Source organism: Streptomyces sp. NBC_01474, assembly GCF_035918215.1.
In the GTDB taxonomy this organism is placed as follows: Bacteria; Actinomycetota; Actinomycetes; order Streptomycetales; family Streptomycetaceae; genus Streptomyces; species Streptomyces aureus.
Genome location: NZ_CP109449.1, coordinates 9,861,205 through 9,918,875, shown reverse-complemented (window position 1 = coordinate 9,918,875; position 57,671 = coordinate 9,861,205). Strand labels below are relative to the sequence as shown.

46 protein-coding genes and 3 pseudogenes (2 of these 49 only partly in view) are annotated in these 57,671 nt (G+C 70.5%); 16 read left to right on the top strand and 33 right to left on the bottom strand.

The window, feature by feature from the left end:
• A protein-coding gene (locus OG758_RS45390; RefSeq protein WP_326715275.1) for a hydantoinase/oxoprolinase family protein crosses the window boundary here: on the top strand, positions 1–182 show its end. Its footprint begins 1,864 nt before the window's first position; 182 of the gene's 2,046 nt are visible here — the last part of the coding sequence; its start codon lies off the left edge, out of view; its stop codon occupies positions 180–182.
• The gene (locus OG758_RS45385; RefSeq protein WP_326715274.1) at positions 179–1,855 is read left to right on the top strand and encodes a hydantoinase B/oxoprolinase family protein; all 1,677 of its coding nucleotides are present in this window, start codon (positions 179–181) and stop codon (positions 1,853–1,855) included. Before OG758_RS45390 ends, OG758_RS45385 begins: the two co-directional genes overlap by 4 nt.
• A 75-nt stretch (positions 1,856–1,930) precedes the next feature.
• On the opposite strand, the gene OG758_RS45380 is transcribed toward OG758_RS45385, so the two are convergent.
• The 4 genes from OG758_RS45380 to OG758_RS45365 all read right to left on the bottom strand — a co-directional run bounded on the left by OG758_RS45380 (position 1,931) and on the right by OG758_RS45365 (position 7,245).
• The gene (locus tag OG758_RS45380) at positions 1,931–3,469 is read right to left on the bottom strand and encodes a PucR family transcriptional regulator (RefSeq protein ID WP_326715273.1); all 1,539 of its coding nucleotides are present in this window, start codon (positions 3,467–3,469) and stop codon (positions 1,931–1,933) included.
• The gene (locus OG758_RS45375) at positions 3,466–4,527 is read right to left on the bottom strand and encodes a DUF917 domain-containing protein (protein ID WP_326715272.1); all 1,062 of its coding nucleotides are present in this window, start codon (positions 4,525–4,527) and stop codon (positions 3,466–3,468) included. The genes OG758_RS45380 and OG758_RS45375 overlap by 4 nt, the downstream gene beginning before the upstream one ends.
• Positions 4,524–5,816, bottom strand: coding sequence for a hydantoinase/oxoprolinase family protein (locus tag OG758_RS45370; RefSeq protein ID WP_326715271.1), 1,293 nt, complete (start codon positions 5,814–5,816; stop codon positions 4,524–4,526). The genes OG758_RS45375 and OG758_RS45370 overlap by 4 nt, the downstream gene beginning before the upstream one ends.
• Positions 5,817–5,883: 67 nt before the next feature.
• The gene (locus OG758_RS45365; RefSeq protein WP_326715270.1) at positions 5,884–7,245 is read right to left on the bottom strand and encodes an MFS transporter; all 1,362 of its coding nucleotides are present in this window, start codon (positions 7,243–7,245) and stop codon (positions 5,884–5,886) included.
• A gap of 538 nt (positions 7,246–7,783) precedes the next feature.
• Between OG758_RS45365 and OG758_RS45360 the strand changes: the two are divergent.
• The 4 genes and pseudogenes from OG758_RS45360 to OG758_RS45345 all read left to right on the top strand — a co-directional run bounded on the left by OG758_RS45360 (position 7,784) and on the right by OG758_RS45345 (position 10,926).
• Positions 7,784–8,048 (top strand): annotated as a pseudogene (locus tag OG758_RS45360) (MerR family DNA-binding transcriptional regulator).
• A gap of 242 nt (positions 8,049–8,290) precedes the next feature.
• Entirely contained in the window at positions 8,291–8,494 is a 204-nt protein-coding gene (locus OG758_RS45355) for a cold-shock protein (RefSeq protein ID WP_266571304.1), read from the top strand.
• A 999-nt stretch (positions 8,495–9,493) separates the two neighbouring features.
• Positions 9,494–10,711, top strand: coding sequence for an MFS transporter (locus OG758_RS45350; RefSeq protein ID WP_326715269.1), 1,218 nt, complete (start codon positions 9,494–9,496; stop codon positions 10,709–10,711).
• A complete protein-coding gene (locus tag OG758_RS45345; RefSeq protein WP_326715268.1) occupies positions 10,708–10,926 on the top strand; it encodes a hypothetical protein in 219 nt (72 codons plus the stop codon). Before OG758_RS45350 ends, OG758_RS45345 begins: the two co-directional genes overlap by 4 nt.
• A 120-nt stretch (positions 10,927–11,046) precedes the next feature.
• Here the strand turns inward: OG758_RS45345 and OG758_RS45340 are convergent, their stop codons facing one another.
• The 4 genes from OG758_RS45340 to OG758_RS45325 all read right to left on the bottom strand — a co-directional run bounded on the left by OG758_RS45340 (position 11,047) and on the right by OG758_RS45325 (position 16,701).
• Entirely contained in the window at positions 11,047–11,271 is a 225-nt protein-coding gene (locus OG758_RS45340; protein WP_326715267.1) for a hypothetical protein, read from the bottom strand.
• A gap of 446 nt (positions 11,272–11,717) precedes the next feature.
• Positions 11,718–14,330, bottom strand: coding sequence for a PEP/pyruvate-binding domain-containing protein (locus OG758_RS45335; protein ID WP_326715266.1), 2,613 nt, complete (start codon positions 14,328–14,330; stop codon positions 11,718–11,720).
• A gap of 664 nt (positions 14,331–14,994) precedes the next feature.
• Positions 14,995–15,336, bottom strand: coding sequence for a hypothetical protein (locus OG758_RS45330; RefSeq protein ID WP_326715265.1), 342 nt, complete (start codon positions 15,334–15,336; stop codon positions 14,995–14,997).
• A gap of 345 nt (positions 15,337–15,681) precedes the next feature.
• Positions 15,682–16,701 carry a LacI family DNA-binding transcriptional regulator gene (locus tag OG758_RS45325; RefSeq protein ID WP_326715264.1) on the bottom strand — a complete coding sequence of 340 codons (1,020 nt, stop codon included), beginning with the start codon at positions 16,699–16,701 and terminating at the stop codon, positions 15,682–15,684.
• Positions 16,702–16,981: 280 nt separating this feature from the next.
• Here OG758_RS45325 and OG758_RS45320 point away from each other — a divergent pair, with 280 nt between their 5' ends.
• From OG758_RS45320 to OG758_RS45305, 4 genes are read left to right on the top strand one after another with little or no spacing between them, the layout of a single operon-like run.
• Positions 16,982–18,907, top strand: coding sequence for a glycoside hydrolase family 127 protein (locus OG758_RS45320; protein WP_326715263.1), 1,926 nt, complete (start codon positions 16,982–16,984; stop codon positions 18,905–18,907).
• Between the two features lie 58 nt (positions 18,908–18,965).
• Positions 18,966–20,210, top strand: a complete 1,245-nt coding sequence (locus OG758_RS45315; RefSeq protein WP_326715262.1) for a sugar ABC transporter substrate-binding protein — start codon at positions 18,966–18,968, stop codon at positions 20,208–20,210.
• Positions 20,211–20,217: 7 nt separating this feature from the next.
• The gene (locus OG758_RS45310) at positions 20,218–21,186 is read left to right on the top strand and encodes a carbohydrate ABC transporter permease (protein ID WP_326715261.1); all 969 of its coding nucleotides are present in this window, start codon (positions 20,218–20,220) and stop codon (positions 21,184–21,186) included.
• Entirely contained in the window at positions 21,183–22,004 is an 822-nt protein-coding gene (locus OG758_RS45305; protein ID WP_326715260.1) for a carbohydrate ABC transporter permease, read from the top strand. The genes OG758_RS45310 and OG758_RS45305 overlap by 4 nt, the downstream gene beginning before the upstream one ends.
• 56 nt (positions 22,005–22,060) lie before the next feature.
• Here OG758_RS45305 and OG758_RS45300 read toward each other — a convergent pair.
• The 3 genes and pseudogenes from OG758_RS45300 to OG758_RS45290 all read right to left on the bottom strand — a co-directional run.
• Positions 22,061–22,305 (bottom strand): annotated as a pseudogene (locus tag OG758_RS45300) (TetR family transcriptional regulator); the annotation flags it as partial.
• A gap of 162 nt (positions 22,306–22,467) precedes the next feature.
• Entirely contained in the window at positions 22,468–23,007 is a 540-nt protein-coding gene (locus OG758_RS45295; protein WP_326715259.1) for a hypothetical protein, read from the bottom strand.
• 17 nt (positions 23,008–23,024) lie between these two features.
• A complete protein-coding gene (locus OG758_RS45290) occupies positions 23,025–23,150 on the bottom strand; it encodes a hypothetical protein (protein ID WP_326715258.1) in 126 nt (41 codons plus the stop codon).
• Between the two features lie 135 nt (positions 23,151–23,285).
• Here OG758_RS45290 and OG758_RS45285 point away from each other — a divergent pair, with 135 nt between their 5' ends.
• The 4 genes and pseudogenes from OG758_RS45285 to OG758_RS45270 all read left to right on the top strand — a co-directional run bounded on the left by OG758_RS45285 (position 23,286) and on the right by OG758_RS45270 (position 27,145).
• Positions 23,286–23,888, top strand: a complete 603-nt coding sequence (locus OG758_RS45285) for a hypothetical protein (protein WP_326715257.1) — start codon at positions 23,286–23,288, stop codon at positions 23,886–23,888.
• Positions 23,885–24,604, top strand: coding sequence for a DUF5987 family protein (locus tag OG758_RS45280; protein WP_326715256.1), 720 nt, complete (start codon positions 23,885–23,887; stop codon positions 24,602–24,604). The genes OG758_RS45285 and OG758_RS45280 overlap by 4 nt, the downstream gene beginning before the upstream one ends.
• Positions 24,601–26,194 (top strand): annotated as a pseudogene (locus OG758_RS45275) (GMC family oxidoreductase N-terminal domain-containing protein). The gene OG758_RS45280 and the pseudogene OG758_RS45275 overlap by 4 nt, the downstream one beginning before the upstream one ends.
• A gap of 12 nt (positions 26,195–26,206) precedes the next feature.
• The gene (locus OG758_RS45270) at positions 26,207–27,145 is read left to right on the top strand and encodes a hypothetical protein (protein WP_326715255.1); all 939 of its coding nucleotides are present in this window, start codon (positions 26,207–26,209) and stop codon (positions 27,143–27,145) included.
• 313 nt (positions 27,146–27,458) lie between these two features.
• On the opposite strand, the gene OG758_RS45265 is transcribed toward OG758_RS45270, so the two are convergent.
• Positions 27,459–28,685: an MFS transporter gene (locus tag OG758_RS45265; protein WP_326715254.1), complete on the bottom strand. Its 1,227-nt coding sequence runs from the start codon at positions 28,683–28,685 to the stop codon at positions 27,459–27,461.
• Positions 28,686–28,740: 55 nt separating this feature from the next.
• Between OG758_RS45265 and OG758_RS45260 the strand changes: the two genes are divergently transcribed.
• Together OG758_RS45260 and OG758_RS45255 are read left to right on the top strand one after the other, a co-directional pair.
• Positions 28,741–29,103: a winged helix-turn-helix transcriptional regulator gene (locus tag OG758_RS45260; RefSeq protein WP_326715253.1), complete on the top strand. Its 363-nt coding sequence runs from the start codon at positions 28,741–28,743 to the stop codon at positions 29,101–29,103.
• 576 nt (positions 29,104–29,679) lie between these two features.
• Complete coding sequence (locus tag OG758_RS45255) at positions 29,680–30,318, top strand: phosphatase PAP2 family protein (RefSeq protein ID WP_326715252.1); 639 nt, start codon at positions 29,680–29,682, stop codon at positions 30,316–30,318.
• A gap of 12 nt (positions 30,319–30,330) precedes the next feature.
• On the opposite strand, the gene OG758_RS45250 is transcribed toward OG758_RS45255, so the two are convergent.
• The 21 genes from OG758_RS45250 to OG758_RS45150 form a co-directional block, all read right to left on the bottom strand.
• On the bottom strand, positions 30,331–31,656 hold the full coding sequence (locus OG758_RS45250) for a glutamate-1-semialdehyde 2,1-aminomutase (RefSeq protein WP_326715251.1): 1,326 nt from the start codon (positions 31,654–31,656) through the stop codon (positions 30,331–30,333).
• A gap of 7 nt (positions 31,657–31,663) precedes the next feature.
• Positions 31,664–32,215, bottom strand: coding sequence for a dTDP-4-dehydrorhamnose 3,5-epimerase (gene rfbC / locus OG758_RS45245; RefSeq protein ID WP_326715250.1), 552 nt, complete (start codon positions 32,213–32,215; stop codon positions 31,664–31,666).
• Positions 32,212–33,450, bottom strand: coding sequence for a polysaccharide pyruvyl transferase family protein (locus tag OG758_RS45240; protein WP_326715249.1), 1,239 nt, complete (start codon positions 33,448–33,450; stop codon positions 32,212–32,214). The genes rfbC and OG758_RS45240 overlap by 4 nt, the downstream gene beginning before the upstream one ends.
• Positions 33,447–34,394: a glycosyltransferase family 2 protein gene (locus tag OG758_RS45235; RefSeq protein ID WP_326715248.1), complete on the bottom strand. Its 948-nt coding sequence runs from the start codon at positions 34,392–34,394 to the stop codon at positions 33,447–33,449. Before OG758_RS45235 ends, OG758_RS45240 begins: the two co-directional genes overlap by 4 nt.
• The gene (locus OG758_RS45230; protein ID WP_382060564.1) at positions 34,391–35,686 is read right to left on the bottom strand and encodes a hypothetical protein; all 1,296 of its coding nucleotides are present in this window, start codon (positions 35,684–35,686) and stop codon (positions 34,391–34,393) included. The genes OG758_RS45235 and OG758_RS45230 overlap by 4 nt, the downstream gene beginning before the upstream one ends.
• Positions 35,683–36,984 (bottom strand): DUF4910 domain-containing protein, encoded by a 1,302-nt coding sequence (locus OG758_RS45225; RefSeq protein ID WP_326715247.1) that lies wholly within the window; start codon positions 36,982–36,984, stop codon positions 35,683–35,685. Before OG758_RS45225 ends, OG758_RS45230 begins: the two co-directional genes overlap by 4 nt.
• Positions 36,981–38,006, bottom strand: a complete 1,026-nt coding sequence (locus tag OG758_RS45220) for an NAD-dependent epimerase/dehydratase family protein (RefSeq protein ID WP_326715246.1) — start codon at positions 38,004–38,006, stop codon at positions 36,981–36,983. The genes OG758_RS45225 and OG758_RS45220 overlap by 4 nt, the downstream gene beginning before the upstream one ends.
• Before the next feature lie 3 nt (positions 38,007–38,009).
• Positions 38,010–38,657: a PIG-L deacetylase family protein gene (locus tag OG758_RS45215; RefSeq protein ID WP_326715245.1), complete on the bottom strand. Its 648-nt coding sequence runs from the start codon at positions 38,655–38,657 to the stop codon at positions 38,010–38,012.
• Complete coding sequence (locus OG758_RS45210; protein WP_326715244.1) at positions 38,654–39,448, bottom strand: glucose-1-phosphate cytidylyltransferase; 795 nt, start codon at positions 39,446–39,448, stop codon at positions 38,654–38,656. Before OG758_RS45210 ends, OG758_RS45215 begins: the two co-directional genes overlap by 4 nt.
• The gene (locus OG758_RS45205) at positions 39,445–40,680 is read right to left on the bottom strand and encodes a class I SAM-dependent methyltransferase (protein WP_326715243.1); all 1,236 of its coding nucleotides are present in this window, start codon (positions 40,678–40,680) and stop codon (positions 39,445–39,447) included. Before OG758_RS45205 ends, OG758_RS45210 begins: the two co-directional genes overlap by 4 nt.
• Positions 40,677–41,954, bottom strand: a complete 1,278-nt coding sequence (locus OG758_RS45200) for a glycosyltransferase (RefSeq protein WP_326715242.1) — start codon at positions 41,952–41,954, stop codon at positions 40,677–40,679. Before OG758_RS45200 ends, OG758_RS45205 begins: the two co-directional genes overlap by 4 nt.
• 2 nt (positions 41,955–41,956) lie before the next feature.
• Positions 41,957–43,261, bottom strand: coding sequence for an O-antigen ligase domain-containing protein (locus OG758_RS45195; protein ID WP_326715241.1), 1,305 nt, complete (start codon positions 43,259–43,261; stop codon positions 41,957–41,959).
• 1 nt (position 43,262) lies between these two features.
• The gene (locus OG758_RS45190; RefSeq protein ID WP_326715240.1) at positions 43,263–44,804 is read right to left on the bottom strand and encodes a right-handed parallel beta-helix repeat-containing protein; all 1,542 of its coding nucleotides are present in this window, start codon (positions 44,802–44,804) and stop codon (positions 43,263–43,265) included.
• Positions 44,801–46,762, bottom strand: a complete 1,962-nt coding sequence (locus OG758_RS45185; protein ID WP_326715239.1) for an alginate lyase family protein — start codon at positions 46,760–46,762, stop codon at positions 44,801–44,803. The genes OG758_RS45190 and OG758_RS45185 overlap by 4 nt, the downstream gene beginning before the upstream one ends.
• Positions 46,759–48,942: a bi-domain-containing oxidoreductase gene (locus OG758_RS45180; RefSeq protein ID WP_326715238.1), complete on the bottom strand. Its 2,184-nt coding sequence runs from the start codon at positions 48,940–48,942 to the stop codon at positions 46,759–46,761. The genes OG758_RS45185 and OG758_RS45180 overlap by 4 nt, the downstream gene beginning before the upstream one ends.
• A gap of 29 nt (positions 48,943–48,971) precedes the next feature.
• Positions 48,972–50,906 carry an asparagine synthase (glutamine-hydrolyzing) gene (gene asnB / locus OG758_RS45175; RefSeq protein ID WP_326715237.1) on the bottom strand — a complete coding sequence of 645 codons (1,935 nt, stop codon included), beginning with the start codon at positions 50,904–50,906 and terminating at the stop codon, positions 48,972–48,974.
• Positions 50,907–50,909: 3 nt separating this feature from the next.
• Positions 50,910–52,430: a Wzz/FepE/Etk N-terminal domain-containing protein gene (locus tag OG758_RS45170; protein WP_326715236.1), complete on the bottom strand. Its 1,521-nt coding sequence runs from the start codon at positions 52,428–52,430 to the stop codon at positions 50,910–50,912.
• Positions 52,427–53,794 carry a Wzz/FepE/Etk N-terminal domain-containing protein gene (locus OG758_RS45165; protein WP_326715235.1) on the bottom strand — a complete coding sequence of 456 codons (1,368 nt, stop codon included), beginning with the start codon at positions 53,792–53,794 and terminating at the stop codon, positions 52,427–52,429. The genes OG758_RS45170 and OG758_RS45165 overlap by 4 nt, the downstream gene beginning before the upstream one ends.
• On the bottom strand, positions 53,791–55,071 hold the full coding sequence (locus tag OG758_RS45160) for a glycosyltransferase family 4 protein (RefSeq protein WP_326715234.1): 1,281 nt from the start codon (positions 55,069–55,071) through the stop codon (positions 53,791–53,793). The genes OG758_RS45165 and OG758_RS45160 overlap by 4 nt, the downstream gene beginning before the upstream one ends.
• A complete protein-coding gene (locus OG758_RS45155) occupies positions 55,061–56,377 on the bottom strand; it encodes a nucleotide sugar dehydrogenase (RefSeq protein WP_326715233.1) in 1,317 nt (438 codons plus the stop codon). Before OG758_RS45155 ends, OG758_RS45160 begins: the two co-directional genes overlap by 11 nt.
• A gap of 73 nt (positions 56,378–56,450) precedes the next feature.
• Positions 56,451–57,671 carry the 3' portion of a sugar transferase gene (locus OG758_RS45150; protein ID WP_326715232.1) on the bottom strand. It continues 258 nt past the right edge of the window, so the window shows 1,221 of its 1,479 coding nt (coding positions 259–1,479); its start codon lies off the right edge, out of view — the gene reads right to left on this strand; it ends in the stop codon at positions 56,451–56,453.

The window sequence follows — 57,671 nt, the reverse complement described above, 5'->3', positions numbered from 1 at the left end:
TCTTCGGCGGGGAGACGTACGAGACCCCCGTGCTCCGGCGTGAGCATCTGCCCGTGGGCGAGCAGTTCCCCGGCCCGGCGATCGTCGTCGAGGCCACTTCCACCACCGTCGTCCCGCCGGACGCGCTCGTCACCGTCGACATGAACGGTTTCCTCGTCATCAAGCTCGGAGGCGCCGCGTGAACTCCCCTGCCGGTACCGTCATCGACCCCATCACCACGGAGATCATCCGCTGCGCCCTGCTCCAGGCGGCGGAGGACATGAACACCACGCTGATCCGCTCGGCGTACACCCCGACGATCTACGAGGCCAAGGACTGCGCCGTCGCCCTGCTCGACCGGGACCACCACGTTCTGGGCCAGTCGTCGGGTCTGCCGATCTTCCTGGGCAACCTGGAGGAATGCACCCGTGCCACCGAGCGCATGTACGGCCGGGGCGTCTGGCGCGAGGGTGACGTGTGGGTGCTCAACGACTCGTACATCGGCGGTACACACCTGAACGACGTCACCGTCTACGCGCCCATCCACGTCAGCGGCGAGCTGGTCGGCTTCGCGGCCTCCCGCGCCCACTGGATCGACATGGGATCCAAGGATCCCGGCGGTTCCATGGACTCCACCACGATCTATCAGGAGGGCCTGCGCATGGGCCCGTTGAAGATCTACGAGGGCGGCGAGCCGTGTGTGCTGACGCAGGATCTGATCGCACGACAGGTGCGGTTCCCGCAGCCCACGCTCGGTGACATGCGTGCCCAGGTAGCCTGCGCGCTCACCGGGGCCCGGCGGCTCGCGGAGATCGTCGAGCGCTGGGGCATCGAAACGCTCGCCGCCGCGCGGGACGCCATCTTCGAGCAGACCAGGCAACTGGAGCGCGCGCAGATCGCCGTCATCCCCGACGGGGTGTACGAGGCCACGGGCCGGCTCGACAACGACGGCATCGACCTCGGCACTCCCCTGCACGTCACCGTGCGCGTCACCATCGACGGCGAGCACATGGTCATGGACGTCACCGACTGCGCCGATCAGGCGACCGGCCCGGTGAACTGCGGTGCGGCACAGACCGTCGCAGCCTGCCGCGTCGGCTACAAGCTCCTGGTCAGCGGTGAAGTACCTCTGAACGGCGGCTCGTTCGACCCTCTTGAGGTCGTGACCCGGCCCGGCTCCATGCTGGCCGCCGTCGAACCGGCCGCCTGCCAGTACTACTACTCACACCTCGGCCTCGTCATAGACCTGGTGGTCAAAGCCCTGGCTCCGGCGATGCCGGACCGGGCCGCGGCGGCTTCGTACGGCGACTCCATGATCGTGCAGTTCACCGGCCTCGACCCGCGCAGCGGAAAGCTGTTCGTCTCCCAGGAGGCGACGGTCGGCGGCTGGGGCGCCTGGGAGCACGGCGACGGCGAGACCTGTCTGATCAACAACGTCAACGGGTCGCTGCGGGACATGCCCGTGGAGGTTCTCGAGACGCTGTTCCCTGTGCGGGTGGAGCAGTACGCGGTACGTCCCGACTCCGCGGGTCCCGGCCGTACACGGGGCGGCAACGGCGTGGTCCGCGAGTACCGCTTCACCGCCGACCAGAACCTGTCCCTGTGGTGGGAACGGTCGGTCACGCCGGCGTGGGGGCTGTTCGGCGGCGAGGACGGAGCGGCGCCTCGCGTGACTCTCAACCCAGGCGGGCCAGAGGCCCGTTCGCTGTTGAAGGCGAACGCGCTGCCGGTGCGCGACGGTGACGTCCTGCGGTGCGAGAGCGGCGGGGGCGGCGGCTATGGTCCGGCGTCCGAACGTGCCACAGGGGCGGTGGCGCAGGACATTCGGCAGGGAGTGCTCACCGTCGACCACGCCCGGGAGCGGTACACGCACTGACCCGTGCGAGGACCGGTGGACGAACGGCGGCGCCGGGCGGGGAGTATGCGCTCTCCCGCACGGCGCCGCCGTTCGTCATGTGTCCTCGTCGAGCAGTACTTGGCACGCCAGATGCAGCGGGAGGCGAAGCTCCGGGTCCTCCAGATCGCAGCCCAGAGCGCGCAGCCGCTCCAGCCGCGCCGTCACCGTGTTGCGGTGGACCCCGAGACGGGCGGCCGCCGCCGACGGGGCGCCGCCGAAGTCGAGCAGGACGGCCAGGGTCCGCAGCAGCACGCCGTCGCGGTCGGCGGCCAGCAGCGGAGCGAGCAGCGCCGCGGCCGGTCGGCGCAAGGACTCCCGGGGCAGTGCGGCGAGCAGCTGGGCCGGGCCCGCTCGGTCCGCGCGCACGACCGTTCCCGGCCTGGCGATACCCGCGGCCGCGACGGCGTCGTCGAGGGCGGCCCTCAGCCCGGCGAGCGAGTCGATCGGGCCCGCGACGGCCGCGGCCACCGGCCAGGGCCCGGCGGCCCCGGAGACTACCGCGGCCAGTCGCCGTTCGGCAGCCGCGAAGGCGTCGGCCGCTGGTCCTTCGCCGGTGAGCGTGCGCCAGGAAACCAGGACGCCTCGGTACGTCACGAGCGGACCACCGATCCCGTCACGCTCCCACCACGGTGCGAGCAGTGACCCCGCGTCGGCCGCAGGGGCGGCGTCGGGCCGCAGCGCACAGGCGACGAAGGGGCCGTTCGTCGCCCATCCCAGCGCCACCGCCGAGCTCAGGACAGGGTCCGGTCCGATGTCCCCGGAATCCGTGACCGTCTCGGACGGATCCGTGGGCGTGGGCCGCAGGCCCGCCTCGGGTGCGTACCGCTCGAGGAGTGTGCGCAGCAGGGACGAGGCCGCACGTGCGGAGCGCTCCACTGTGACCCGTTCACCGGCCGCCCAGGCGGTCAGCGGAGCGACGGCCAGTTCGAGGACCTCCGTCATCGTCGTGGTCCAGTCGGGAGCACGGGACTGCGACCGCGCCGTCAGGACGGCCAGCTGCCCGCCGTCGGGATCGGACACCGGTACACGGACGCTCACGGAGTCGGCCTCGGTACGCAGGGCGGACGCCCGGCCGGCGAGGACGGCACCGGACGGGCCGGTGAGCGCCACCGAGGTGCGGGGCAACACGTCGTGCAGGGCGGCGAGCACGGGGGTCGGCCGGTGCCCCGCCCGGGCGATCCGCTGGGCGGCCCGGGCCGTCAGCGCGGTGCGGCCCGCTTCGGGCCGGGCCACGGCCGACGCCAGGAGTACGGCGGTGTCCAGCGGGTCGCCCTCGACCACGAGGAGCGGAACGCCCAGACGGCCGGCCAGTTCGGCCACCGAGCCCGCACGGACCGGTCCTGGCGGGACCACGACGCAGGCCGCCGCCTGCTCCCACGACTTGCGCAGCGCCATCTCCACGGTCCAGGCAGCCGAGGCGGCATGCCCGACCAGCACCACGGCGGTACCGGGCTGCAGCGCCTCGAGCGACTCGACACGGTCCACGATCCGTACGGAAAGGATCTCCGCGGGCAGGTCGGTGGGACCGTGCACCGCCACCTCGGGCAGCGGGCCGTGCCGCAGGAGCTCAACCAACGTCAGCGGGCGGCTCATGGCAGTGCTCCGATCGCTCCGGCCAGCGCGCGGCCTCGGGTGGTGTGCCAGGCGGGCGCCGCCTCGATCACGACCACCTCGACGGTGAGTCCGGGCACGGCACGTTCCACGTCGAGCACGCGGCCGTCGGCACCGGCGACCAGCAGGATGTGATCGGGTGCGGATGCGACGACCGCACCGTCGGCGAGTACCAGCAACACTTCGTTGTGGGCCTCCAGTCGGAACCGCCGCCGCAGCCCGTCCTCCTCGTCGACCAGGACACTGGTCGGCCGTGACGGCAGAGGGACCGGCACACCGGCGCCCTGCGGGCCGTACGGTCCCGGGGACGGTTCCAGGGCGACAAGCCTGCCCCGGCACAGACGACGCGGCCGCCACGCGGCGAAGCGCGCGGGGCCCTCCAGGGACCCGACCTCGATGGCCCGGCTGACCGTGCCCCGCACGAGGGAGCGCGCCAGGGCCGCGCCATCCATGGGGTATCCGGCGACGACCGCCCAGCCTCCCGCGGCCAGCACCAGGGGGCGGACGACGTCCTCCACGCTGGTGCGCGCCGACTCGACCGTGATGACGTCGCCGCCGGGCGTGGCCAGGGCGACTGGCGCCGCATTGACGCCCGCCAGGGTGAACACGGTCTGTTCGATCAGCGGCAGCACGCGTCCACAGCCGTCGCCGTCGACCAGGGGCAGTCCGCAGCGGGCCGCCGTGGCGAGGGCGATCAGGGCGTTCTCCGCGGCGGTGTTGAGCGGCACCACAGCTTCGGCCATGCGGCCGGTGATCCGTTCCACGGCGCGCACGGCGCGCACCGGCTCATCGCCGGTGGGCAGTAGTTCGGCGAGTGCGGCGGACGCCCCGGCCAGGGTCACAGCGACGCACAGGCCCGCGGGTTCGATCCGGTCGGCGGCGAGCAGGGGTACCGGGCCGTGAGCGGCCAGTTCGGCGGCGGCCCAGTCGAGGGCCACCTGGTACGCGGACTCCTCGGTCCCGGCAGCGAGCACGCGCGCGCCGACGGCCAGGCGTTCCAGTTCGTCCGGTCCGATCAGCCGGTCCGGCACGGCCGTCATGAGGGCACGTCCGTGAAGGGTTCGCCTGCAGCCTGCACCGTCACACGGTGCACTCCGGCGGGCAGGTAGGCGACCGGTGCGTGGGTGAGCGTCCGCACCTGCACGGTGGCAGGGGCGGCGCCGGCCGCGATGGCAAGCGACAGGGCGTGGCCGCGGGCGGCGTCCAACAGGTGGTCCAGCTCGGCGCGGCCGGCCGCCGATACGATGTGCTCGATCTCGGCGCGGCAGTCGGCGCGGGCGGCGTGCCGCGCCGCGTCGAACTGGCCCTCCGGTCCGCTCACGGCTTCGAAGACTTCGGCACGGCCGCCGGTATGGATCACGGGCGCTCCCGGCACCTGCTCCCCCAGCCGCGCGACGACTGCGTGGATCTCGTCGGCGGCCTCTTGCGCCACCTCGGTCACGTCCGGGGCGCCGAGCTGAACCCGTACGCCCAGGGCGCCCGCATACGGTCGCTCGTGTCGCACGGGCTCACCGTCGACGACGGTGAGACAGCGCACGGAGCCGGCACCCACGTCCACCACAACGGCCTGCTCACTGCCGGTGCGCAGCGCAGCTCCGCGGGCGGCACAGGGGGAGGCGGGCGAGGTCGCGATGACCGGATGCCTGCGGAAGTAGTCGGCGGACACCAGTCCCCCGCTGTCCCGGGCGAACAGCAAGGGGGCGTCGATCCCGGCGGAACGCAGGGCCCGTCGGCAGTCCTGGACGAGTTCGTCGGCCCAGCCGCCGAGTGCCGCGTTCAGAACCGTCGCGTTCTCTCGTTCACGCAGCCCCAGGGAGCCGATCTCGTGCGAGAGGCTGAGGGCCGCGTCCGGGACGTTCTCGGCGATGATTCCGGCGGCTTCCAGTTCCGGCCCGGGCGCGGCCGGGGCACCCGCCGCGCAGACAGCGAAGGCCGTGACGCCGGCCGCGCGCGCACGGTGCGCGAAGTCGGCCGTGGCCCGGCGGTCGAGCACGGCCAGTGGCTGTCCCGTAACGGAACTGCCGCCGGCCACGGCCTGGTACGGCCCGGCCACGGCGGCCCGAGCCTTCCGGGGCCACCCGACGAACGGACCGAGCGCCGGGTGGGAGTCGGGGGAGATCCGCAGCGCCGCGACCCGGCGGGGAACGAAGGGGCGGCGCGCCAGGTCGCAGACCACGACGACGGCCCGGACCGGGCCGGGGGGCGGGCCGAGCCGGGCCAGTGCCCGGCGCAGGCTCACCGCCGTCGTCGGCGCGCTGTCGGCCAGCGCCTCGCCGATGACCTGGCCCGCGGCGTCGGTGAGGACAACCGCGGTTGTCGCACGTCCCACATCGACTCCGAGTCTCACCTGGTCATCTTCCCATTCGCCCCGTCGGCGGCGAGCCGAGTCCGCTCGGCTACTCCAGGTCCTTGCCCTCGGTCTCCGGAAGCGGAGCGGCGCAGACCAGGGCGACGGCGAGGAAAGCCATGATGAACAGGATCGTGGACGAGGAGCCCGTCGCACGGGCCAGCAGGAAGCCGACCACGGACGGCGCGAGCGAGGTGGCTCCGAGCTGGGCCGCGGTCGCCCACGAGTAGCCCGTGGCCCGTAGCGCGGTCGGGTAGAACTCGCCGTTCCAGGTGTTCCACACACCCCAGGCACCGAGGCAGAAGAACGACAGGGCGAAGTTGGCCACGTACATGGCCGTGAGGGTGTCCGCGTATGCGAAGGCCACGCCGGAGACCGCGGCGAGGGCGACGTACGGCAGGAAGACCTTCTTGCGGCCGTAGCGACCCGTCAGCCAAGACGCCGAGACATACCCCGGAATCATGAACACGGCGCTCAGCGCGACGAACCCGAGGCTCGCCGACATGCTCAGCCCCTTGTCCTGCAACAAGGTGGGCAGCCAGGTCTGCAGCCCCCAATAGCCCCAGTTGAAGGCGAAGTTGACGACGAGCATGAGCAGGCTCACCCGGAGCAGCGGTCCACGGAACAGATCGACCGGTCGGCCCGCACGGGCCTCGGCCGCGGGGGCGGAGGCGAAGACCGTGCCTTCGGGCACCTCGGCCCCGAGCCGGCGCAGCACGTCGGCCGCCTCCCGGTGCCGGCCCTGCTCCGCGAGCCAGTACGGCGACTCCGGGACCCAGGCCCTGATGGCGAACACCCACAGTCCGGCCAGCCCACTGGCGATGGCGACAACGTGCCAGCCGAGATCACCCAGGGCCTGGGTCACGCCGACGGCAAGCAGGACACCGATGGGCCAACCGATGGACAGATAGACGGCCGCACGGCCACGCAGCCGGGACGGAAGCAGCTCCAGGAAGTAGGGGAACGTCACCGTGTAGATGCCGGCGAGCGCCAGGCCGGACACGAACCGCGTCACCATGAGCGCGGTGAAGTTGGGCGAGAAGGCACTGGCCAGTGCGACGACTCCGTACGCGGCAAGCGACCACAGGCAGACCGAGCGCCGCCCGATCCGGTCGGAGACCGGACCCCACACCAGGCTGCCCGGGATCATGCCCAGTGCTACCGCGGACAGGGCCCAGCCGATCGCGGACTCGTCGATACCGAAGGCGCCACCGAGATCCCCCGACACGTACACGAGCGCCAACTGTTCCCACGACTCGATCACGAATGCCATGAAAAGGGCGGCGGCGGCAAGGAGATGGGCCCGTCCGAAAGGCATGCTCTCGAACCACGCGCCGACGGGGCGGTCCGCCGTCCCCGCCCCGACCCCGCCGGGCATGGCGCCTCGGCCCGCATCTCTCATGGTGCTCATCGGTAGTCCTTCCGGCCTGCTCAGGCTACGGCCCCCGGGTTCAGGGGTGGCGGCACCATAGACATCGGCCGTCTTCCACACGCGTGCACTGCGCACACCCACCCTCGGCGAAAGGCGTGCGCCGTGCACAACGCGCTCGTCAGGGCAGGACATCGGTCCCCGGGTCGCGGCGCCGAAGGCACCGTCGGCTCTGCGCCGGGCGTGATGCGAGCGTCAGGAATTCTCGACGGTGCCACAGCACTCGCTCCCGACGACCAACACGCCATCTGCTGCCACCGCTACAGGGCCGGCGGGGACCGCGCCGGCCCTGTAGCGAATGCCCGTCTGCCCGTCTGCCCGTCCACCGCCTGACACACGCAAAAGAACCGCAGGCCGCAGGCTCGCGCGTGTGCTTTGGCGGCGCCGCTCCCACAGTCCCATTGCCCGACGGTGCCGTGCTGACGGTCGCAGTTCTGGCCGGACTCGGACGGCGACCACCCGCAACTTCCCGGTGGTGTGTCGCCAGGTCAATGGCGCTCAAGTCCCTGGTCGCGGACCTGTGCGAGGGCGGGATGGGCCTGCGGGCTTTCTCCGCGCTATCGGTGAAGCCCGACTCATCAACTCGCTGCGCTCCGAGGGCGGCCACCGACGCTACTCCCGCTACCAACTGCGCATCGCCGCCCGCGCGCGAGCTCGTCGACCAGGGCACGCCCATCGAGGCCGCCTGCCGCATCGTCATTCTCGAAGACCAGCTCGAAGAGGCCCAGCGCATCAACGCCGAATACCGCCGCGCCGCCGAATCGTCCGGCCCGCCCACGGCCTGAGACAAGGCGCCCCGCCGCGTACCGGAGGGGCGCCCCCACACCACGTCAGGTGCGACACGTGGGTCGTTTCCTATGCTGACAGGGCGTGCGGACGTGTAGCGTCTGCGTCAGCTGTCATGGTTCGGAAGTTCCCTTCGCCCACGTCTTCGGCGTGGGCGTTGTGCTGTGCCGCAGGAACCAGGGCGATCACCTCCGCCTTCCGTACGTTGCGGGAGGCGTTCATCGACTGGAAGGCATGAGACATGGCTACGGGAACTGTGAAGTGGTTCAACGCGGAGAAGGGGTTCGGCTTCATCGCCCAGGACGGCGGCGGCGCGGACGTGTTCGCCCACTACTCCGCGATCAACTCCTCGGGCTTTCGTGAGCTCCAGGAAGGCCAGGCCGTGACGTTCGACGTCACCCAGGGCCAGAAGGGCCCCCAGGCCGAGAACATCAACCTCGCCTGACCTTCCCGACCGCGGCCGGAGCGTACGGCAGCCCCCGGGCAGGTCCAGCTGTTCACCGCAACAGCGGGCCTTCAGGTGACGGTGGCCGCGTCTTGGGCGGTACGCGATCAGGGCCGCGCAGCAACAGCTGCGCGGCCCTGATCCGTGTGAAGTCTGGTGTACGGGCCGATGAGGCCGACACGGGGCACGACGGTGCCACCGGAATGGTCGTGTTCTCCGAGCCGTGAACAGCCGCTCTTCCCGAAACGCTGAGCTCCGGGCGGTTCACTATGGCTGCCCGGTTGACGGGTCGGTGTCGGAGTACACCTCGAAGGCGTCCCAGCCGTGAACGTGGGTGCCTGACAGGTTGTTCGGGTCGTAGCCGCCGGATGTGTGCGGCAGGACACCTTTGGTCGCGTATGCACCCGTGGGGGCGGATGCCCCGGCCGGATCGACAGCCCAGAATCCGGGTGGATCGTCGACTCGGCCGCAGCCGCGGCTGGTGTGGCGCCGTCGATGGAGGCGGGGGACCCGAGACGTAGGTGAAGCCGCCACCGCACGCCGTGAGTCCGTCAGGACGGGCAGCCGGAGTCGGCCTGGACGTCGTCATCGCATCCGCCCCGCGCGGGTGTGCGCCGCGCCGGAGTGGAACCCGGCATCGGGCCGAGCGGACCGTCCCAGGCATCAGCGAGCGCCCCCGTTGGCCCGACCCCAAACGGCAGCCGCCTGCACACGCACTCCTCGGGGGAGCGGTACCGATCGAAGGGCGACGGGCAGCAGCAGTACACAACAGGACGGGCGATATCGGGTGACGGAGGTCACTGACACGTTCTGGTCGATCTTGGAATGCACGGGTCCTTCCCACTGCTGAGCCTTCTGGGCTCATCCCTGCCCATCCCTGATCCAAGGTGGCGCCGGCCCATGGCGCTCACCACGTAAGACCACCGGGTGGGAGACTCTCCCGGTCCCATCCACACGCATCCGCTCATGGACCGCTGTCTTCGAAAGGTCTCCTGCACCATGCCGCTGGCCCTACTGGCCCTTGCTGTTGTCGCATTTGGCATCGGCACGACCGAGTTCGCCACGATGGGGCTGCTGCCCCAGATCGCTCACGGCATCGGCGTATCCGTGCCGCATGCCGGCAACCTCGTATCGGCCTACGCGCTCGGTGTCGTCGTCGGCGCCCCCGTGCTGACGGGCATCGGCGCGCGCGTTCCCCACAAGCGGCTGCTACTGCTCCTGTCCGGACTGTTCGTGGTCGGCAACATCGCGTCCGCGCTCGCTCCCAGCTTCGGACTGCTCTTCGCCGCGCGCTTTCTGGCCGGCCTGCCGCACGGAGCGCTGTTCGGTGTGGGCGCCGTCGTCGCATCACGGCTGGTCGCCCCCGAACGGGCCGCCCGTGCCGTCTCCAAGATGTTCCTCGGGCTGACCATTGCGAACATCATCGGTGTGCCGGCGAGTACGGCCCTCGGGCAGCACCTGGGCTGGCGGTCCGCCTACTGGGCGGTCGCCGTCATCGGCATCATCGCCCTCGCCTCGCTGGCCCTCTTCGTTCCCCACCAGCCACGCGGCCGGCAGTCCGGCATCCGGCACGAACTACGGGCGATGGGCAACAAACAGGTCGCGATCGGCCTGGCCACGGCCGTCGTCGGGTTCGGCGGGTTCTTCGCCGTCTACAGCTACCTGGTGCCCATGCTCACGAACGTGACGGGCATCTCCGACTCCTCCACCACACTGGTCCTCGCGCTCTACGGCGTCGGCATGACGCTCGGCACGGTGATCGCAGGCCCGCTCACGGACCGCGCCCTGAGGCCGACGCTGTACGCGGGGCTCGCTCTGCTCGCCGCGGCGCTGGTGACGTTCTATTTCACCGTCCACAGCACCGTGCCCGCCCTGGTGACGATCGCCTTCATCGGTGCGATGGGTTCCCTCATCACCACGCCCGTCCAGATGCTGCTCATGGCCAAGGCGCAGAACGCTCCGACGATGGCGGCAGCCTCCAACCACTCCGCATTCAACCTCGCCAACGCGGGCGGTGCCTGGCTCGGCGGCCTGGCCATCTCGGCGGGCTGGGGCTGGACCTCGCCCAACCTGGTCGGCGCGGCTCTCGCCCTGGCCGGCCTGGGCCTCGCCTTCACGGGAGGCCTCATGGACCGGGACACCCGACGCTCGGAGGTGGTCGCCTCGTCCCGTGCCGAACACTCGACGGAAGCCGACCAGGTCACCTCGGCTCAATGAGCGCATGCAGGCTGGGTCTCCGGTTCGCCTCGATGACGGGCGGCCCGGCACATGGCTCAGGTACGGGGCGCCCAGAGCTGGACCTGTCCTGGGTGCCCAAGGCGAGGGTGCGGCCGTCCGGACTGAACGCCGTCCCGCCCAACGCCAAGACCCGCTTCCATCCGATCGAGTCAGAGACCGACGACACCGCCCTGCCCACCGAAATCACCGCATAGCCTCAAAGAAGAGATCACCGAGTGGCCGTCGATACATCACTCCCGCGGACGCGACCCCCGGAGCCTGGATGGCGGCGGCGCACGACCACCTGTAGTGGAGCTCAGGACAGCGAGGGCCAACTACACCTCGCCCGTGGCGAACAGCTCGAGGTGCCCGCACTTGGGGCAGCGGAACGCCTCTATCTGTCGTCGGCGTCGGCCCATCCGCTTGGCACCCCCGAGAATCCCCCGCTCCAACGCTCCCTCGATCCAGCGCGCGTACCCGCGTGAGTTCTGGCCGGCGTCCTCGACGAAACCCTCCACCAGACCGACGGTGCTGCACTGGGTGCATGTGTGACTGTTCATCCCGTGAGTGTAGGAGACGGTGCGACCAGGCCAGGCTTGTAGCCGTCGACTCCGGCCGGGACGGCGGGAGTCGAAGCCCACGGCCGGTACGCGTGCGCAGCCCTCAAGGAACGACGCGCATCACCGGGCGCCCCCGACAGCCGCGTTGGTTCAGATACTCAGTCATTTCCGGCGTGACGGCTTACGCCTCGTACGGCACCGCATCGTGCACGAACAAGCCGGTCCGTGGCCCGGCCCTCCCCCGTGAAAGGACGCCGTTGGGCCAGATCCACGTGGAGCTCGCAGAGCGGAACTGTCTTCCTACGGAACACAGGGCAAGGCGCCGCGGACCATCAACCGACGGCTGTCCGCGCTGACCTCTATAGCTCAATACTGAGCACCGGAAGCAGCCGATTGCCTCCCCAAGCGGCAAGCACCTCCGGCCGCCGGGACGCGGGAAGACGCGATCACCGCCCGTGACCGGTGCAGCCCGCAGCCTCCTTGTCGTGCGTCCTCACCACGCCGATGCTTCCGTCCACCGTGATGACGTCGCCGGTCCGGATCCGTGCCACCGCGTCCCGTACGCCGACCACCGCCGGGATGCCGTATTCGCGGGCCACGACGGCGCCATGGGAGTTGGCCCCTCCCATCTCCATCACGAGGCCCCCCGCCGTCAGGAACAGCGGGGTCCAGCCCGGATCGGTGGACGGGGTGACCAGGATCTCGCCCGGCTCCAGGTGTGCTCCGACCGGATCGGTCACTACGCGCGCGTGGCCGGTGATCTCGCCCGCCGACGCCGCGGTGCCGACCAGGTCACCGGGCGCATGGAGCGTGGCCTGCGCGTGCTGTGTCGCCTCGGGTTCCGTGCCGTCGGAGAGGAGGACGCGCGGGATGTGCCTGCGGCGCATCTCCCGCTCGTACTCCGCTTTTCGCTCGGCGACTCTCTGGCGCAGGTCGGCATGCGTCGCACGCATCTCCTCGAAGTCCAGGAAGAAGACGTCCTGTGCGGCGTCGATGCGTCCCTGTGCGTGTAGTTCGGCCCCCCGCTCGGCGATGCGCTCTCGGAGGGCACCGAAGAGCGTGATCGCCAGGTACTTCGGGTACTCGCGCAGGCCGGCCAGCGTCCGGGTGCGGTGCAACGCGAACCGGACGAGGCGGCCGCGCCCCTTCGCGCGCCGCGCGAGCCGGTCGATCATCGCCTCCGCCTCGGCCGCTCCGCGCGCGAACACCGCGTCCGGCTGGGCCTGTTCGTCGTCCAGGCGCAGATAGTTGCGGACGACGCCGATGACATATGTGGGGTCGTCGGACCAGCGCGGCAGACCGAGGTCGATCTCGGCGACGGCGCGATGACCCCACTGGTTCAGGAAGGCGCGGATGCCGTGCTGCGCGGCCTCGGGCAACTCGCCGTCGCGATAGCGGGCCGCCAGCTCCTCGATGTCGTCGTCCTGGAACACCCGTACCACGTCTCGGTCTTCACGGATCGCACGCGCCAGGTGCCACAGGTCGAGGTCCATCTCGGTGGTGACGTTGTTCGGCAGGCTACGGAGAAGCGTCTGCAGCTCGCCAGGTTCCGCACGGACGAGCTTGCTGGTGAGCGCCAGCATCGCGAAGCCCACCAGGGCGGTCGGGGCGACCGTGGGCAGCACCGGGACCACGCAGTCGCGCAGGGCTTCCTCGATGGACTTCTTCTCGGCCGTCTGCAGGAGTTTCGTCTCCGTGCGCCGTGCGCGCCGCACCGCCGCCTCCGGGTTGGCAAGGGCGCGCAGCGCGGTGGAGGGGGCGTGGAACCTGCGGGCGAGGCGCGCCACTCGCCTGACCGCGGGCCATGGTGACGTATGCGTCAGGGACAGTCGCGGATCGTCGTACAGGCCGCGCAGAACCTGTGCCGAGCGTGCCTCCATGACGTCGAGTACGCGCGGGAAGAAGGCCCTTCCCGTCCTACTGCGCAGGACGTTGGTGAGGTCGATGAAGACGCGGCCCGCCGACTCGATGTAGCCGTCCGGCCTCGGGTCACCGACAATGGTCCGGCCGGCGGCCCGGGCGATCTCCCGGAGCGCGGCGAGCCCGGCCGGGGTGATCGGCCGCTCCAGGCCCTGCGCGAGGCTGAAGCAGAAGTACACGTGGAAGCTGTCGTGGCCGTCGGCGCGTTCGGGCACCGGGAACAGCGTGGTGATGGGCCGTGACTGGGTGAGGTGCAGCTCGCCCCACGCGTCCATCGCCCACTCGGTGTCCTGCGGACTTCCGTAGTGGGCCTGCACCTTGGCGCCGAGTTCGGCGAGTTCGAGGATCTGGCGGTCCGTGAGGCATGGCGCGTGGTTCTCGCCGATGTCGACCTTCTCCGTGCCACCACCGGCCAGCGGGCAGATGAGGAAGCGCTTGTCTCCCAAACTCCGTTCGACGATCTCGCCGCCGACCGCTCCGTCTGGGCCGCCCGCTCCGTCCGCTCCCTCTACGACGAAGTGGTCCGGGTTGACCGCCCCGGAGACGACGGCTTCCCCGAGGCCGGGGCTCGCGTCGATGACCACTTGATCGCGCTTGCCGGTGACGGGGTTCGCGGTGAACATCACGCCGGACACCGCCGATGCCACCATCCGCTGCACGACGACGGCCAGGTGGACCGAGCCGTGGTCGATGCCGTTGGTCTCGCGGTAGCTCACCGCGCGGTCGGTCCACAGCGATGCCCAGCAGTGGCGTACCGCTTCGACGACGGCGGCCGCGCCCACAACGTTGAGATATGTGTCCTGCTGCCCGGCGAAGCTCGCGAACGGCAGGTCTTCGGCGGTGGCACTGGAACGCACCGCGACGGGCACGTCGTCGCCGAGTTCCGCGTACGCGGCAACAATCGCCTCCCTCAACTCCCCCGGCACCGTCGCCTCGAGAATCCGCCGCCTCGCCTTGTCGGGCCGCAGGCCCGCGAGACCGTCCGTGGCCGAGATCATCCGGTACGCGTCTGTGGTCACACAGAAACCCTGCGGCACGGGCAGCCCGGCCCTGGTCAGTTCGCCGAGGTTCGCGGCCTTGCCGCCCACGGTCTCCAGCATCGTGGCGTCAATGGAACTGAGGTCGAGGACGAGCGGCATGGCGTTCCTTCCTGCCTGTGGTGACCGTCCAGTGACGCTGGACCGTCCCCTTATTCATCATGCGATGAATAATGGTGTACGTCAATCCGCCGGGCCCCGCCCTCACCGACCGGCACAGACCTGACCTACCGGCACACACATCGCCCCCGCCAGGCCCCTTTATGCATTCACACATAGACGCGTTTCTCCACAACCAGCAACGTGGAGGGCCGAGCAATTCACCATGAGAACCGGCTTCAATCCAGCGGCCAGCCCCTGAGACGTCGGCCGACAGCTCTCCTGGAAGATTCCGTAAACGGATCCGCCTCGACGGCCAGGCCCAGCCCCTGGCACACCTCAGACCCGCCCCGTCCGAATCTGGGGTGGGCACAACGTGCCTCACGTCCCTCAGACCGTGGCGCAGACTTGACCTGCAGCAACGTCGCGGTGACCCCAGATGACAGCAGTGTGCAGCGCAGTGACCCGGTACAGGCGCAGTCGGGGGCCGGACGTGTCGCAGGGGATCAGCTCGCCGGCGTCGAGGTCGGGGTCGACGGCCAGGCAGTCACGCCACGCCCCCACGCGTTCTCTCGATGGTCCGCCACCCGGGAGGGCAGCGGACCATCCCTCGTTCATCTCGCCCAAGGGCCCTGGTAGCCAAGCGGGACATTCGCGGGAGTGGGGGTCAGGTAAGTCGGTGCCCCATCTTCGCCAATTGCCGGTTGTGCGCCTTCGTGTCCCACCACTCCTCCAGGTGGGTGTGCACGAGGTGTACGAGCTGCTGCAGTCGGTCGGGAGGAGGTGCGGGCGAGGTGAGCACATCCGTCCAGGACTTGTCGTCCCAGGGCAGTGCGACTTCCCAACCCTCATCCGGGCGGTCTCGGCGGCCCACAGTAAGCCGGTACGTCAACGTCGTGCGGCGGTCTTGATGGTGCTCGACCGACAACTTGATGACGCCGAAACGGAGTCCGTCAGCGGTGACGTATGAGCGGCTCAGGGCCTGCTCGGCGGGCGTCTGTTCCTCCATGGAGCCAATTGCCCTTTCCCTTGGTCGGCGCACCAACGCGGTGCCCAGCAGGCAGCGGTGCCGACGACGGCCGGCTGATCGACCTTCTTGCTCTTCACTGCGCCTCGGCGTGACGGTGCAAACGCCTGGCCCCGGCGGCGGTGTCCCGGCCGCCGCAGCCGATGGACGCGGCGGCGGCCCCGTATGGACCTGGCTGTTCCCACTTCATCTCAGGACACCGGGTTGCGCGCCGTGTGCTTCGGGCCCCGATGTGTGCGCACGGGCCTGCCGGCCTTTGGGTGGGTGGCGACGCCGCCGCGCAGGTGCCATTGAGGCGGCCGCTCGGAACCGCCCCCTGGCAGGCGGTCAACTGGACTCCCGCACGATCAGGCGGCACGGCACCGTGTGCACGCCCGGTCGCGGCTCGGCCTCGATGGCTTGCAGAAGCTCCAGGGCGGCGATCCGGCCGATCTCGGCGAGGTTCATGTCGATGGTGGTGAGAGGCGGACGGCTGGCCAGTGCCATGGTGTGCCAGTTGTCGTAGCCCACGACGGCGACGTCTGTCGGGACCCCCACACCGCGCTCACGGAGCGTGTCCGCCACTCCCCGAGCGATCTGGTCGTTTCCGCAGAAGAAGCCGTCCGTGTCGGGTGCCGTGCGCAGCACCGCTTCGGCAGCTCTGCGCCCCCACGCCTCGCTCCACTCCCCGAAGTGGGTTCGCCCGGTGGACAGTTGAAGTTCGGCGTTCGCCAATTGTTCGGCCGCGTACTGGGCCCGTTCGCGGGCGGCGGCGTGATGTTGCGGCCCGGTGACGTGAGCGATCCGCGTACGCCCGGTGGCCACCAGATGCTCTACCGCGAGGCGGGCGCCGCCGCGGTCGTCGGTGACGACGGAGGTGTCGGCGGGGTCGGTGGAAGGGGAGAGGGCGTACACGACGGGGACGGATTCGACTCCCGGCAGCGGGGGCCGGGCGTCGGTGCGGCGTCCGGTGACGATGATGCCGTCGACGCGGCGGTCCATGAGGTTGCGCAGATGGTGCTGTTCGCGGATGGAGTCGCCCCGGGTGTCGCACAGCAGCACGGAGATCTTGCCCGCGCCGAGAGCGTCCTCGGCTCCCAGGAGGACCGGCGTGCTGAACCGGCCGATGCCGTCCGTCGTCATGAGTCCGACCGTCCAACTGCGGCCGCTGTGCAGGCTCTGCGCGTACTGGTTGGGTCTGAATCCCAGCTCCTCCACCGCTTGGAGCACCCGCTGACGCGTCTCGGGGCGCATCCGTCCTCCGCCGTTCAGCGCCTTCGACGCCGTGCCGACACTGACCCCGGCGAGGGCGGCGACATCGGCGAGGCGGGCCCGGCCGGCCGCAGCGGAGCCTGGAGCAGACGTCACGGGTGAACCTTTTCGTCGAGGGATGTGTACGCCCGACATGCTGGCAGGGGGCAGAGGGATCCGCCAGCCCTGGGAAACTCGGAAAACTCTTGCTGCATGCCTTGACCGGACACGTGAGCTGCCCTGTACTTCTCGGCGAGAAAAGGGTTGCTCAAACCAGCGTCGCGATCCCGTCATCCATCTTCGGTCTCCCCCACGCACCCCGGCGGGCCACGGCATGAGGCCGCTCGCCAGAGCCACCGCACGACCGAGTTGTCCCGCCCTTCACCCCCGGAGAGCCATGCCCCGCTCACGCTCCGCCCTGCCCGCGTCGGGACCTGTCCGCCTCGGGCCGGGTGCAAATGCCGTACGGCGCCCCGCCAACGCCTCGATCGAGGCGGGCTTCTGGTACTCCCGCCAAGAGATCAACGCGCATGTCTCCATCCCCCAGGGGCCGGAACTGCTCGAGTCCGCCGGGAACCTGCACAATCTGCGGCTGGCGGCAGGAACGATCGACGGCGCTTTCCGGGGCGACTACCCCTTCGTGGACACGGACGTGTACAAGTGGCTGGAGGCGGCGGCCTGGCAGCTCGGCCGTTCCCACAGCGTCGAGCTGGCCGGCGAGGTCGGCCGGATCGTCGCCCTCGTCGCCGCAGCCCAGCAACCCGACGGCTACCTCAACACCTGGTTCCAGCTGGTGAAGGACGGCCGACGCTACGAGGACCTGCGGTGGGGCCACGAGTTGTACTGCGCGGGCCATCTCATCCAGGCCGCGGTCGCGCATCACCGTGCCACCGGCGGCTGCGAACTCCTGGACGTCGCGGTCAAGTTCGCCGATCACCTCACCTCCGTCTTCGGCCCGCCCGGCAGCGGCAAACCCATCGACGGGATCGACGGCCACCCCGAGGTCGAGACGGCCCTGGTCGAGCTGTACCGGGAGACGGGTGAGCGCCGCTACCTGGACCTGGCCGGATACTTCGTCGACCGGCACGGCCACGGCCTGCTCGGGGGCGAGGTCTACTGCCAGGACCGTGTCCCGCTGCGCGGGGCGACGAACGTGGAAGGCCACGCCGTACGGCAGTTGTACCTGCTGGCCGCCGCGGCCGATCTGGCAACCGAGACCGGGGACGCCGAACTCCGGGCCGCGGGGGCGCGGTTGTGGCGGGCGATGACCACCACCAAGACACATCTCACCGGCGGTCTCGGCGCCCACCACGCCCAAGAAGACTTCGGTGACCCCTACGAACTGCCCAACGAGCGTGCCTACTGCGAGACCTGCGCGGCCATCGCCTCCATCCAGTGGAGCTGGCGCATGGCCCTGCTGACCGGTGAGTCGTGCTACTCCGACCTGATCGAACGCACCCTCTACAACGGCTTCCTCGCCGGGGTCGCCCTCGACGGCGAGCGCTGGCTGTACGTCAACCCGCTCCAAGTCCGCGACGGCCACACCGACCAGGGAGGCGACAAATCGGCCCGCCGCACCCGCTGGTTCCGCTGCGCCTGCTGCCCTCCCAACGCCATGCGCCTGCTGGCCAGCATGGAGCACTACCTGGCCAGCGCCGACGACACCGGTCTGCAGATCCATCAGTACATCGCCGGCCGCTACGGCGAAGGCGACATCACGGTCCGCTGCGAGACCGACTACCCGTGGCACGGCGCCGTCGCGCTCACCGTCGAGGAAGCCCCTACCGCCCGCGTTTGGACCCTCGCCCTGCGCATCCCTTCGTGGTGCCGCGAGTTCCGTGTGAAGTGCGGCTCGCGCGCCTACGACCAGACGGACGCTCCCCTCGACGGCGGCTGGCTGCGCCTTGAAGGCACCTGGTCACCGGGCGACCGGGTCGTCCTCGAGCTCGGTCTGGAGCCGCGGCTCACCATGGCCGACCCGCGCGTCGACTCCGTACGCGCCTGCGTCGCCATCGAACGCGGACCGCTCGTGTACTGCCTCGAAGGCGTCGACCACCCCGCCGGCGGACTGGACGACATCGTCCTCGACGCCACAGGACCGCTCGGCGTGAAACACCGTCCGGACCTGCTCGGCGGTGTCACCACTGTCGTGACCGCGGGCCGCCGGCGCACCGCCGCGGACCGGGGCTGGTGGCCGTACACCCCGGCGGACGCCGACCCCGCTCCGGACGACGGCGAAGCAGTCGAGCTGACCGCGATCCCCTACTACGCCTGGGCCAACCGCGAGGACGGCGGCATGCGCGTCTGGCTGCCCACCACATGACATCCCGCCCAGATGCGCCGCGCCCCTTCCAGCCCTTCTACGACAACGAGGCCACCCCGTGATACCGACCCATCGCATCCTCCTCGCCACGCTCGCTGCCCTCGGCACCCTCGCGTCGCTCACCGCCTGCTCAGGCGGCTCCGGCAGCTCCGGATCCTCCGGCGCCGCCGACGGGACGTACACCTTCTGGGACCCGTACCCGCAGTTCGACGCCTCCTCCCCCTGGGGCAAACGCGTCAGCCAGTGCGGAACGAAGGCCGGAATCACCGTCAAGCGCACCGCGTACGACACGACCGACCTCGGCAACAAGGCGCTGCTCGCGGCCCAGCAGGGCAACGCACCCGACGTGATGCTGGTGGACAACCCGGTCGTCTCCACACTCGTCAAGGCGGACATCCTCAACACGACGTCCGACCTCCGCCTCGACACCTCGTCCATCCAGAAGAACATCATCGGCGCAGGCACCGTCGACAAGTCCGCGTACGGCATCCCGATCGGCGCGAACACCCTGGCCCTCTACTACAACAAGAAGGTCCTGTCGGCCGCCGGCGTCGACCCCGCCTCGGTCAAGGACTGGGACTCCCTCACCGCGGCCCTCAAGAAGGTCAAGTCGGCCGGGAAGAAGGGCATCACCTTCTCCGCGATCAACACGGAGGAGGGCAGCTTCCAGTTCCTGCCGTGGTTCTGGGGCGCGGGCGCCGAACTCACCGAGCTGAACTCGCCGAAGGGTGTGGCCGCGCTGTCCCTGTGGAAGAGCTGGACGGAAAACGGCCTCGCTCCCAAGGACGTGCTGCAGAACACCCAGACGACCAGTTGGCAGGAGTTCGCCACGGGCGACTACGCCTTCGGCGAGAACGGCACGTGGCAGCTCGCCAATGCCAAGGAGGCAGGCTTCGACTACGGGGTCATCAACATCCCCGGGCAGCACGGCGGTTCGGCTCCGGTGCCGACGGGTGGCGAGTTCGTCACCGTGCCCGTACAGAAGGACTCCGCGCGCTACGAGGTCAGCAAGAAGATCGTCACCTGTCTGATCAGCGACGCCAACCTCCTCGCCAGCGACACCACCCTGACCTACGTGGCACCCACGTCCGCCGTCCAGGCCGAGCAGGTGAAGCGGAGCCCGGAACTGGGGCCCTGGGTGGACGCCGTGGCCGCGGCACGCGGTCGCACCAGCGGCGGTCTCGGCGTCAAGTACCCGACCATCTCCCAGCCGATGTGGACAGCGGTCCAGGCCGCGCTCTCGGGCGGCAAGAGCCCCAAGGAGGCGCTGGACACGGCTCAGTCGAGCGCGCGGAAGGGCTAGGGCGACCGTGACCATCGCCCGAGTCGACCTGCCGCAGCGGGGACCGGCCGCACGGAAAACACACGGTGGCGGCGGGCGGAACGACTCCGCCCCGCTCCGCCGCCGCAGCCGCCTGACGGCACTGGCCTTCGTCGCCCCGCTGATCGCCTACCTCGTCGCCTTCTACCTGTATCCGCTGTACCGGAACCTCGACCTGAGCCTGCGCGACTACACGGTCCGCTCCTTCGTCGCGGGCGACGCCCCGTTCAACGGGTGGGACAACTTCCGCGCGGTCCTGGACGACCCCGAGTTCGGTCCGGCGCTGCGTCACACGATGACGTTCACGTTCGTGTCGATCGCCTTCCAGTACGTGGCCGGACTCGCCCTCGCCGTCTTCTTCAACCGGCACTTCCGCCTGGCACCCACGCTGCGCGCCCTGTTCCTCGTCCCCTGGCTGCTGCCGCTGATCGTGTCCGCTTCCACCTGGTCGTGGATGTTCAACAGCGAATCGGGCGTGGTGAATTACGCACTCCAGCTGGTCGGGGCGGGCCAGGTCGGCTGGCTCACCTCACCCGACTGGGCACTGGCCTCGGTGATCATCGCCAACATCTGGATCGGTATCCCCTTCAACCTGGTCATCCTCCACAGCGGCCTGCAGAACATCCCCACCGAGCTGTACGAGGCCGCGGCGCTGGACGGGGCGAGCGCCTGGCAGCAGTTCCGGCGCATCACGTTCCCGCTACTGCGACCGGTCTCGGCGATCACACTGCTCCTCGGCCTCGTCTACACCCTCAAGGTCTTCGACCTGATCTGGATCATGACCAAGGGCGGTCCCGGGGACGCCTCCTCAACTCTCGCGACCTGGTCGTACCAGCTCGGATTCGGCACCCTGCTGCCGAAGTTCGGTCCGGGCTCCGCCGTCGGGAACATCCTCATCCTCATCGCGCTCGTCTTCGGGCTGCTCTACATCCGCGTACAGAGGAGGCAGGAAGCGTGAAGACGCGCACCGGCTCCCGCCGTCACACCCTCACCGGCCTCGTTCTCACCGCCCTGATGCTGTTCCCGGTGTACTGGATGCTCAACGTCTCCCTCACCCCGCAACAGGACATGCGCAAGTCCCCGCCCGACCTGTTTCCACTGCACCCCACCTTCGAGGGCTACGAGGCCGTCCTGCAGGACCAGATGCCGAACCTCGGCACCAGTCTTCTCATCGGCCTCGGCACGGTCGCCCTCACCCTCCTGCTGGCCGCCCCCGCCGGCTACTCCCTGGCCAAGCTGCGCCGGCGCGGTGGCGGTGTGCTCGGACTGTTCCTGCTGGTCGCGCAGATGATCCCCGGCATCGTCATGGCGATGGGCTTCTACGGCTTCTTCCTCGACCTCGGCATATTGAATTCCTGGTGGGGCCTGATCATCGCGGACTCCACCATCGCCGTGCCGTTCGGCGTCATGATCTTCACCGCGTTCATGTCGGGCATCCCCGGCGAGCTGATCGCCGCCTCCCGCATCGACGGCGCCGGCGCCCTGCGCACCTTCTGGTCGATCGTCCTGCCGGTGAGCCGCAACGCCGTGGTCACCGTCTCGCTCTTCACTTTCCTGTGGGCCTGGTCCGACTTCGTCTTCGCCAACACCCTGGACGGCGGCGGCGAATTGAGGCCGATCACCCTCGGGATCTACAAATACATCGGCAACAACAACCAGGAGTGGAACGCGATCATGGCCACCGCCGTCGTCGCCTCCATCCCCACAGCGGTCCTGTTGATCCTTGCCCAGCGCTACGTGGCCGCGGGTGTGACCGCGGGCGCGGTGAAGGACTGACTTGCTTCCAGGCTCCCGTGGTCAGCCGAAGACGAGCGCGGCGTCAGACCTACCTGGTACGGCAGGCCTTCGGCCGCCGCGCGCATGGCGGCCAGGAGGCGTGCGGTGATTTCACTGCCGGACGCGTCGGGGTCGGCCGCGTACCGCCCGCGACTTCCTCAGCCGCTGCGCGCAACGCGCCGTTGAGGGTTGCTGTGTGTATGTTCACTCGCAAGTCGTCCGCCACGGCGCCGGATCGCTCGGCGAGCAGCTCCGTGAGCAGGGGCAGAGCGTCGTCGTGCGCCTGGAGCCACACGGAGCGGCGCAGGGCCGGCGTACTCCCTCCCGGCTTACTTGCCATGCACGCATGCACGCATCAATTTCTCGTGCCGCGTCCCCCAACCGGCAGGGTCGGGACGGGATTCGGGAAGTCGCCGCCTGGCGTTGCCGACCGGCAAGATTTCACGCAGACAGAGAAACTGAGTCATAGCCAGCCGGCCTTGTCGATCACGCCGGCCGCGACATCACCCACCGAGCTCGTGGTGGCGTCGACGGTGAAGTCGTCAACTGCTGCTCGGCCAAGGATCTCCGCCAGTTCGCCGGCTCTGTCCAAGTGCCATCGCAAGAGTTCGGGCTCGTTCTCGTGGCGCCGCACCAGGCGCTGGTGATTGACGGGCAGGTCGACTGTGAGCCGACACACCGAGAGCTCAATGCCGACCGCTTCGGCACACAGTTGCCGTTGCTCCACGTCCTCGATCACACCGGCGAGGACCAGTCGGGCTGCCCCGGCAGCGAGGTAGTTGTCGGCCACGCTGCGTAGGTTCCGCAGCATCATGCCGAAGTTGAAACGGTCCCCGGAAGGTGCGGGCCAGGCCTGACGCAGCCAGTCGAGGTCGATGACGGCATTGGGTATTCCGGCATCGGTGAGAAGACTGCCCACGCTCTCAGCCACCGACGTCTTTCCCACGCCTACGGTGCCGTTGATCAGGAGAGCACGGGATTGCCGAGAGCCATCTACATTCATGATCGAAATCCTACTGTTCAGCGCGGAAGGGCACGGTGGCCATCGGTCTCGCACACCGTGAACTCTGTGATGTCGGCGATCTGGCGCACCTCGGCGGTGATCTGCACCCGGACGCGGCCCGCTGAAGGGGGCCACTCCGGCACCGTTGCCTCTCCAGCGACCGGGATCACCTCTGCCCCATGTCTTGTGCTGACGGCACGCAGCGATCAAGATGACGCCTGCATGTGACCCCCGGTAACCGTCGCCCATCAGGGCTGGGACACGAAGAAGGTCCTGCTGTGCCCGTACTTCGCCACACGACGAACGCCCTCGGCGCCCTCCCAACAAGCTTCCGCCTCACCCTCTTCGGCGCAGTGGCGGCAGCCGTCGCGCTGCTCCCCGCCGCCTCCGCCTCGGCCTCGGCAGCAGAGCCAGGCGTCGGCGGTTACACCGACCCGTCGTACGCGTCCGCGTGCACCTTCCACCGCTACGGCGAGGGCGAGACGCCGCCGCTCTCCTTGTTCAGCGCCGACCCGCTGTGCGTGGAGTACGCCAAGCGGGACATCACCGTGGCCAACGGCGGCGCGGCGCGCTTTCTGCTGGCCGAGCCGGCGCGCTTCGCGATCGCCGTACCGGCCTGCCGATACTGGCAGTTGGACCACTGGAGCGTGCAGGCCACGCCGGGCGGAACCGAACTGGTCGGCTGGGACGGCAGTTACTGGTTCGACAAGGCGGAGGGCAGCGCCGCGGCGAGGGTACGCAACATCACCGTCGCCGGGCAGCCCGCCCAGGCCGAGGAGGCCGCGAAAGTGATCCGGCCGTACGACGCCCGGCTCGCCGACGCGCTCGTGAGCGACGCCGCGGGTGTGAGGGTGCAGCTGCCGGTGAGCGGGCTGTGTTGAGCGAACCGCCCGCACGGCCCACTCGGCGTCGGCTGCTCGTCGGGCTGACTGCCGCCGTCGCCGCCCTGCGGGCCGGGGAGCTGACCGCCGATGCCGCACCCTCGGCGCGTCCTGTCCCCGAGCGGGTCCCGGTGGCTCGGGCCGGGCTGCTGCCCGACTCCCTCTCGCTGCCCGACCCGACGACGGCCACGCTGGAAGCATTTGCGGACACCATGGTCCCGGGCGAAAAGCGGCACAGCGGAGACGCGGCGATCGCGGGGGCGGCGCCCGGTCCCGGCGCCGTACAAGCGGGGGCCATCGAGCTGCTCAACCTTCCCGATCTCGGAATTGGCCTGCTGCTGCCCGAGCTGGCGCTGCTCGTCAACACCCGCGCCCTCGCCTATGCGACCACCCACGGCCGGATCCTGCTGCCGGCTCAACCTCCCTTCGTCGCCCTCCGGTTCACCGACCGCACCGCGCTCGCCGGAGAGCTGCTCACGCCCGGCGCCCCGGACCGGCAGCTGTACGTGCTGCTCGCGCTCTTCGCCGCCGCGGCCTTCGACACCGCAGCCCATCTGCACACCACCGAAGCCATCCGGCAGCGCCACCCGGGCCTGGCCTGGATCGGCTTCCCGGCGCCCGACGCCGACGGACTGTGGCGCTTCCCCGACTATTCGTACGGCCAGAGGCTCGCCTCCGAGCACCCGCTCACCACCCCCGGAGGGCACCCCGCATGAGCATCACCGAACGCACCGACGTGCTGGTCATCGGCAGCGGCTTCGGGGGCGCCATTCCCGCCTACCATCTGGCTGCGGGTGGCGCCAAGGTGGTGATCCTGGAACGCGGACCGCACCTCACCGCTCCGGACTTCACCCATGACCTGCGCCTGGGCAGCTATACCCGGATCGTCGACCTCGTGCAGGGCGACGGCATCACCGTCGTCGCCGGGAACTGCGTCGGCGGGTCCAGCGTGGTCTACTTCGCCGCTTCGCTGCGGGCTCCGGGCTTCGTGTTCGACCGCCGCGGAAGTCTGGGCCACCGTCTGTGGCCTTCGACCCTGACGCGCGCGGCACTCGACCCGTGGTACGACCGGGTCGAGGAGGCTCTGCCCGTCGCCGAGCAGAGCTGGGACCAAGTCCCCTACCCCGGTGGCTTGTTCGCTGCTGCGTGCGCCCGTGCGGGCCGCACCTGCAATCCGGTGCCCGTCGCCGTCGACCTGGCCCGCTGCACCAACTGCAACTGGATGCTCAACGGCTGCCACTTCGACGCCAAGCGCTCGATGCTGCTGAACTACCTCCCCGCCGCGACCGCGCACGGCGCCGAGATCCGCCCCCTCCACGAGGTGCAGACCATCGCGCCTGCCACCAGCCCCGGTTACCGCTACCGCGTCTCGTACACGCAGCTCGACGCCGGCGACTACCGGCTGCCGGTCGGTGTGGGCGCGATCGAGGCAAAGACCGTGGTGCTGGCCGCGGGCGCTCTGGCCACCCCGGTGCTGCTGCAGCGCTCGGCTCCCCTGCTCGGCGGTGTCCCGCAAGCCGTCGGGCGCTACTTCTCGGGCAACGGCGACCGTGTGTCCATCGCCGACGTCGACGAAGGCAAGGTGCGCGACCTGCTCGGCCTCGAGCGCGCCCCGGGCATCCCGTACCAGGGTTTCCCCATCGGGAAGCCCATCGGCTCCATGTCGTACGACGGGCTCGATGCGGCAACGGCGGAGTTCACCCGTTTCTCCCTTCAGCAGATCTACTTCCCCGGCATCACCGACCTGCTGGCCCAGGCCACTGACACGCCGGCGACGAGCTGGTTCGGCGTCCGCAAGAAGGAGATGCGCACGCTGGCCGTCGTGGCTCTCCGTGCTCGCCATGACCGAGGACGACAACGAGGGCGTCTTCGGCCCGCCGCCGCCCACCGGCAGCTCGACGCGCGTGGCCACATCGCTCTGCCTGTCCACGCTCTCGTACCGGCCGACAGCGAACACCCTGCGTGGCTGGGCCGCCGCGGATGCCGAGGCCCGTGCGGTGCTGGAGCGCGACGGTCTTGCGCGGATACGGCCCTGGAGCGAGAACGCCGCCGGATCCGTGAGCGCGCACCCCCTCGCCTCCTGCCGGATGGGTGACGACCCCGCCACCTCGGCACTCGACGAACGCGGCGAACTGCGAGGCCACCCCGGCCTGTTCGTCACCGACGGCTCGGCAGTGCCGACCTCGCTCTGCGTCAACCCCTCACTGACGATCGCGGCACTGGCCGAACGGGCCTGTCCCGGCATCGTGGAAAGCACCGCCGAGGCAGGCGTGCGCGCACGGTACGGGGCCCCCACGCCCCGGTGAAAGGAATCCCTCGTGAACTCCCTCTACCCGCCGCGGATGACCGGCCGACCAGGGCGGCTCGAAGTCTGGTACGCGACGTTGACCGATCCCCGCACCGGGACCGGCGTGTGGATCCACCACGAAGTGGTGGCGCCCAAGCACGACGGCCCGGCCCGGGCTCATGGCTGGATCTCCGTCTTCCCACCCGACGGACCGCCGGTCACCGAACGGTTCGGGGTCCCGGACTCTCCACCGCCCCAGGGCGAGGCGTACTTCGAGGTGCCGGGGGTGCGGGCATCGCCCCAGCTGCTGGAAGGCACGGCGGGCGCGATCACCTGGCGCCTGAAGGTCACCGGGGGCGGTGAGCCTCTCTACACGTTTCCGCGCTGGTCCTGGCAGCGTGAACTGCTGCCCGCCGCCCAGATCGTGCCCGCCCCCGACGCCCTCTTCGAGGGGGAACTCGTCGTCGGGGAACGGCGGTTCACCCTCTCCGACGCCGTGGGCGGCGTCGCCCGGATCGCCGGGCACGGCAATGCCCAGCGATGGGCGTGGCTCCACGCGGGCCTCGGCGGCGGGGACGTACTGGAAGTGGTGGCCGCCGTCGCCCGGCGCCCCACCATGCGGTGGCTGCCACCGCTGCCCATGCTTCAGCTGCGGATCGGTGGCACCGACTGGCCGCGCGACCCGCTGCTGACCGCGCCACTTCTGCGCGCACGGATCGGACTGCCCGACTGGTCGGTCACAGGCGGCACCGCGCGGCGCAGAGTACGCATCGATGTGACCCAGGACCCGGCCGACTGTGTGTCACTCTCCTACTCCGATCCCGACGGAACGACCGCCACCTGCACCAACACCGAACGCGCCACCGTCGACGTGATCGTCGAACGCCGCACCGGACTGCACCGATTCGAGGTGGAACACCGCTGGCATCTGGACCGCACGGGGCACGCGGAGGTAGGAACGCGCCCGTGAGCGGAGGGCTGACGGCTCACCTCCACCACTACGCCACTTTCCGGCGGCGCAGCTAAGGCGCCACTCCTCTCTTCGCCGTGGGGCGGCCTTATCCGGGAAGCGAGCGTGGCGTCGGCAGCTGTTCTGTTGGTCGCCCTCGCCGCCTGACACCTTCCGAGTTGGGTGCGGGGTTCTCTCAAGGGAATCCCGTTCAGGCTGTGAGGGCGTGTTCCTGCTGCTCGCCCTGCACCGGCGCCCCTCGCGCTTGCCAGCACATAGGAGCGTCATCCAACCGCCATGACCGCCAACCCGGCGAACCTGTGCGGTCACGGCGCTAGACACCTCCGATGCGGCTCTGCGCCGCCGGCACCACTCTGCCGATCGCAGTGGCGAGCGTGGCTCCGAGGACGCTGACGCCGACCAGGGTCAGCCAGATCGTGGCTGCCCCGGTGACCAGCAACCCGGAGAGCGCGGCGGGGGCGACCGCTCCTGCGACAGACACGGCGAGCTGGTTGAGTGCCAAGTACCGGCCGCGGAGAGCGTCTGGGGCGCTCTCCGCGGCGACAGTCGACGTGATGGGGCCTCCGAGGATTTCACCGAAGGTGTAGCTGCCTGCACCGAGCAACACGACGCCGACCGCGAGGGCGAGCGCGGACACGCGGTCGGCGGCGAGGAACAGGAGGTAGCCCGCCGCAAAGCAGACGTGTCCGGCGATGAGGACGCGGCTGCGGATCCGCCCGCTGAGCCACCCGACGACGATGCCCTGGCCGAAGCCGACCATCAGGGTGTTGAGCGCGAAGACCGCGCCGGCAGTCCAGCCGGGCAGTCCCAGCACGTCCACGGCGTAGACCGGAATCGCGATGTTGAGGGCGAACAAGGAGATGGCGAAGCACAGTTGATGCGCGACCAGTGACAGGTACCGCCGGTCCCGGAGCACGCGCCCCCAGCCTCCAGCAGCGTCCTGGCCCGCCGCGGGACGGACATTCGGCACGGCCCGCATCAGAACGAAGGCGGTGACATAGGACAGGGCGTTGACGACCACGATCGCGGCGTAGACGCCGTGCGTACCGAAACTGACGGCGACGGCGGAGAGGAGGCCCCCGAGTGCGTAGCCGAGGTTGCGTACCGACCCCATAAGACCGAACCAGCGCTCGCGTTGGCCGGGCGCGGCCAGCGCCGCGACGGTCGCGCCGTAGCAGCTGAAGAACACGGCCCGTCCGGCACTGTTCAAGAAGGCGCAGATGGCGATCTGCCATGTCTGGCCCACGACGAGGTACCCGGCGAAGCCGAGCGCCTGGGCCAGGTTTGCCGCCTGCAGTACCGGCTTGGCGCCGTACCGGTCGACCAGTCCTCCGACCAGAGGACCCACCGGGAGCGCCAGCAGCCCGGCCGTCGTCAGTGCCGCGCCCACCTGCACCAGCGTCAGTGACGTCGTGGCCAGGAAATACAGCATCGAAACGGGGACGAAGACACCGGTGCCGATCGAGTCGATGACGATCGCTGCGACGAAACGGCCGTGCCGAGCTATCGAGGGACGGACCGTGGAATCGGGAATGGACACAACTCGGAAGGTATAGATTCTATACCGGTATCTACAACGCTACCGGGAGTCGAGCATGGGCAAGGCCTACAACATCATGGCGGCGACATGCCCCAGTCGCACCGTTCTGCACCGGATCGGGGCGCGCTGGACGGTGTTCATCGTCAACGCGCTGGACAACAGGCCGATGCGATTCACCGAGCTCAAGGCGCACATCCGGGGGATCACACCGAAGGCGCTCACCGAGACGCTTCGCGCGATGGAGTACGACGGTCTGATCTCTCGCACGGAGTTTCCCGCAAATCCCCCGCATGTCGAGTACGCCCTCACCGACCTCGGCCGGTCACTGCTGGCACCCCTGCGTGCCGTCCGGGAGTGGGCCGAGAGCCACGTTCCCGACATTGAACGCGCCCGCGCACAAGCCGACGCGCAACGGTAACCCCGTTCGGCGAACCCGACACCGTCGAGAACCCCAAGCCCGGCGAGATCATCTACACCGACACCGCCGACGTCCTGACCCGGCACTGGAACCACCGCGACGCCCACCGCACCCGCGTCACCAAGAATTCCACCCCGAGTAAGAACGGGGTGCCGTCCTTGAGCGCCCGCTCCCGGGTCACGTACCGCAGACCGTAAAGGGTTGGTGGCGTCGGGCGCCGCGCCATGACTGGGGACGTGTGCACGACTGCTTCCACGAGTTCGTGCTCATCGACCGCCCGGCCGGGCAGATCACCCTCGTCGTCGCGGCCGACGACTGAGCCAACCACCGGGGCAGCCGCCGCCGTGGCTCAGATCAGTAACGGAGCCACAGCCGAATCGCGGCAAGAGTGACCGTGCCATGGAAGTCGTGCCATGGAAATCGTGGGCCCTCTTGGGGAGTTGCTTTGACACGGTCCGTACACCCCCGTACGCCAAGATGGTAGTTCTGGCTTCAGGGCAGCTACGCAACGGGGGGCTCGCGTTGGATCGTCTGGCAGGGGCGGACCTGGAAGTTACAGGCCGGCCGGCGCCCGCTGTGCTGCCCCCGTCGCTGCGCGCGTGGCTCGGGCTGATCGCGACCCTTGCCGCGCTGGTCGTCGTCGCGCTCGGGGTCTTGTACGCCGGCCACAGCGAGCCTGGCGCGGTGGACAGGTGGATCATCCAACCGACGGCGGACAGTGTGCGGCCGCCGTGGCGGCGCGTCGCTCTGGCCCTGGACTTCCTGGGGGCACCCGCCGGAGCAGCGGCGCTGGTCGTGGCCGCCGTGACGGGCTGCCTGCTGCTTCGGCGTCCTCGCGCAGCGGTGTTCGTCGTTGCCGGGGTCGGCGTCACCGTGGGGACGGCGAGGCTGCTCAAGTCCCTGGTGGGGCGCACCATCCACGGCGAGGACAACCTGTCCTATCCGAGCGGGCACACCGCTTTCGCCACCGCGCTCGCCCTCGTGGTGGCGCTGCTGGCGACCCGCCGGCTCGGCCTCGGCAGGACGGCCGGCACGACACTCGTGCTCGCCGCGGGGCTGGTTGCCGGCGCCGCCATGGGCTGGGCACAGGTCGCCCTGGGCGCGCACTACCCGACCGACGTCCTCGGCGGCTGGTGCACCGCGCTGGCGGTGACACCGGCGACCGCGTGGCTGGTCGATCGGGTGGCCGACGCCGCCCGGCGGGAGCGGCGCTGACGGTGCGTCACGTCACGCCAAGCGGCGGAATACGGGCTTCACCGGCCGACCGGCCACCCACGGAGTGGGGTCGGCGGCGTCCAGTGCCTTCCGGTACACCGCGCATGCCTGGGCCACCACGTCGACGGTGCGGTCGATGTCGGCGTCGCTGAGCGCGCTGCTCACCACGAACGAAGGGGCAAGCACCCCACCCGCGAGGAGATGACGCAGGAACAGGGTGCGGTACTGCTGCGACGGCTGCCGGTTCTCGTCGAGGGTGGCGAAGACCAGGTTGCTGGCCCTGCCCCGGACGACGATGTGGTCGCCGACGCCCATGCTCGCCGCGGCGTCGCGGACACCGGCGGCCAGCCGTTCGCCGAGGGCGTGCAGCCGCGCGGTGATCCCCTCCTCGACATAGGTGGTCTGCACGGCCATCGCCGCTGCCAGGGAGTGCGTTTCCGCACCGTGCGTGGTGGACAGCAGGAACACCCGGTCGCCGGAGTGACGCAGCCCGCCCCTCTCCATCAGGTCGCGGCGCCCGGCTAGCGCGGAGACGGCGAACCCGTTGCCCAGCGCCTTGCCGAACGTGGAGAGGTCGGGGACGACGCCGTACAGGCCTTGGGCGCCCGCCTCGGACCAGCGGAGGCCGGTGATCATCTCGTCGAAGATGAGTACGCAGCCGTGCCGGTCGGCCAACGTGCGCAGGCCGGCGAGGTACCCGGGCGGCGGCTCGGTGTGGGAGGCAGGTTCGAGGATCAGGCAGGCGACCTCGTCCTGGAACCGGGTCAGCAACTCCTCCGTGGCGGCCAGGTCCCCGTATGGGAACGCCACGGTGAGCTCGGTGGTCGTTGCCGGAATCCCGGCAGACATGGGCGTGGTGCCGATGAACCAGTCGTCGACGGAGAAGAACGGATGGGCGCCGCATACGGCCACCCGCGGGCGGCCGGTGACGGCGCGGGCGAGGCGCACCGCGGCGGTGGTGACGTCGGAGCCGTTCTTCGCGAACTTCACCATCTCGGCGGTCGGCACCGTGGCCAGGAAGCGTTCCGCGGCCTCGACCTCCACGATGGACGGCCGGACGAAGTTGCTGCCGCGGTCGAGTTCCCGCCGCACCGCCTCGATCACGCGCGGGTGGGCGTGGCCGAGGCTGACCGACCGCAGGCCCGAGCCGTACTCGATGTAGCGGTTGTCGTCGATGTCCCACACGTGGGCACCCCGGCCGTGGCTGATGACCGGGGCAAGGTTCTCGGGGTACTGGTCGTCGCCCTTGGCGTAGGTGTGCGCGCCCCCGGGGATCATGGCGTGCAGCCGCTCGTTCGCCATCCGCGACCGGGGCAGGGTGAACTCTTCGGTGTCCACGCCGACTTCAGCTCTCTTTCTGCTTCAGGACCTCGGCGAGGCTCGGCGCCTCCCGGTCCCGCTGGGACATCGATGTGGCCGGCAGCGGCCAGGGAATGGCGAGCTCCGGGTCGTCGAAGGCGATCGTCACGTCCTCGGCCGGATCGTGCGGGCGGTCGATCCGGTACGAGGTGTCGGCGGTTTCGGTCAGCGCCTGGAAGCCGTGCGCGCACCCGGCCGGGATGTACAGGGTCGCCTGTGTCTCGCCGGACAGCTCGAAGAAGGCCCGGTTGCGGTAGGTCGGTGAGTCGGGCCGCAGATCCACGACGACGTCGAAGATCCTCCCGTACGAGCACCGTACGAGCTTGGCCTCGCCGGCGCCGGAGCGCAGGTGCAGGCCGCGCAGCACGCCCCGGACCGAGCGGGACAGGCTGTCCTGGACGAAGGCGTCCGGGTCGAGGCCCACCGAGCGGACCACGTCGGCGTCGAAGGTGCGGCAGAAGAAGCCGCGCTCGTCGCCGTACGGCGTCGGCTCGAAAAGGTACGCGCCGTCGACGGCCGGGACTTCGGTCGCTTTCATGGAGTCTCCCGCAGGGCGTGGGCATGGGTGTGGTCAGCCACCGGGAACAGAGTCGCGGTCAAGTCGCCGAACTGTCCCTCGAGTTGCCGGGCGGCGTCCTGGTTGCGCTCGGCGAGGGTCCGCCGCAGCTCCGCCGATCGCTGCTCCAGCTCCCGGAACTGCTCGAGCAACCGGTCGGCGTCCACCGCGCGCGCCGGGTGGCAGTACGCGCCGAGCCCCATCTGGGCCATGAGCGCGTCGCTCTTCGGCGCATAGCTGAGGGCGAGCGTCGGTGTGCTGGTCTTCAGCGCGCAGATCAGGTTGTGGTAGCGGGTCGCCACCACGGTGTCGGCAGCCGCCATCTCCTTCATCAGGTCGGCCAGTGAGGACGGCTCGGCAGCGGTGACCAGCGGTGAGTCCACCGCGTCGAGGATCGCGGCGACCACCGGGGCATCGCAGTCGTCGCCGGTGAGCAGCCGGACAGGCCTGTCCTCCTCGACCAGCGCGCGGACGAACCGGATCGTCCCGTCGAGGTAGCGCCGGTGGATCTCCCCTGCCCGGGCGCGGTCGTCGTTGCCGCCGTGGAAGTCCATGACTCCGACGCAGACCGGGCCCGGCGGGCCCGAGGGCGTGCTCGCGAGCGGCGTCGGCAGGGCGAACGCGAGGTCCGGGTAGACCTCGTCGCGCGTGGTGTTCACGCCCATCGCGCGCATCGCTTCGCGGGACTGGGTGTCCCGGTACGACCGGTAGGTGGCCAGCCGCGCCGACCACCGCACCAGGGCCCGGGTCGGCCGGTTGCCGATCGCCGTGGCGCCGACGCTGACCAGCGCGACCCGGGTGCGGAGCAGCCGGCCACTCGCGCAGAGCAGGAACAGTGAGTACGGGAAGCCCCACGGCCGCAGCGGCAGCGTGGCCTCCAGGACGCCCATGCCCGGCACGATCACCACGTCGTGCCGGCGCACCCAGGCGGCGGTGCGGAAGACGTCGACGAGTTTACCCAGACCCTTCGCCGCGATCGCGCCCGCACGCGACGCCGTCCGGTACTCCCCGCGGTACCAGTGCAGCCGCGTCGCGGGGATCCCGTACCGGGCCGCGACGGCCTCGGGTCCGCCGCACAGCGCGTCCACGACCGCCTCGGGGTGCTCGGTGCGGAGGTACCCGAGCACGGCCTCGAGCGACCCGTCGTTGCCGAGGTTGCCGGAGCCGAGCAGGCCGAACACTCCGACGCGCACCACGGTTTCGTCCGCGGAGGTCATGCCTGCCTCCCCTCACGGCCGGCGACGAGGGCGTCGACGGAGACGGTCAGCTGGGCCGGGTCGACCGGGGCACGGTCCTCGACCCTCTCGCCGGCACCGGGCCGGACCCGGCTGGTCATCCATGCGGCCAGGTGGCTGTAGCACGCGCGCCGGTCCGCCGGGGACAACGGCGCCCGCCGGATCGCCGCGACGAAACCCCACATGTACTCGGCGAGCAGCCGGGGCGTGGGGTGCAGCGGCCCTGCCCGACGCGGGTCCAGGTTGACGCACCGGGCGCGCTTGGACGGGTTCGCCCGCTCGGCGCGGGTGGGGTGGTCGCGGCGGAAGTACAGCAGTTCCGGCACCTGGTGGAAGGGCCCGTGCAGGGTGATCTCGGCGACGAACGTGCGGTCCGCGTGGTGGTAGCTGTCGAGCGGCTTCACCCGGCGCAGCATGTCGGCCCGCATCACCCCGTAGAAGTCGTCGCCACCGGGCTCGAACAGCAGACTGCGGAAGCGCTCCGGCGGACACGGCGAGTCGGTGGCGAGCCCGTACTCGTAGGGGACCTTCAGCCGGCCGTCGCCGTCGATGACCGCCTGGCCGGAGTGGGCGAGGATCACGTCCGGCCGCTCGTCCAGCGCCTCCACACAGCGCCGCAACAGATCCCGGCCGTACAGGTCGTCGTGCGAGGCCCACTTGAACAGCTCGCCGCGGCACTCGGCGAACACGCGGTTGTGGTTCGGTGTGGCGCCGATGTTCCGGGGCAGCCGGAGGTACCGGATGCGCGGGTCCAGCGCGGCGTACCTGCGGCAGATGTCCTGCGTCGCGTCGGTCGAGGCGTTGTCGGAGATGACCAGCTCGAAGTCCTCGTAGGTCTGGCCGAGCAGGGCGTCGAGCGACTCGGCCAGGTACTCCTCGCCGTTGTACACGGGCAGGCCGATGCTCAGCCTGGGGTGGGGGGTCATGAAGTCCTCACTTCGGGATGGGAGTTGTGGTGGCGCTCGCGCAACGCGGACCGCAGGTGCAGCCACCACACGGCCGACCCGCTGACGGTCGCTGCGGCGACGCCCCAGGCCGAGCCGACCGTGCCGGCGACGGCCGCCCCGCCGAGCCCGCCGCCGACGTAACAGGCGGAGGCGAACAACTGGCTGCGCAGGCTGCGCCGGGCCGCGCCGAGCGCGCGCAGCCCCGCCGCCGCGCCGGTGCCGAGGCCTGCGCCCGCGACGCTGAGCGTGACCGGCGCGATGAGCTCCGCGGCGGAGTGCCAGACGCCGCCGAGCACGAGGTCGCCGAGCCGCTCCGGCATCAGCAGCAGCGCCCCGCCCCAGAGCAGCGCGGCAACGGCCTGCCCGCCACCCAGCAGGAGGCAGAAGTGGCCGAGGCGGTGCGGAGCGCGCCGGAGCACCCGTGCGGCCTCCGGGACGGTGACCAGCGAAAGACCCATCAGCACGGCGAGGAACGGGCCGAGCAGCAGCTCGGCGCCACGGACCGCACCCACCGCGCCGACTCCGACGATCGCGCCGAGCCCGTACGCCCGCAGCTGGCTCGCGCCACTGAGGCTGACGTTCTCGACGAGGTACCGGTAGCCGAGATCGCGCTGCTCACGGAGCCATCCGCGCGCTCCGGTCAGTTGGGGCCGGATACCGGACTGGAGGCAGCCGTAGCCCGCGGCCACCGTGGCGGACGCGCCCCAGGCGAGCACGAAAGCGGCCACGGTGTCCACGTGGGCCGCCACGACCAGGGCGGGGACGAGTGCGACGCCCCACACGAGGTCGTTGACGAAAGCCTTGCGCCCGGTGCCGGCGGCGAAGAACGAGAACCTCCATGCGTCCTGCAACAGCAGCCCCGGCAGCATGACGCCGAGGCAGGCGAACGCGGGCCCCACGCGGCCGCCGAGAGCAAGGCCGGCCACCACAGCCGCCGCGCCGAGCGCGGCGCCGACGCCGAGCGCCGTACCCGACGACCGGGCCACCGCCCCGCGCCAGGACATGTCCGACACGCCGCTGAAGCGCACCACGAGCGGGTCGGTGGCAAGGCCGCGGGAGACGTTGAGCACCACGCCGTAGGTCACCCAGGCCAGGCTGAACACGCCGAACGCGGTCACCCCCAGCGAGCGGGCCACGTAGATCCCCACCACGAAGTTGCTCAGGCTGGAGGCGGCCTGGTCCGCCAGTCCCCAGGACAGCCGGCCGACGAGGGCCCGCCGGGCGGACCCGGCCGGTGTCGTCGTCTTCCCCTCGGTGGTCATCGGCGTCATGCCTTGATCAGCCCGGCGCCGTGCAGGGCGTCGGCCGCGCCGGCCACAGTGCTGAACGGCAGCCCGGACCGCTCGGCGACGTCCAGCAGACTGTGCTCGCCGTCGGAGAGGTTGAGCACCCAGAGCATGGCCATCTGGGCCTGCTTGGTGTCGCTGCGGCCGCCGAGCGCGTCGTACAACCCGCGTCGGCCCAGCTGGGGTTCGCCGTAGGGGCTGAGGTTGACGTACCGGTGGTTGCGGTCGAGGACGCCGAACGCCTCACGGCAGACCGCGAGGGTGTCCGCCATCGCCTCCGGCGAGACGAAGTCCGGGTTGTCCGCCGAGGTGTGGTATTCGGGGTACCCGGCGTACGGGGTCCGGCTGAGTGAGCCGACGCCGAGGTTGAACCCGGGCGAGCAGAACTGCCGCTCGTCGTAGCCGTACGGAGTGAACTCGTCGACGTGGTACGGGCGTTCGGAGGCGGCAAGGACGTGCCGCATCACCCGGTCGATCTCCGCGTCGCCGCGCCTGCTCTGCTTGTACGTCAGGCGGCCGGAGTCGCCGGCGCAGGCCAGCACAAGGCCGTGCTTGACCCGTTCCACCCGCTCCGCGTTGCGGGCCAGCCAGGTGATCGCCCCGATGGTGCCGGGCGCGAAAATGAACCGGTAGGTGTAGTACGGCGTCTGCTGCGCCAGCGTCCTGGCCAGGAACGTGGCCACCGCGATGCCGGCCAGGTTGTCGTTGGCCAGCGACGGGTGGCACACGTGGCAGGAGACGATGACCTCGTCGGGGATCTGCCCGGGGACCACGTGCTCGGCGTAGGTGAGGTGGCCGTCGGCGAGTGTGGAGTCGACGCACACCTCGTAGTCGCCCTCCGGCATCGCGTCCAGGGTCTCCTGGGCCAGGCAGAACCCCCATTCCGGCTTGTAGTAACTGGTGCGGTACGGCACCCAGTTCGGGTGGTCCGGCAAGGTGTGCAGGTGTTCACGCAGCTCGGCCAGCGGCATGGTCGTCGCCGGTACCGGCACGCTGTAGCCGAGCACGTGCAGGCTGGACGCGGCGAAGTCGACGACCCGGTTGCCCGCGGCGTCGGCGACGTACGCGTCCCGGATGTTCCACTCCTGCGGCACCGTCCAGTCGAGGACCTGGGTCCCGGTCGGCACCTCGTGCACCTGCAGCGGAACGTACTCGCCGATGATCTCCAGGGTGGCGCGCACACCGTCGCCGGTGATGCTCCGGCACAGCGGGTACAGCCGCTCCACCAGCGCGTGCATCTCTTCGCCCGCGGAGGTCGCCGTCTGCTCACCGGCCGCGGTCATCGGCGCCACCGCAGGGTGTCGTCGACGGTTCCGGCGTCGGACGCCGCGCGCAGCACGGCGAGGCGGGTGAAGCGTCGCTCGAAGTCCTCCCGGGTCAGCCCGAACTTCCGGTAGGCGTCGGCGAGTTCGAGCGCGCCCTGCTTCACCGTCCACTCGCAGTCGAAGCCCGGGATCGCGGCGCGGAAGCGGGAGAAGTCCACGCGGTACGACCGCGGGTCGGCGCCGTTCTCCCCGGTGATCCTCACCTTCGCGCCGGCCACCGCCGCGGCGACCTGCTCGGCGATCTCGGCGACCGTGACGTTGTTGGTCTCGCTGCCGATGTTGAACGCCCGGTCGTGCACGGCTTCGCGCGGTGCGGTCAGCGCGGCCGTGAAGGCGCGTGCGATGTCGGCGGCGTGCACCAGCGGGCGCCAGGGCGTGCCGTCGGAGAGCACAAGGACCTCGCCGGACAGGAGCGCGTGGCCCACCAGGTTGTTCAGGACGATGTCGGCGCGCAGCCGGGGTGAGTAGCCGAAGGCGGTGGCGTTGCGCATGTACACCGGGGTGAAGTCGCCGTCGGCCAGGGCGTGCAGGTCGTCCTCCACGCGCACCTTGGACTCCGCGTACGGGGTCACCGGCCGCAGCGGGGCGTCCTCGGTCACCAGGCCGCTGCCGCCGGACGCACCGTAGACGGAGCAGGTCGACGCGTACAGGAAGCGCCGCACTCCGGCGTCGCGGGCCAGCCGGGCGAGGCGTACGGACGCGTGGTGGTTGATGTCGTAGGTGAGCTCCGGCGCCAGCGATCCCAGCGGGTCGTTGGAGAGCGCGGCCAGGTGGATCACGGCGTCCACCCCGGCCACGTGGTCGGCCGTGACGTCGCGCAGGTCCACCCGCGGTCCCGGCGGGTCCGCGGGCGGCGGGCCGAGGACGCAGTCGGCGAACAGGCCGGCGTCAAGCCCGACGACCTCATGCCCGGCGGCCGTGAGTACGGGCGCCATCACGGTGCCCAGGTAGCCCTGATGTCCGGTCAGCAGTACGCGCAAGGTTCAATCCCCCAGGTCGAGAGTGAGTTTGGTGACGGCGAACGCCTCGGCGTAGCGCGCGTGGCATTCGATGCCGCGGATCCGCGCAAGCCCGAGGAAGGCCTCCCGGTCGTACCAGGGCCGGTGCCGCTGCGAGGGGTAGTGCTCCTGCAGCAGCCGCACCTTCTGTTCGGCGATCTCCGGCGAGAGCGGCTGGTACGCCGCAGGGCGGCCGAGGTCGCCGTCCCACTTGACGATCTCGTAGCCGAGCACGAGGTGGTCGCGGAATGCGGTGGGCAGCAGCTGCGCCAGGGCGCGGTGATCCTGGTGCGCGTCATCGGTACGCGGCGCCAGCACCAGATCCGGGTCGGTCTGCCCGCGCAGCTCCTCGACCGCGGCCTTGGCCTCGTCCCAGTGCGCGGGCATCCGGCCGTCCGGCAGTTTGAGCACGGTAAGGCGCAGGTCGGCGCCCGGGCAGAAGGCGGCGAGCGCGGCCCGTTCCTCCTGCTCCCGCTCGCTGCCGCCACCGGAGAGCACCAGTGCGTCGACGCGGACACCCGGCCGCGCGAGGCACAGCGTCAGGAGCGTGCCGCCGGCGCCGATGGCGATGTCGTCGCAGTGCGCGCCCACCGTGACGATCCGGTCCAGGCGCCCGGCGCTGAGCCGTATCACGCGCTCACCCCCGCGCCGTCCCGTTCCCATACGGCCCACGGGCGGTCACCCCGGGCGTAGGCGTCGTCGAGCGCGGCGCGCTCCTTGACGGTGTCGGTCGGCTTCCAGAAGCCGCGGTGCTGGTGCGCCACGAGGCGGCCCTGCTTTGCCAGTTGGGCGCAACCGTCGGCGACCAGGTCCCCGTTCTCCGGTATGTGGTCGAAGACCTCCTGGCGGAGCACGAAGTAGCCGCCGTTCTCCCACAGCGGCATGTCGCTCACCGCGGTGATGCCCCCCACCAGGCCGTCCTCGCCCAGGTCCACGCAGTGGAATGAGGACTGCGGCGGGACCACCATCATCGACGCACCGGCATCACGCCGGGCGAACCGGTCGATCATCTGAGGCAGTGGGGCGTCGGTGAGTACGTCGGCGTAGTTGGCGAGGAACATCTCGTCGCCGTCCAGATGGTGCCGCACCCGGCGCAGCCGCTCCCCGATCGGTGACTCGATGCCGGTCTGCGCGAACGTGATCGTCCAGTCCGCGATGTCGGTGGACAGCAGCTCGGTCCGCCCGCCCCGCAGCACGAAGTCGTTGGACGTCGTCTCCTCGTAGTTGAGGAAGAAGTTCTTGATGTGACTCGCCCCGTACCCGAGGCACAGGATGAACTCGGTGTGCCCGAAGTGCGCGTAGTAGCGCATGACATGCCAGATCAGCGGTCGCGGGCCGACCATCGCCATCGGCTTGGGCACGTCGTCGTCGGCGCCGCTGCGCATCCGCATCCCGTAACCGCCGCAGAACAGTACGACCTTCATGATGTGCCCTCGACAATGCTCAGTTCCGGGATGGGAAAGACGAGGCGGCCGCCCCAGTCGTGCACGAAGGACAGCTGCTCGACCAGCTCGGCCCGCAGGTTCCACGGGAGGACGAGGACGAAGTCCGGCTTGTCGGCGGCTATCTGCTCGGGCGGCAGGATCGGGATGCGGGTGCCCGGGGTGAACCTGCCGTGCTTGTACGGGTTGCGGTCGACCGTGTACGCGAGCAGGTCGGGCCGGATGCCGCAGTGGTTGAGCAGGGTGTTGCCCTTGCCCGGGGCGCCGTAGCCGACGACTGTCTCGCCGCGCTCTGCGGCCTCGATGAGGAACTTCAGGAGGTCCCGGCGCACCTTGGCCACCCGGGCGGAGAACTCGGTGTACCCGGACAGCTCCTGCAGCCCGGCGGCCTTCTCCCGGTCGAGGACGTCGGCCACCTGCTCGGTCGGCTCGCCGGCCACCTCGGTCGGCCGGGCCCACAGCCGGATGGAGCCGCCGTGCGTGGGCAGCAACTCGACGTCCACGAGCGTGAGTCCGCCGCTCGCGAGGGCCCGGATCGCGGACGCGACCGTGTAGTACTGGAAGTGCTCGTGGTAGATCGTGTCGTACTGGTTCTCCTCGATCAGGGTCAGCAGGTGCTGCACCTCGATGGAGACCCAGCCGTCGTCGGCCACCAGAGCGCGCAGCCCCTCGGTGAACCCGACCACGTCGGGGATGTGCGCGTACACGTTGTTGGCCACGACCAGGTCGGCCGGGCCGTGCTCGGTGCGGACGGCCGAGCCGGTGTCCGGGCTCAGGAACTCCGTGAGCGTGGGCACGCCCGCGTCCCGCGCCGCTGCGCCGACGTTCACCGACGGCTCGATGCCGAGGCAGCGGATCCCCCGGTCCACGACGTGCCTCAACAGGTATCCGTCGTTACTCGCGACCTCGACCACGAAAGCGTCAGGGCCGAGCCCCACCCGCTGTACGGCGTCGGCGACGAACGTGCGCGCGTGCTCCACCCAGGAGGTCGAGAAGGAGGAGAAGTACGCGTACTCGCTGAATGTCTCCTCCGGCGTGATCAGCGGCGGTATCTGCGCGAGCCAGCAGTCGGTGCACACCTGCAGGTGCAGCGGGTACGCCTGTTCCGGCTTGTCCAGTTGGTCCGCGGCGAGAAAGCTCTCGCACGGCGGGGTCGCCCCCAGATCGACGACGCTCGCCAGCGTCGCCGAGCCGCACAGTCGGCATCGTGTCATCTACTGTCCCCATCCCCCCTGCTCGCGCGGGCCCCCCGCCGCGAGTCAGCGTTTCCGTTTCCTGTCGGCGGCGGGTTGTCCCCGCCGCCGGACCGCACCGCGATCGCGGTGCGGTACTCCTCCACCAGGCGCTCCAGGCCCACGGCCGGACTGAAACCCAGCTCGTAACGGCGACGGGCCGCCTGGCCCATCTCCCGGTTGCGGTCCGGTTCGGCCGCGATCCGGCGTATGCAGGACGCGAGCGAGGCGTGCTCGCCCGGCCGGTGCAGCAGCCCGGTCACGCCGTCCTCGACGAGTTCGACGAAGGCGCCGTGACCGGCGGCGACGGTCGGCACCCCGGCCGCCATCGCCTCCACGACCACCAGACCGAACGCCTCGAGCCACGTCGAAGGAGCCACCACGGCGACCGACCGCGCGATGGCCTTCTGACACTCGGCCGTGTCGTACAGGCCGACGTAGCGCACGTCGTCCCGGCCCGCCGCCCAGGCGGTCACCTCCTGCTCCAGCGGTCCCGTGCCGGCGATCACGAGCGGCACGCCCACACCGCCGTCCGCAGCCAACTCGTCCCACGCGGCCATGAGCAGCCGCACTCCCTTGGCCTCCGCGAGCCGGCCGAGATAGAGCAGATGCTCACCGGTGTCCGAGCGGCGGGCGTCCGGGTCGGGCACGAAGTTGTGCTTCACCGCCAGCCGCTCGGCGGGCATGCCGGCCCGCACCAGGACGTCGCGCTGTGCCGCGGAGATGCACAGGAACCGCTCCAGGCCGGACCACCACCGCCGCCGGTTGACCGACAGGCTGACCGCGAGCGGCACCGTCGCCAGACGGGAACTCCGGTAGCAGCCGTGCCGGACGGCGGGCAGCGGTGCCGTCCCGACGCATTCGGTGCACGGCCGGCCGTCCCGCTGCAGCGTGCCGGGCGGACAGACCTGGGTGTAGTTGTGCAGCGTGGCGACGGCGGGCACGCCGGCGTCGGCGCAGGCGGCGAGGACCGCGGGCGACAGGAGCGGGAAGACGTTGTGGACGTGGACCACGTCCGGCCGATCGGTGTGAAGGCGGGCGGCGAGTTCCTTGCGGACCGCCGGGTTCCACGGCACGAGGAGCGGCACCGCGACCTTGCCCGGCAGGGACCGGGCAGCGATGGTGTCGCTGCGTCGCTCGAACACCTCGACCCGGTGGCCGGCCGCGCGCAGCAGCTCCACCTCCTGGTCGACGACCTTGTTCTCCCCGCTCGGCTGCGCCGAGGCGTAGTAGTTGTGCACCACGAGGACGTGCATGGTCAGATCACCTCCGCTCTCCGGGCCCATCGTGGGATGCGTCGTCGAGGCGCTGTGGGCGTGGGGAGCGCGGTTGCCGCGGCAGGTGCCGCCAGCAGTGAGGCAGCCACGGCCAGATGCAGCAGGTACGGCGAGGCGTCGCCGAGCCCGGCCTCGGTGTACGACGCGATCGCGCAGTAGCTGATCAGGAAGATCGCGCAGGCCCTCTGCAGCGACGGTGGCCTTAGCAACGCGACGCCGCCCAACACGATGATGATCGCCGCCACCAACGCGACGCCGGTCAGACCCTGCTCCTGGTAAACGGCCAGCCAGCTGTTGTCGATCGGCAGCCCACCGAACGACTTGTCGCCCAGGCCCACGCCGAACAGTTGCTCCATGGTCGTCCGGGGCGCTGCCAGCAGGGCGTCCCAGACCTTGGCCCGACCGGTGAGGTTGGAAAAGTTCTCCTGGCTCTGTCCGCGCAGGAACCACGTCTGGAGCGCGGAGGCGAACCCCACCGCGGCCACCACGGCGCACAGCACGGCCCAGGTGAAGAACCGCCGGGCTGCGGCGCTGGTCAGCAGGAGCGAGCCGATCGCCAGCACCAGGCCGATGACCAGGCCGAGCGTGGCCGTACGTGTATGGGTCAGCGCGAGCAGGACGAGTGACGGCACGATGACCACCGCCGCGCTGACCCTGTCGGTGCGGCGTCCGAGTACGAGCAGCACGGTGAGCCCGATGATCACTGCGGCGTACTGGCCGATCTGCGGCGGGGTGAGCGGCCACAACGCGCCGACAAGGCGTCCGCCGTAGAGGTCGGGCAGGGCGGCGCCCGGTGAGACGACCAGGCCTGCGGCCACCGACCCGAGCACCGCGAAGTACATCCGGATGTGGTGCCGTACGAATGTCAGGCCGCCGTCCCACCAGCGGCTGAGCAGCCACAGCGTGCCGATGAAGAGAGCCAGCCGCGCACAGCGGAACAGCGCGCCGAACCCGGACTCCAGGTCCACGCTGGAGATCACGCTCGGCACCAGCAGCAGGGTGAGCAGGAACACGAAGGCGCTGCCTCGGATGCGCAGCCGGAGATTGAGTGCGAGAGCCAGCGCGAACGCGGCGACCAGCGCGCCCATGGTGACCATCTGGATGAGGGAGCGGGGCAGGGGGACGATGGTCTCGGCCCCGGCGGAGCCGAGGGTGTTGAGGACCAGCAACCCCCAGATGGTCCCGACGAGCTTCGGTGGGCCGGCCGGGCGTCGTTCGGCGCCGGGCTGCGTGTCCGCCGCGTCCGGTCCGCCCGGCAGCGCGCCGCGCCGCAGGTCTCCGCCCATCTCAACCACCGGCCCGTGGGTCGAGGGTGCTGCCCGCGTCCTGCTGGTACGGCGTGCCTTGCCACTGCCCGAAATCGAGCACCTGGCTCGGGTCGTGGGCGACGAACTGCCATGGCCCGAGGTAGACGTTGTCGTGCCAGCGGTTGTGCTGCTCGGTGGTGATCGCGTCAGCCACCCGCTTGCCCTGGTAGGGCGACCAGTCCGGATACGTGCCGTAGTTGGCGAGGACGGCCATGCGGTCGCACTTCACCCTGCACTTGAGGACGGACTTGTCCAGCACGAAGCGGTTGTCGTGGATGTCCACCCGCTGGGTCTTCCACCGGCAGTCGGCGTAGAGCGGTGCTTGGGCGATCGCCGGCTTCGCGCAGCGGTCGGTCTTGCGGACCAGCAATGTGCAGTCACCGGACGAGGTGTTGGCCGGGCTGTTGCAGAACCGGTCGGCGTTCTCCCACAGGGTGATCCCCGACCAGTTGTTCTCCAGCACGTTCCGGTAGATCTCGATCTTGTCGGTGCGGGCTTTGACCCGTGGTTCGCCGCCGGACTCGGACAGGTAGACGGTCGCGTACGGGAAGGTGTCGCCCTTTTCGGCTTCTCTGCGGCCCTCGACCCAGTTGTTCCGCCGAATGGTGTTGTTCCGGATGACCGCGTTGTAGCTGGTCTCGTAGATCAGCGCGGCGCCGTCGTTGGCCTCGAGCACGTTGTTCTCGATGCGGAAGTCGTTGTTGTTGGTGTCCGCCCACAATCCCGTTCCGCGGTTGTCGTGCACCCAGTTGCCGCGTACGTCGGCGCCGTTGACAGCCCAGAACTTGATGCCTCCGGTGCAGCCGCAGCCCTCCTTGCGCCGCTCCCAGTCGCCGGTGTTGTTGCCCACGATCTCGTTGCCCTCGACCACCAGGTCGCGGAGGGCGCCGCCGCCCTTGTACGCGTTCATGCCGTACTGACCGTTGTCGCGCAGGCAACTGGCGCGGATCTGCTGGCGGGCACCGGCCATGAGCCCGGCACCGGAGTTGTCCTGGATCGTCGCGTGCTCGATCACCCACCCGTCGGCCGAGTCGTGGTTGACCACGCCCTCGTCGGGCGGCGCCACGAAGCGTTGAACGGTCAGGTAGCGGATGGTGACGTTGCGAGCCGTGCCGCCGAACGCGTACTGGTTCTTCTTCCGGCCGTCGAGCACCGCGCCCGGCGCACCGAGGTAGCGGTCCCCCTCCTTGGGGATGACCTGGGCGTAGCGGTCCGGGTCGAGCCGGTGCTTGCCCGGTCGGAGCCAGAACGTGGTATTCGGGGGGCTGTTCTTGGTCTTCGCCGCGAGGTCACCGACCTTCGCGGGGTCGACCGTCACCGCGTCCGCCGGCGCCTTCGCCGGCCCGGCCGCGGGCCTGGCGCACACCCGGGCCACGGATCGGGCCGCGGACGCGGCGGATGCGGACGGCGCGGCCTTCGACTCAGCCTTGTCCCCCGGCGTGCTCTCACAGCCGGTCGTCGCCAGCAAGGCCAGCGCCAGCGGTGCCGCCGCCAACGCCCAGTGCCGCCTCTTGTTCTTCACCGCGCCCCCTGGCCGCGGAACCTGAGCACGGTGGTGAACCCCTCCGCGCCGTCGGCGAAGCCGGTGCCGACCAGCGTGGTGGTGGGTTCCTTGCGCCCGAAGCCGGCGGAGTACCAGCCCAGCGGCGGGTCGCTCTCGCCGTGATGTGCCCGCCAGCTCAGCTGCTCGGGCAGGTCGAGCGTCGCGGAGCGCCCCTCGCCGTCCCGGATCCACGTGAGCATCGCCCGGCTCCCCGCCAGGTCCGCGGCGATCGCCGGGCCGAGGTGGAACGCCAGGCGCACATCCCGGCGTGGGCCGCGCACCTCGTCGACCACCTTCAATTCCTGGCTCGCATGCGTCAGTTCCACTCGACGACGGTGTACGGAACCCTGGTAGCCGTCGTGCTCGGCGCACCAGCGGGCCACGCCCTCCTCGGAGGTGTCTGCTGTTGCGGTCAGGACGCGGCTGTCGGCATGCCGCGTCCACAGGAACGGGCCGCCGGAGACGGACTGGTCCTCGCCGTCCAGTTGCAGGGTGTTGTGGCCGAGGGTCGACCGGAAGTACTGCCGCCACTCGGGTTGCCCGTGGTAGCAGTAAGTTCCCGGGTCGGCGAGCACGTCGACCCCGTCGTGCCGGACCTCCACGGACAGGGCGTCCGCGTGGGCGTGCGCGGCGATGGACAGGAAGCCGTGCGGACCACCGTCGCAGCGGCACCAGATCTCTTCCGGGCCGCGCAGGATGGTCATACCCGCATCGGCGAAGTGGGCCGGTCGGCTTGCCGGGCGCGTCAAGGAGGGTTCAGTGGGTTTGATGAGCGAGGCCAGCAGCCGGGTGCGCACATCGGTGCCGGTCACCGCCGGCCACCAGGCGAGCCGGCCGAACACGGCGTCCCCGGTGGCAAGGAGCGAGCCCCAGCGGTCGGTGCCCGCGCCGTCCACGACCAGCCCGTGACCGTCGTCCGCGTCCCCCTGGCGCGGCGGCCGTAGCCGGTTGTCCACGATCGCCGCGAGCGCGTCGGTCATCCGCAGCAGTACCAGCCGGATCGACGCGGGGACCGGCACGCCTGCGGCATCCGCCTCGGCCACCGCGGCCAGGCCGAGCTCCAGAACAAGTCCGTGATACTCGGTGGCCAGCTCACGGTTGAGGCCGGAGGCGAAGGTGTTGCCGCGCAGGTGCCGCTCCAGCGACCTCAGCGCGTCGGCTCGCCAACGCTCCGAGGAGGGGAACCACCCGAACGCGCAGGCCGCGGCGAACTGCCCGGCGGCCTCGGCGATGACGTGGTTGTTCGCCGAGGATCCCCGGCTGGGGAAGGCGGCCAGCCAGCGCTGGTGGTGCCAGATCTGGTTCAGGGCCACCGAGTTGTCCTCGAACAGGCCGGCCACGCCGGGCCAGCCGTCGAGCAACCGGCGGATCCACACCCAGGACAGCAGCCGGATGCCGAGCTCGATACCGCTGATCCAGTGCACACCGCGCAGCGGTGGGTTGGCCGCCCACCACGACCGCAGGTGCTCGGCAACACGCTCGGCGTACCGCTCGTTCCCGGTGATCGCGTAGGCGGCGGCGAGCACGGTGAGGTACTGGTGCCGGGACAGCTCCCAGATCTGCTTGATGTCCCCGACCGTGTCCTCGTTCCGGTACGGCACGTCGAAGGCGTAGCCCCACGGAGCCCGGCGCCCGGTCTTCGGGTCGCACCACCAGTCCGGGTCGGTCAGGTCGTCGCGCACCACCCCGAAGTACTGGACGTGCCCGTACATCAGCCGGTCCGCCTCGGCGACGAGACGTTTCACGGCGTCCGGAGGTACTGAGGCGATCGTCCCGGCGGGCAGTACCGCGGTGAACCGGGCGCCGGTCACGCTCGGGCAGTTGGGCCGTGCCGACCGCCACCGCCGCCTGCGCACCGCGTCGCCCGCCCGGCCGCCGACCTCCCGCGGTCCCATCCGGGAAAGGCGTCGCAGGTACCAGCCCGCGCTCATGGTCATCGCGTCCTCGCCAATGTCACCGGCGCACCGCCGGCGAGGCCGGCCTGCACGGCGAGAGTGGCCGCCGTGGTGGCGACCAGCGACTCCAACGGCACCGGCATCGGCCCGCCGGTCCGCACAGCCTTGATGAACGCGGCCAGCTCGGCGTTCTGGCCCTTGTCCCGAGCTTTGGGCAACCGCGAACTGACCCACCGCTTGGGGCCGTAGACCGAGGCGCGGACGAAGTCGTCGAGCCGCAGCACCTTGCCGTCCGCGACAAGGTCCAGCGTCTCTTTGGGGAAGCCGGGCGCGCCGGTGGTGACGTAGCTGATGGTGGCGGTGGACCCGTCCGGGTAGCGCAGCACGACCTGCAGGTCCTCGTTGTCGGACGTGGCGACCGCGTACACCGAGACCGGGTCGGCCTCCAGCAGCCAGCTCGCGGTGTCGATGAAGTGCCCGCCCTCGCCGGCGAACCGTGAGCCCTCGGTGCCCTGTTGGAGGTACCAGCTGCCGTGCTGCAGCCGGCCCGCGTTGACCAGGTAGCGCAGGTTCGCCGGACCGGTCAGGGCGCCGAACCGCTTCTTGGCCTCGTTCAGCAACGGCGCGAACCGGCGATTGAAGCCCACCTGCAGCCGGTCGTTGCCGGACTCCTCCACCGCCGCGAGCACGCCTGCCAGGTCGTCCTCGGTGAGGGCCAGGGGCTTCTCCACGAAAACGGCCTTGCCGGCAAGGAGTGCCCTGCGGGTCAGCTCGGCGTGCGAGCTGTGCCGGGTGACCACGAACACCGCGTCGATGGACTTGTCGCCGAGCACGGCGTCGAGATCGGTGGTCGCCTCGGCGAAGCCGAACTTCCGCTGCGCGTTGGCCGCGGACAGCGCCGTCGTGGTGACGACTGTCGACAACGCGACGCCGTCGCGCTGGGCCAGGTGCGGCAGCAGCATCGACGTCGCGTAGTTTCCCGCGCCGACGAACGCGAGGCGTACCGGCGCCTTGGCGGACCAGGCGGGGGTGGGCACGCCGCTGCTGCGCGGCTTGACCGCGGGCACGGCCACCGCCGGGGCCTCCGCCTCCCCTGCGTGTTCGGGGTACCGGAACAGCACGGCCACAGCCTTCAGGCCGCCGTCCTTCAGGCTCTGGTACGTCTCGACGGCGTCATCGAAGTCGGCGATGTGGGAGACCAGGGGCTCCACGTCGACGCTGCCGCGGACGAGGAGATCGAGGAAGCAGGCCAGGTTGCGGCGCTCGGTCCAGCGCACGTAGCCGATCGGGTAGTCCCGCCCCTCGAGCTCGTACGACGGGTCGTAGCGCCCGGGGCCGTAACTGCGCGAGAACCGGACGTCGAGCTCTTTCTCGTAGTACGCGTTCCACGGCAGGTCCAGGCGGCACTTGCCGATGTCGACGACCCGGCCGCGGTCCCGGCAGAGCCGGGCGGCCAGCTCGACGGGCTGGTTGCTGCCGCCGCCGGCGGCCAGGTACACCTGGTCCACGCCGTGACCGTCGGTGAGTTCGGCGACGGCAGCTTCCACGGCCGCGGACGCGGGGTCGCCGCAGGCCGCGGCGCCCAGGCGCTCGGCGAGTTCGCAGCGCGTCGGGTCGGGATCGACCCCGACGACGCGGACTCCGGAGGCGACAAGAAGCTGCACCACCAGCTGCCCGATCAGCCCGAGGCCGATGACCAGTGCCACTTCGCCGAGTTGCGGCTCGCCGCGGCGGACGCCCTGCATGGCGATCGAGCCGACGGTGCCGAAGGCCGCGTGCCGCGACGCGAGGCCGTCCGGCACCCGGGCGTAGAGGTTCTTCGGCACCCAGTTCAGCTCGGCGTGCAACGCGTGCTCGTTGCCTGCGCAGGCCACGACGTCGCCGACCGCCACGTCGTCGATCCCGTGGCCGACCTGCTCGACCACCCCGCACAGGGAGTAGCCCAGCGGCGTGTAGGAGTCCAGCTTGCCCATCACCTTGCGGTAGGTGGCGGGCACCCCGTTGGTGGCCACGCTCTGCACGACCTTGGCCACCTGGTCCGGCCGGGAGCGGGCCTTGCCCAGCATCGACATGCCGGCCTCGGACACCTTCATGAGCTCGGTTCCGGTGGATATCAGCGAGTAGGCGGTGCGGACCAGCACACCGCCCGGCTTGCAGCCCGGCACCGGCACGTCGAGCACCGCCAGCTCGCCGCTCTTGTAGTTCTGCACAACCTGCTTCACCCGAAGTCCCCTTGTTTCTACGTCGTCTTCTACGCCGAAAGGCGAGCGCTCCGGCCGGACCCGGAGGTCGCGCCGCGATACCAGTACTCGAGCGTCAGCACATGCCACAGATGCTTGGAGAAGTCCCGCTGCCCGGCGGCGTCCTCGGCGACCATGCGCGCCAGCGCGTCGCGGCGCAGGAGCCCTGAACTCACGAGCACGCCGTCGTTCACCACCTCGCGCACCAGCGGTGCCAGGTCCCGGCTCATCCAGGCGCGCAGCGGGGCGCTGAACAGGCCCTTCGGCCGGTACACGATCTCCCGGGGCAGGACCGAGGTGGCCGCCTCCTTGAGGACGGCCTTGCCCTGCCGTCCGACGATCTTGCGGTCGCCTGGCACGGCGAACGCCGCCTTGACCACCTCGACGTCCACGTACGGCACCCGCACCTCGGTCGAGGCGGCCATGCTCGACCGGTCCGTGTAGGCGAGATTCAAGCCGGGCAGGAACATCCGGGCGTCGCCCAGGCACATGCGGTTGACGAAGTCGTCGAGGTCGTTGTCCTGGTAGATGTCGGCGTGCTCGGTCAGCACGTCCTCGACCGTCCCGGCCAGGTCCGGATCGACCAGGGCGAGCAGCTCGTCCTGGTCGTACATGGTGTAGCTGCGCCGGAAGGCGGTCTCCTCCGGCAGATCGGCGAAGGAGAGGAACCGCTTCGCGAAGCGCACCGACCGGTACCCCCGGCGGGCCGTGGCGACCGGCAGCCGGTTCACGGCCCCGGACAAGCCGCGCCGCAGGGGTCGCGGGACGCGCTGGTAGCGCAGCGCGAGCAGGTTGGCCAGGTGCTTGCGGTACCCGGCGAACAGCTCGTCGGCGCCCATTCCCGAGAGCATCACCTTGACCCCGGCCTCGCGGGCGGCCGAGCAGATCAGGAACGTGTTGATCGCGGCGGGGTCGCCGATCGGCTCGTCCAGGTGGTACGTCATCTGCGGCAGCAGGTCGAGCACATTCGGAGCGATCTCGATCTCATGCAGGTCGACGCCGAACCGCTCGGCCACCTGCCGGGCATAGCGCAGGTCGTCAGGCATCGCCTCGAACCTGGCGTCCTCGGCGCGGAACCCGATCGTGTAAGCGGAGATCCCGGGTTGGTCGCGGGCCGCCAGCGCGGTCAGGTAGCTGGAGTCGAGGCCGCCGGAGAGGAACGTCGCCACGGGCACGTCGGAGAGCATGTGCTGCCGGGTCGACTCCTCGACGATGGCAGCGAGGTCCGGCCGCTCACCGGCCCGGGCCCGCTCCCGGCCCTCGGCGGCGACGTCCTTCAGGTGCCAGAACCGGCCGCGCTCCACCCGGCCGTCGGGCCGGCACCTCAGCCAGCTCCCCGGCGGCAGCTTCTCCGCTTCGCGGAACGCGCACCGTGAGTCCGGCACCCAGTAGTACAGCAGCGAGGCCACGAGGGCCCCATGGTCCACCTCCAGCGACCCGCCGGTCGCGACGGCGAGCGCCTTGAGCTCGGAGGCGAACACCAGGCCTTCGCCGCGCCGGAGCAGGAACAGCGGCTTGATGCCCAACTGGTCACGGACGAGCACCAGTTCACCGGTGCGCTCGTCGAAGATCCCGAACGCGAACATGCCCCGCAGCCGGTGCAGGCAGTCCGTGCCCCAGCGACGCCAGGCCTCAAGGAGCACCTCGGTGTCGGAGGTACCGCGAAAGCGCACCCCGGCGGCTGACAGTTCGCCGCGCAACTCGGGCGCGTTGTACAGCTCGCCGTTGTACGTGAGGACGAGACCGTCCTTGACCATCGGCTGGGCGCCGGTCTCGGACAGGTCGATGATGGCCAGCCGGCGGTGCCCGAGGTGCACTTCGCCGTCACCGACGGGGTGGCTGTACCGGCCCGCCCCGTCCGGACCGCGGTGGGCGAGGGTATCGGTGAGCCGGTCGGTCACGACCTTCCCGTCCGGCCATCGGTACGTGCCTGCGATGCCACACATGTCTTACCGCGCCTCCTGGTCGTTGTCCGGGACCCCTGCCGCCCACACCGGCAACCGGTCCCTGCGCCGCCGGCCCGTCCCGTTCTGTGCGGCCGGCCGCTCGCTGCGGCCGCGCAGCGCGGTGTGCAGCCCGTCCCACAGGGTGCCGTCGGTCCGGTCACGCGGATCGGGGTCGATCAGCACCACACCGATCACCGCAATACGCTGGTCCGCGAGTTGCCGCGCCACGGTGTGCAGCCATGCGGTGCTGCCGTGCCCGGCCCGCACGACGAGCACGGTCTGGGTGCCGAGGTACTGGAGGTCGGTCCACGCGGTGCCGGGCGCGACCGAGCCGACGCCGAGCCGGCGCTCCTGATGCGGCACGGCCTCGGCACGCTCGCCGCTGACCACGGCCGGGTCTCCTGGCTTCGGGCGGCGGCCTGCGAGCTGGGGACCGGGCAGACCATCGATGACGACCACTGGCCCGTCCGCCGCCAGTGCCCTGGCGAGGTCCACGGCGATCACGCTCGTGCTGCGCGCACAGCCCAGTTCCAGCAGCGACACCGGCTCTGCGCAGTCGCGCACGGTACGGGCAAGGGTCGCGGTGAGCCGTTCGCGTGTCACCCGGGTCCGTCGGCGCTGCCACCGCCTGCCGGACCTGCCGGGAAGCTCCGTGATGACCGAGGCGCCCAGGTTCGCCGCGATGTCCCGGCGCAGCACGGGGCGGTCCGCCACCACCGTGCCGACCGCGGCCAACGCGAGCCCGAGGACGAGCCCGAGGACGAGCCCGATCGCGGCGCTCGTGGCAACGGCGATGGGCAGTGAGTGGTGCACGGCGCGCGGGGCGTCGACGATCTGCGTGCCGGCGATGACCTTGGGTGTGCCGGTGCGCGCTTCCTCGGCGCGCTGGTCGAAATCGGCGATCCGTGAGTTGAGCTCGGCCCGGCGGGCGAAGAGCGACTCCATGCTCGCCGACGCCTTCGGGTCGCTCTCCGGCGATCGGTCTCCGATCTCCTTGTTGACCTGGGCGAGTTCGCCCCGCATGCGGTCACGCTGGTCGGCCAGGGCCTTGGACTCGGCCTTCGCGGCTTCCTGCATCCGCCTCACGTGGTCCGCGACGAACGCATCGGCCAGCGCCTTGGCCCGGGCCACCGCCTGCGCGTCGCTGTCACCTGTCACTTCGATCTGCAGCAGATTGTTGGTCAAGCCGGTCCCCCGGTAGTCCCGCATGAAGTCTTCCGGCTTCTCCGGGGACTTGAGGGACTGCAGGGCCTGGTCGGCGATCCGCGTGGTCCGCAACAGCTCCACGTCGGTGCGGATCAGTGTTCCGGTGTCGTTCGGCTGGTCCTCCTGATGCGCGACCAGCACCTTGGCCACCGCGCTCGGTGGCGCCGGCCGCAGGACCGCCACCGCGGCGCCGACCAGCAGCCCCACGAGCGCCAGGGAGCACCAAATGCGGCGGCGCCTGCGCACCGCCACCACCAGCGCTTGCAGGTCGAAGAGCGGAGCGGCTGCCGACGACTCCGAAGTCGTGCTCGTCGTCACGCTGAACCTCCCGTCGCGTGGCCGTGAACCGCGAGGGCCACAGTGGCGGCATCCGGAGGATGGCCGGCAGACCGCGTCGGACGGGCCCGGACCATGCCGGCGACGACGATGCCGACGACCTCGTGCCTGCCGTCCGCGCACGCCTCGGCGATGCCGGCGAGCTCCTCTGCCGTCCAGCTGCCCGCGCTGAGGACGACCAGGGCACCGGACTCGGTGTCGCGGTCCGGCACGGTCGGCCGGTCCACCGAGACCTCCACCACCCGCAGCACCGGATCACTCTTGGCCTCGGTGACGAGCTGCCCGGCGGCCCGGCGGGCGATCTCGTCACCGTCGGGTACGACAACCAGCAGTCGCCCGGGGGCCGGCAGCTGGTCCCGGAGGCGAGCGCACACCCGCCGGTAGCGGATCCGCCTGCCGGCCTCGTCGCCGGACGTCCGCGGGGTCGGTGCGTCCCACCGGGTGTCGGCGCCAAGGAGTCTGCGGATACGGGCCCGTCGGCCACGGTCTCGCGGCCGGTGCGCGAGCCGTTCACCAGGTACGTCGACGGTGCCGAGCAGCACCGAGCCCAGCGCCGCCTCGATCTCCGGTTCGGTGCGCAGTCGGCGATTCACCCGTGCGGCGACGAGATGGCCGATGACCGCGAGCAGGAAGAACAGCAACGCCCCGGCGACGATGAGCTGCGTCCTCGTCGGTGGCACCTCGCCGGTCGGCCGGGCCGCCGGGCCCATGACGACCATGCCGGCCTTGTCGGTCGCCGGGTCGGCCTCTTCCAGCTTCTGCATGGCCTCCTCCAGCGAGGTGCGCAGCTTCTCGAGTTCGGTGCGGGCCTGCACGCTCTCCACGGTCTGCCCGGGATCGGCCGCGTTGGCCAGGTCGGTGATGCGGCGGTCGGTCTCCGCCACCTTCTTCCGCAGCGCCTCGGTCCCCGTAGCCGGGTCGGGGTCGGTACCGCCCCCCGCGATCCGCGCGGCGTAACTGACGAATTCCTGGGCCATCCGGTCGGAGAACTGCTGCGCGCGCCGGGGGGTGTCGGCCGTACCCGAGATCTTGATGATGTTCCCGTCGGCTGCCTTGGCGCTCACTCGGTCCTGCAGGTCGCTGCCGCTGACGCCTCTCCAGCCGAGGTCGGCAGCCGCACGGTCGACCACCGACGAACTGGTCGCGAGGTCCACCTGAGTCAGGAGCTCGCGCTCTTCCCACTGCCCAGGCAGCAGTACCGATGCCGACGCCGTGTACCGCGGCGGGAACAGCACCGAGGCGCCGTAGCCGACGAGCGCGCCCACCACGGTGAGGACGGCGAGAAGCCGCCAGCGCCGACGGAGAATCCGCCCGAGCGTGACCAGACGTATCGTGTCGTCGTTCAAGGCCGCCGCCTCCCCCGTGCCCGGACCGGGGCGCCCGCCGACACCGGAGTGTGGTCACGGAACGCAGCGGCGTAGGCGGCGAGCAGCGACGCTTGCGAGTTCTGCCAGGAGAGCTGCCCGCTGATCCGCTCCTGGCCGATCTTGCCCATCCGGGCCCGCTTCTCCGGATCGTCGAGGAGCAGCGCGATGAGCTCGGCGAACGCAGCCTCGTCGTTGGCGGGCGCGTACACCGCGGCGTCGCCGGCGGAGACGCGCGCCTCCCGAAGGTCGAACGAGACGATCGGCCGACTCATGGCCATGTACTCCAGGACCTTGTTCATGGTCGACACGTCGTTGAGCGGATTGCGCGGGTCGGGGGAAAGGCACACGTCCGCAGTGGACAGGTAGCGCACCAGGTCGGCGTCCGGAATGCGTCCGGTGAACTGCACCTGCTCACTCAGCCCGAGCCGCCGGGACAGCTCCACCATCGCGTCGAAGGCGTCCCCGGCTCCGACGAACACCGCATGCCAGTCGGTCCGCCCGAACTCGTCGCGCAGCTTGGCGAGGGCGCGCAAGGCGTAGTCGACGCCGTCCTGCGGACCCATGACACCGAGGTAGCACAGCAGATGAGGCTTGCCGCGCTTCAACTCCGGCTCGGGCGGCACCGGTTGGAACCGCTCGATCGCGGGTGCACTGCGCACCACGAAGACGTCCTCAGGCCGCCGACCGCCACGAAGCATCGCGACGTCCCGGTAGCTCTCGTTCGTGGCGAGCACGACGTCCGCGGCCCGATAGGTCAGCCGTTCCAGCGCGCACACGGCGCGGTAGAGCAGATCCTCGCCACGGTCGAACCGGGAGAGGTACAGCTCGGGTACCAGATCGTGCTGGTCGAAGACGAACCGCGCGCCGCGCCGCTTCAGCCACAGTGCCGGCAGGAACAGCAGGTCGGGCGGGTTGCAGGCGTGGACCACGTCGACCGGGCCGACCTTGCGGGCCAGCCGGACCGTGTGCCACAACGCCGAGCCGTACTCCCGCAGGTAGCCGGCCGGCCCTCCGGTGGCCGCGCGCAACGGGTAGCGGTGGATCCGCACCCCATCGATCTCCGCCTCCGGCTCGGTGTCCCGTGTACTGCCCTGGGGACAGATGACGTGCACCTTCCAGCCCGCGTCGCGCAGCGTCGTGCACTCCTGCCACACCCGCCGGTCGAACGGCACCGACAGGTTCTCCACCAGGATCAGCGCGCGCCGGTTCGACCGCTCACCGCCGGCTGTGTCATCGAACGATGTGTCACCAAGCAAGGCCCACGTACCCCGATTCGGCCCGGCGCGCCTCGGCGTCGGGAATGCGGATGAGATCGACGATCACCGGGCCGTCACCATGGGGGAGCGCCGCCAGCACGGCCGGATCCCCGGTCCCGACCAGACACACCTCGGCGTGCTCGAGCACCTCGTCGACGGAGTCCGCGAGGAGCTGCGCGAGGTGCGGCAGCCGGGTCTCGATGTACTCGCGGTTCGCGCCGATCAGCCGGGAGAGGCTCACGTTGGCGTCGTAGATCTTCAGGTCGTAGCCCTTGCCGAAGAGCCGCTCCGCCAGCTCGACGAGCGGGCTCTCGCGGAGGTCGTCGGTGCCGGGCTTGAAGGACAACCCGAACAGTCCCACCCGGCGCTTGCCGGTGCGCTCGACCAGGTCCACCGCCCGCTGCAGATGTGCGGAGTTGGAGGGCAGCACGTGCGTGAGGATGGGCACCGAGACGTCTGCCCGCTGCGCCGCGTACACCAGGCTGCGCAGGTCCTTGGGCAGGCAAGAGCCGCCGAAGGCGAAGCCGGGCCGCAGATAGGCGGGACTGATGTTCAGCTTGCGGTCCGCCAGGAACACGTCCATCACCTGGTGCGAGTCCACCCCCAGCGCCTGGCACACCGCACCCAGCTCGTTCGCGAAGCCGATCTTGAGGCCGTGGAACGCGTTGTCCGCATACTTGATCGCCTCGGCCGTCGGCACCGGCACCCGGAACACCTCACCGGGCAACCCGTCGTACAGCGCCGCAACCGCGTCGCCGCTTGCCGGGTCGAGCTCGCCGATGACGGTCTTGGGCGGGTCGAAGAAGTCCCGCACGCTCGTGCCCTCACGCAGGAACTCCGGGTTGACCGCGACCCCGAAGTCCGCCCCCGCCGTGCCGCCGACGTACTTCTCCAGGATCGGTACCAGCAGGTTCATGCAGGTACCGGGGAGCATGGTGCTGCGGAACACGATGGTGTGCCGCCCGCCCCGTTCGGCCAGCGCGGCACCGATCTGCTCGGTGACGCGCTCCAAGTACGTGGTGCACAGGCTGCCGTTGGGCTCCGACGGTGTGCCCACGCAGACCAGCGACACCTCACTGCCCATGACCGCCTCGCGGACGTCGCCAGTGGCGCGTAGCGCTCCGGTCCCGACGACCTCGGCGATGAGCTCGCCGATGCGCTCCTCGACCACCGGGGCCTTGCCTTCATTGACCAGGTCGACCTTCGCCTGGTTCACATCCACCCCGATGACCTCATGACCAAGGCTCGCCAGGCACGCGGCCGACACGCAGCCCACGTAGCCGAGCCCCAAGACGCTGACTCTCATGACCCGTTCCTCCCCCCAGGCAGGCCCTTTGGGCCTGCAGTCCCTGCGCCGACCGGACGACGCACCCCGCGCATCAGTAGGCCCCCTGCCCCTGGAGCACCGCACGCAGCGTTTTCCACAAGATCACTGTGTCGAGGGCGAGCGACCAGTCCTCCACGTACCGCAGGTCAAGGCGGACGGCCTCCTCCCACGGCAGGTCACTGCGCCCGCTGATCTGCCACAAGCCGGTGAGCCCGGGCTTGACGAGCAGCCGCCGCCGGATGTCCGGGCCGTACGCAGCGGACTCCTCCGGCAACGGAGGCCGCGGGCCGACGAGCGACATCGATCCGGTGAGCACGTTGAAAAGCTGCGGGAGTTCGTCGATCGAGTACCGGCGCAGCACTGCTCCCACCCGGGTCACCCGCGGATCCCGGCGGAGCTTGAACAGCAGGCCGGCACCCTCGTTGCGGTCGGCCAGTTCGGCACGTGCCCTGTGAGCCCCGGCGACCATGGTGCGGAACTTGAGAATGGTGAACTCGCGGCCGTCCTTGCCGACCCTGCGCTGGCGGTAGAACGCCCCGCCCCGGCTGTCCACCAGCACGAGCAGCCCGACGAGCACCATGAGCGGCGCGAACAGCATCAGCAGGATCGCCGCGCCCATCCGGTCGACGACCCCTTTGATCGCCCGGCGCCCCCCGGTGAAGGTCGGCATGCTGACCCTCAGCAGCGGGATACCGAGCACCGCGTCGACGTGCAGCCGCGGGCCGGCCACCTCCATCAGCACGGGGGCCACGACCATCTCGGCGTCGCTGCCCTCGAGGTTCCAGGCCAGCCGCTGCAGCCGGTCCGGTGACCAGTGCGGGTCCGGGGTGACCGCTACGACACGGTAGCCGTCGCGGCGGACGTGGCTCGCGACGTCCGCCAGTCGGCCGACCACCGGCACTCCGTCCAGTTGGTCACCGTCGAGCCCGAGACCGTCCGTCGTGCACACCGCATCCACCCGCCAGCCCAGGTGCGGAAACTTCCGGGTCCGGGTGATCAGGTCGCGCACGGTGGCCGGACTCCCTGCAGCGAGCACCGGTCTCAGGCACTGTCCTTCCTTCCGCTGTCTGTGCAGCCCGAGGCGGAGCAGATACCGCGCGGTCATGGTGACGAGCGCGATCGCGGGTATCGCGACGAAGATCCAGAGCTTGATGTTGCGCGAGGTGAGGGCGATCCCGCCGAGCGCCAGTACGACCGTCGCCGTGAACAGTGAGCGTCCGAGCCGATGGAATTCCTCGGCGCCCTGGCCGAGCACGGCCGGAGCCCACGCCCG

Excerpts from the sequence above, each read along its gene's own strand:
- OG758_RS45380 (WP_326715273.1), bottom strand. The coding sequence starts at position 3,469 with ATGAGCCGCCCGCTGACGTTGGTTGAGCTCCTGCGGCACGGCCCGCTG.
- OG758_RS45375 (WP_326715272.1), bottom strand. The coding sequence starts at position 4,527 with ATGACGGCCGTGCCGGACCGGCTGATCGGACCGGACGAACTGGAACGC.
- OG758_RS45365 (WP_326715270.1), bottom strand. The coding sequence starts at position 7,245 with ATGAGCACCATGAGAGATGCGGGCCGAGGCGCCATGCCCGGCGGGGTC.
- OG758_RS45355 (WP_266571304.1), top strand. The coding sequence starts at position 8,291 with ATGGCTACGGGAACTGTGAAGTGGTTCAACGCGGAGAAGGGGTTCGGC.
- OG758_RS45350 (WP_326715269.1), top strand. The coding sequence starts at position 9,494 with ATGCCGCTGGCCCTACTGGCCCTTGCTGTTGTCGCATTTGGCATCGGC.
- OG758_RS45345 (WP_326715268.1), top strand. The coding sequence starts at position 10,708 with ATGAGCGCATGCAGGCTGGGTCTCCGGTTCGCCTCGATGACGGGCGGC.
- OG758_RS45340 (WP_326715267.1), bottom strand. The coding sequence starts at position 11,271 with ATGAACAGTCACACATGCACCCAGTGCAGCACCGTCGGTCTGGTGGAG.
- OG758_RS45335 (WP_326715266.1), bottom strand. The coding sequence starts at position 14,330 with ATGCCGCTCGTCCTCGACCTCAGTTCCATTGACGCCACGATGCTGGAG.
- OG758_RS45330 (WP_326715265.1), bottom strand. The coding sequence starts at position 15,336 with ATGGAGGAACAGACGCCCGCCGAGCAGGCCCTGAGCCGCTCATACGTC.
- OG758_RS45320 (WP_326715263.1), top strand. The coding sequence starts at position 16,982 with ATGCCCCGCTCACGCTCCGCCCTGCCCGCGTCGGGACCTGTCCGCCTC.
- OG758_RS45295 (WP_326715259.1), bottom strand. The coding sequence starts at position 23,007 with ATGAATGTAGATGGCTCTCGGCAATCCCGTGCTCTCCTGATCAACGGC.
- OG758_RS45260 (WP_326715253.1), top strand. The coding sequence starts at position 28,741 with ATGGGCAAGGCCTACAACATCATGGCGGCGACATGCCCCAGTCGCACC.
- rfbC (WP_326715250.1), bottom strand. The coding sequence starts at position 32,215 with ATGAAAGCGACCGAAGTCCCGGCCGTCGACGGCGCGTACCTTTTCGAG.
- OG758_RS45240 (WP_326715249.1), bottom strand. The coding sequence starts at position 33,450 with ATGACCTCCGCGGACGAAACCGTGGTGCGCGTCGGAGTGTTCGGCCTG.
- OG758_RS45235 (WP_326715248.1), bottom strand. The coding sequence starts at position 34,394 with ATGACCCCCCACCCCAGGCTGAGCATCGGCCTGCCCGTGTACAACGGC.
- OG758_RS45230 (WP_382060564.1), bottom strand. The coding sequence starts at position 35,686 with ATGACGCCGATGACCACCGAGGGGAAGACGACGACACCGGCCGGGTCC.
- OG758_RS45225 (WP_326715247.1), bottom strand. The coding sequence starts at position 36,984 with ATGACCGCGGCCGGTGAGCAGACGGCGACCTCCGCGGGCGAAGAGATG.
- OG758_RS45210 (WP_326715244.1), bottom strand. The coding sequence starts at position 39,448 with ATGAAGGTCGTACTGTTCTGCGGCGGTTACGGGATGCGGATGCGCAGC.
- OG758_RS45205 (WP_326715243.1), bottom strand. The coding sequence starts at position 40,680 with ATGACACGATGCCGACTGTGCGGCTCGGCGACGCTGGCGAGCGTCGTC.
- OG758_RS45200 (WP_326715242.1), bottom strand. The coding sequence starts at position 41,954 with ATGCACGTCCTCGTGGTGCACAACTACTACGCCTCGGCGCAGCCGAGC.
- OG758_RS45195 (WP_326715241.1), bottom strand. The coding sequence starts at position 43,261 with ATGGGCGGAGACCTGCGGCGCGGCGCGCTGCCGGGCGGACCGGACGCG.
- OG758_RS45185 (WP_326715239.1), bottom strand. The coding sequence starts at position 46,762 with ATGACCATGAGCGCGGGCTGGTACCTGCGACGCCTTTCCCGGATGGGA.
- asnB (WP_326715237.1), bottom strand. The coding sequence starts at position 50,906 with ATGTGTGGCATCGCAGGCACGTACCGATGGCCGGACGGGAAGGTCGTG.
- OG758_RS45155 (WP_326715233.1), bottom strand. The coding sequence starts at position 56,377 with ATGAGAGTCAGCGTCTTGGGGCTCGGCTACGTGGGCTGCGTGTCGGCC.